This window comes from Hymenobacter profundi (assembly GCF_019334315.1).
Lineage (GTDB): Bacteria > Bacteroidota > Bacteroidia > Cytophagales > Hymenobacteraceae > Hymenobacter > Hymenobacter profundi.
Genome location: NZ_JAHWGL010000023.1, coordinates 1 through 54,547 on the forward strand (window position 1 = coordinate 1; position 54,547 = coordinate 54,547).

Annotated in this window: 40 protein-coding genes; 20 read left to right on the forward strand and 20 right to left on the reverse strand. The window is 58.3% G+C overall.

Annotation, left to right across the window (positions count from 1 at the left end):
* Positions 1 to 167: 167 nt before the first annotated feature.
* The 8 genes from KYK14_RS08060 to KYK14_RS08095 form a co-directional block, all read right to left on the reverse strand.
* On the reverse strand, positions 168 to 1,262 hold the full coding sequence (locus KYK14_RS08060) for a FecCD family ABC transporter permease (protein ID WP_219158352.1): 1,095 nt from the start codon (positions 1,260 to 1,262) through the stop codon (positions 168 to 170).
* Between the two features lie 100 nt (positions 1,263 to 1,362).
* The gene (locus tag KYK14_RS08065) at positions 1,363 to 2,193 is read right to left on the reverse strand and encodes a heme/hemin ABC transporter substrate-binding protein (protein WP_219158353.1); all 831 of its coding nucleotides are present in this window, start codon (positions 2,191 to 2,193) and stop codon (positions 1,363 to 1,365) included.
* Positions 2,194 to 2,291: 98 nt separating this feature from the next.
* Positions 2,292 to 2,927 carry an HmuY family protein gene (locus tag KYK14_RS08070; protein ID WP_219158355.1) on the reverse strand — a complete coding sequence of 212 codons (636 nt, stop codon included), beginning with the start codon at positions 2,925 to 2,927 and terminating at the stop codon, positions 2,292 to 2,294.
* Between the two features lie 48 nt (positions 2,928 to 2,975).
* Positions 2,976 to 5,108 carry a TonB-dependent receptor plug domain-containing protein gene (locus KYK14_RS08075; RefSeq protein ID WP_219158357.1) on the reverse strand — a complete coding sequence of 711 codons (2,133 nt, stop codon included), beginning with the start codon at positions 5,106 to 5,108 and terminating at the stop codon, positions 2,976 to 2,978.
* 243 nt (positions 5,109 to 5,351) lie between these two features.
* On the reverse strand, positions 5,352 to 6,026 hold the full coding sequence (locus KYK14_RS08080) for an LEA type 2 family protein (RefSeq protein WP_219158359.1): 675 nt from the start codon (positions 6,024 to 6,026) through the stop codon (positions 5,352 to 5,354).
* A gap of 243 nt (positions 6,027 to 6,269) precedes the next feature.
* Positions 6,270 to 8,012 (reverse strand): M3 family oligoendopeptidase, encoded by a 1,743-nt coding sequence (locus KYK14_RS08085; protein ID WP_219158361.1) that lies wholly within the window; start codon positions 8,010 to 8,012, stop codon positions 6,270 to 6,272.
* Between the two features lie 92 nt (positions 8,013 to 8,104).
* The gene (locus tag KYK14_RS08090) at positions 8,105 to 8,743 is read right to left on the reverse strand and encodes an NUDIX hydrolase (RefSeq protein ID WP_219158363.1); all 639 of its coding nucleotides are present in this window, start codon (positions 8,741 to 8,743) and stop codon (positions 8,105 to 8,107) included.
* 31 nt (positions 8,744 to 8,774) lie between these two features.
* Positions 8,775 to 9,887, reverse strand: a complete 1,113-nt coding sequence (locus KYK14_RS08095) for a ferredoxin--NADP reductase (RefSeq protein WP_219158365.1) — start codon at positions 9,885 to 9,887, stop codon at positions 8,775 to 8,777.
* A gap of 203 nt (positions 9,888 to 10,090) precedes the next feature.
* On the opposite strand from KYK14_RS08095, the gene KYK14_RS08100 reads away from it, so the two are divergent.
* Entirely contained in the window at positions 10,091 to 10,786 is a 696-nt protein-coding gene (locus KYK14_RS08100; RefSeq protein ID WP_219158367.1) for a peptidoglycan DD-metalloendopeptidase family protein, read from the forward strand.
* A gap of 159 nt (positions 10,787 to 10,945) precedes the next feature.
* Here KYK14_RS08100 and KYK14_RS22435 read toward each other — a convergent pair whose 3' ends face one another.
* Positions 10,946 to 12,163, reverse strand: a complete 1,218-nt coding sequence (locus KYK14_RS22435) for an ABC transporter permease (protein ID WP_185280572.1) — start codon at positions 12,161 to 12,163, stop codon at positions 10,946 to 10,948.
* A 50-nt stretch (positions 12,164 to 12,213) separates the two neighbouring features.
* On the opposite strand from KYK14_RS22435, the gene KYK14_RS08110 reads away from it, so the two are divergent.
* The 3 genes from KYK14_RS08110 to KYK14_RS08120 all read left to right on the forward strand — a co-directional run bounded on the left by KYK14_RS08110 (position 12,214) and on the right by KYK14_RS08120 (position 15,103).
* Complete coding sequence (locus KYK14_RS08110) at positions 12,214 to 13,434, forward strand: exo-beta-N-acetylmuramidase NamZ family protein (RefSeq protein ID WP_219158369.1); 1,221 nt, start codon at positions 12,214 to 12,216, stop codon at positions 13,432 to 13,434.
* A gap of 95 nt (positions 13,435 to 13,529) precedes the next feature.
* The gene (fmt, locus tag KYK14_RS08115) at positions 13,530 to 14,477 is read left to right on the forward strand and encodes a methionyl-tRNA formyltransferase (protein ID WP_219158371.1); all 948 of its coding nucleotides are present in this window, start codon (positions 13,530 to 13,532) and stop codon (positions 14,475 to 14,477) included.
* 140 nt (positions 14,478 to 14,617) lie between these two features.
* The gene (locus tag KYK14_RS08120) at positions 14,618 to 15,103 is read left to right on the forward strand and encodes a dihydrofolate reductase (RefSeq protein WP_219158374.1); all 486 of its coding nucleotides are present in this window, start codon (positions 14,618 to 14,620) and stop codon (positions 15,101 to 15,103) included.
* 155 nt (positions 15,104 to 15,258) lie between these two features.
* On the opposite strand, the gene porU2 (KYK14_RS08125) is transcribed toward KYK14_RS08120, so the two are convergent.
* Together porU2 (KYK14_RS08125) and KYK14_RS08130 are read right to left on the reverse strand one after the other, a co-directional pair.
* Positions 15,259 to 19,794: a putative type IX secretion system sortase PorU2 gene (porU2, locus tag KYK14_RS08125; protein ID WP_219158376.1), complete on the reverse strand. Its 4,536-nt coding sequence runs from the start codon at positions 19,792 to 19,794 to the stop codon at positions 15,259 to 15,261.
* Positions 19,795 to 19,838: 44 nt separating this feature from the next.
* Complete coding sequence (locus tag KYK14_RS08130) at positions 19,839 to 20,942, reverse strand: putative type IX sorting system protein PorV2 (RefSeq protein WP_208307088.1); 1,104 nt, start codon at positions 20,940 to 20,942, stop codon at positions 19,839 to 19,841.
* A gap of 305 nt (positions 20,943 to 21,247) precedes the next feature.
* Here KYK14_RS08130 and KYK14_RS08135 point away from each other — a divergent pair, with 305 nt between their 5' ends.
* On the forward strand, positions 21,248 to 21,601 hold the full coding sequence (locus KYK14_RS08135; protein WP_185280578.1) for a PadR family transcriptional regulator: 354 nt from the start codon (positions 21,248 to 21,250) through the stop codon (positions 21,599 to 21,601).
* Between the two features lie 51 nt (positions 21,602 to 21,652).
* Entirely contained in the window at positions 21,653 to 24,346 is a 2,694-nt protein-coding gene (locus tag KYK14_RS08140; RefSeq protein ID WP_219158378.1) for a GIN domain-containing protein, read from the forward strand.
* 332 nt (positions 24,347 to 24,678) lie between these two features.
* Here KYK14_RS08140 and KYK14_RS08145 read toward each other — a convergent pair whose 3' ends face one another.
* The 3 genes from KYK14_RS08145 to KYK14_RS08155 form a co-directional block, all read right to left on the reverse strand.
* Positions 24,679 to 26,094 (reverse strand): CCA tRNA nucleotidyltransferase, encoded by a 1,416-nt coding sequence (locus tag KYK14_RS08145; protein ID WP_219158380.1) that lies wholly within the window; start codon positions 26,092 to 26,094, stop codon positions 24,679 to 24,681.
* Between the two features lie 126 nt (positions 26,095 to 26,220).
* Positions 26,221 to 26,490: a hypothetical protein gene (locus KYK14_RS08150; protein WP_185280581.1), complete on the reverse strand. Its 270-nt coding sequence runs from the start codon at positions 26,488 to 26,490 to the stop codon at positions 26,221 to 26,223.
* Positions 26,491 to 26,585: 95 nt separating this feature from the next.
* Positions 26,586 to 27,158: an L-threonylcarbamoyladenylate synthase gene (locus KYK14_RS08155; RefSeq protein ID WP_219158382.1), complete on the reverse strand. Its 573-nt coding sequence runs from the start codon at positions 27,156 to 27,158 to the stop codon at positions 26,586 to 26,588.
* Positions 27,159 to 27,389: 231 nt separating this feature from the next.
* On the opposite strand from KYK14_RS08155, the gene KYK14_RS08160 reads away from it, so the two are divergent.
* The 3 genes from KYK14_RS08160 (at position 27,390) to KYK14_RS08170 (ending at position 29,869) form a co-directional block, all read left to right on the forward strand.
* Positions 27,390 to 27,962, forward strand: coding sequence for an L-threonylcarbamoyladenylate synthase (locus KYK14_RS08160; RefSeq protein ID WP_219158382.1), 573 nt, complete (start codon positions 27,390 to 27,392; stop codon positions 27,960 to 27,962).
* Between the two features lie 95 nt (positions 27,963 to 28,057).
* A complete protein-coding gene (locus tag KYK14_RS08165) occupies positions 28,058 to 28,327 on the forward strand; it encodes a hypothetical protein (protein ID WP_185280581.1) in 270 nt (89 codons plus the stop codon).
* Positions 28,328 to 28,453: 126 nt separating this feature from the next.
* The gene (locus KYK14_RS08170) at positions 28,454 to 29,869 is read left to right on the forward strand and encodes a CCA tRNA nucleotidyltransferase (RefSeq protein ID WP_219158380.1); all 1,416 of its coding nucleotides are present in this window, start codon (positions 28,454 to 28,456) and stop codon (positions 29,867 to 29,869) included.
* Positions 29,870 to 30,201: 332 nt separating this feature from the next.
* Here the strand turns inward: KYK14_RS08170 and KYK14_RS08175 are convergent, their stop codons facing one another.
* Positions 30,202 to 32,895 (reverse strand): GIN domain-containing protein, encoded by a 2,694-nt coding sequence (locus tag KYK14_RS08175; RefSeq protein ID WP_219158378.1) that lies wholly within the window; start codon positions 32,893 to 32,895, stop codon positions 30,202 to 30,204.
* 51 nt (positions 32,896 to 32,946) lie between these two features.
* Positions 32,947 to 33,300 carry a PadR family transcriptional regulator gene (locus tag KYK14_RS08180; RefSeq protein ID WP_185280578.1) on the reverse strand — a complete coding sequence of 118 codons (354 nt, stop codon included), beginning with the start codon at positions 33,298 to 33,300 and terminating at the stop codon, positions 32,947 to 32,949.
* Positions 33,301 to 33,605: 305 nt separating this feature from the next.
* Here KYK14_RS08180 and KYK14_RS08185 point away from each other — a divergent pair, with 305 nt between their 5' ends.
* Entirely contained in the window at positions 33,606 to 34,709 is a 1,104-nt protein-coding gene (locus tag KYK14_RS08185; RefSeq protein WP_208307088.1) for a putative type IX sorting system protein PorV2, read from the forward strand.
* 44 nt (positions 34,710 to 34,753) lie between these two features.
* Positions 34,754 to 39,289: a putative type IX secretion system sortase PorU2 gene (porU2, locus tag KYK14_RS08190; protein WP_219158376.1), complete on the forward strand. Its 4,536-nt coding sequence runs from the start codon at positions 34,754 to 34,756 to the stop codon at positions 39,287 to 39,289.
* Between the two features lie 155 nt (positions 39,290 to 39,444).
* On the opposite strand, the gene KYK14_RS08195 is transcribed toward porU2 (KYK14_RS08190), so the two are convergent.
* From KYK14_RS08195 to KYK14_RS08205, 3 genes are all read right to left on the reverse strand, one after another.
* Positions 39,445 to 39,930 carry a dihydrofolate reductase gene (locus tag KYK14_RS08195; RefSeq protein WP_219158374.1) on the reverse strand — a complete coding sequence of 162 codons (486 nt, stop codon included), beginning with the start codon at positions 39,928 to 39,930 and terminating at the stop codon, positions 39,445 to 39,447.
* Between the two features lie 140 nt (positions 39,931 to 40,070).
* Positions 40,071 to 41,018, reverse strand: a complete 948-nt coding sequence (gene fmt / locus KYK14_RS08200) for a methionyl-tRNA formyltransferase (protein ID WP_219158371.1) — start codon at positions 41,016 to 41,018, stop codon at positions 40,071 to 40,073.
* A gap of 95 nt (positions 41,019 to 41,113) precedes the next feature.
* On the reverse strand, positions 41,114 to 42,334 hold the full coding sequence (locus KYK14_RS08205; protein ID WP_219158369.1) for an exo-beta-N-acetylmuramidase NamZ family protein: 1,221 nt from the start codon (positions 42,332 to 42,334) through the stop codon (positions 41,114 to 41,116).
* A gap of 50 nt (positions 42,335 to 42,384) precedes the next feature.
* Between KYK14_RS08205 and KYK14_RS22440 the strand changes: the two genes are divergently transcribed.
* A complete protein-coding gene (locus KYK14_RS22440; protein ID WP_185280572.1) occupies positions 42,385 to 43,602 on the forward strand; it encodes an ABC transporter permease in 1,218 nt (405 codons plus the stop codon).
* Between the two features lie 159 nt (positions 43,603 to 43,761).
* On the opposite strand, the gene KYK14_RS08215 is transcribed toward KYK14_RS22440, so the two are convergent.
* Positions 43,762 to 44,457: a peptidoglycan DD-metalloendopeptidase family protein gene (locus KYK14_RS08215; RefSeq protein ID WP_219158367.1), complete on the reverse strand. Its 696-nt coding sequence runs from the start codon at positions 44,455 to 44,457 to the stop codon at positions 43,762 to 43,764.
* A 203-nt stretch (positions 44,458 to 44,660) separates the two neighbouring features.
* On the opposite strand from KYK14_RS08215, the gene KYK14_RS08220 reads away from it, so the two are divergent.
* The 8 genes from KYK14_RS08220 to KYK14_RS08255 all read left to right on the forward strand — a co-directional run bounded on the left by KYK14_RS08220 (position 44,661) and on the right by KYK14_RS08255 (position 54,380).
* On the forward strand, positions 44,661 to 45,773 hold the full coding sequence (locus KYK14_RS08220; RefSeq protein WP_219158365.1) for a ferredoxin--NADP reductase: 1,113 nt from the start codon (positions 44,661 to 44,663) through the stop codon (positions 45,771 to 45,773).
* A 31-nt stretch (positions 45,774 to 45,804) separates the two neighbouring features.
* Entirely contained in the window at positions 45,805 to 46,443 is a 639-nt protein-coding gene (locus tag KYK14_RS08225) for an NUDIX hydrolase (RefSeq protein ID WP_219158363.1), read from the forward strand.
* A 92-nt stretch (positions 46,444 to 46,535) separates the two neighbouring features.
* Entirely contained in the window at positions 46,536 to 48,278 is a 1,743-nt protein-coding gene (locus KYK14_RS08230) for a M3 family oligoendopeptidase (protein ID WP_219158361.1), read from the forward strand.
* 243 nt (positions 48,279 to 48,521) lie between these two features.
* Positions 48,522 to 49,196 (forward strand): LEA type 2 family protein, encoded by a 675-nt coding sequence (locus KYK14_RS08235; RefSeq protein ID WP_219158359.1) that lies wholly within the window; start codon positions 48,522 to 48,524, stop codon positions 49,194 to 49,196.
* Between the two features lie 243 nt (positions 49,197 to 49,439).
* The gene (locus tag KYK14_RS08240) at positions 49,440 to 51,572 is read left to right on the forward strand and encodes a TonB-dependent receptor plug domain-containing protein (RefSeq protein ID WP_219158357.1); all 2,133 of its coding nucleotides are present in this window, start codon (positions 49,440 to 49,442) and stop codon (positions 51,570 to 51,572) included.
* Between the two features lie 48 nt (positions 51,573 to 51,620).
* Complete coding sequence (locus tag KYK14_RS08245; protein ID WP_219158355.1) at positions 51,621 to 52,256, forward strand: HmuY family protein; 636 nt, start codon at positions 51,621 to 51,623, stop codon at positions 52,254 to 52,256.
* A gap of 98 nt (positions 52,257 to 52,354) precedes the next feature.
* The gene (locus tag KYK14_RS08250) at positions 52,355 to 53,185 is read left to right on the forward strand and encodes a heme/hemin ABC transporter substrate-binding protein (protein WP_219158353.1); all 831 of its coding nucleotides are present in this window, start codon (positions 52,355 to 52,357) and stop codon (positions 53,183 to 53,185) included.
* A 100-nt stretch (positions 53,186 to 53,285) separates the two neighbouring features.
* The gene (locus KYK14_RS08255) at positions 53,286 to 54,380 is read left to right on the forward strand and encodes a FecCD family ABC transporter permease (RefSeq protein ID WP_219158352.1); all 1,095 of its coding nucleotides are present in this window, start codon (positions 53,286 to 53,288) and stop codon (positions 54,378 to 54,380) included.
* Positions 54,381 to 54,547: the final 167 nt, after the last annotated feature.

Below are 54,547 nucleotides of genomic sequence, written 5' to 3' on the forward strand. Positions count from 1 at the left end.
AACACTTGTATATTATAATGATTACCAATCAGTAACAGGACGTTATTTTTACTAACTAGTGCACGATGTAGAGACGCATATTTGCGTCTCGTCGTCCGCGCCGCATGGCCGAAATCGTTCAACGACGAGACGCAAGTAGGCGTCTCTACATCGTGCAACAACCAATGCTAAAACAGCCGGCGCTTTTCGCGAAGCAGAATCACAATGAAAGCCGGCGTGCCGAGCAGGGCCGTTAGGATACCGATGGGCAGCTCGGTGGGAGCCGCTACGGTGCGCGCCAGCGTATCGGCCAGCGTGAGTACCGCCGCGCCGCCCAGCGCCGAGCCCAGCAGCACACCCCGGTGATCGGGGCCGGCCACCAAGCGGACCAAGTGCGGCACCACCAGTCCCAGAAAACCAATGGCACCCGCCACCGCCACCGACGTACCCACGGCCAGGGTGCTGAGCACGATGAGCTGACGCTTGAGCGAAGCTACTGGCAGGCCCAAGTGGGCGGCCGGGCCTTCGCCCAATGCCAGCAGGTTCAGCTGTTTGCCTAAGCGGGGCAGCCACAGCAACGGCACCACCAGAAAAGGTAGGATACTCAGGATAATCGGCCACGAGGCGCCACCCAGGCTACCCAGCCCCCAAAACGTGATGCTGCGCAGTTGAGCATCGGTGGCCACATAGGTGAGCAGGCCGGTGAGGGCGCCCGCCAACGCGTTGATGGCAATGCCCGCCAGCAGCATAGTGCTGACCACGGCCCTACCCCCTTCCTTCGAGAGCTGATATACAACCAGCGTGGTGCCACACGCGCCCACAAACGCCGCTACCGGCAGCAGATACAGCCCCAGCCACTCGCCTGCTGTCTGAAACAGTGTGGCTTGCAGCACAATGGTAGCCACCGCTGCCAACGACGCCCCCGCCGACACGCCAATTAGCCCCGGATCGGCCAGGGGGTTGCGGAACAGGCCTTGCATAGCCGCTCCTGCCAATCCCAGGCTAGCGCCTACCAGCACACCCAAACAAGCCCGCGGCAGCCGGATAGCCCACAGCACAGCCTCTTGTTGCGGCTCAAAACCAAGCGTTGTCGACATGCCCAGCTTCGCCAGGAAGATACCGAGCAGCGCCGTTGGGGCAATGCGCATGGCTCCGGCTCCTACACTTATTACCACAGCCGCTACCAGTAGCACCGCCGCGGCTAGCAGCATCAATCGGCGGCGGGTAGCCGTGCTGGTGCGGGTAGGCACGGTAGATACAGACGGAGCAGTGCGGGTAGGCATAGGAAAGGGCAGTAAGTGGAGTTGTTCTGGTGTGGGCCTCACCCCGGCCCCCTCTTCGGAGAGGAGCCGGGGGGTGAGGCCCACACCAGAACAATGGCATCTATTTCGTCAAACGAGCCAGTTCGGCGGCAGCCTGGCCCAGGCGCGGCCCGAAGCCCGTGAGCAATTGGCCGTCCATCTCGATGATGTGGCCGGTGCGGCCGGCGGTGGTTTGGGCCACGCCGGGCACTTGCAGCAGACCCGCTTTGCCGCCCAGGCTCTCCAGGCCACTATCGAACAGCAGCAGGTAGTCGGGATTGGCGGCCACCAGGGCTTCGGCAGTGAGGGGCTTGAAGTCAGAGAAGCCAACGGCCGCATTTTGCCCACCGGCCAGCTGAATCACCTTTTCCACCGAGGTGCCCTGCCCGGCCACCATCATGGTGCCTGTACCGCGGGCGTACACAAACAGCACTTTGGGCGCTTTCGTGGGCTTTTGCACCTTCGTGAGGTCGGCGTCGAGCTTTTTGGTGAGAGCCGGCACTTGGGCCGTGGCGCCTAATAGAGAGGCGACCTCTTGCACCAGCTTCTTCGTGCCGGCCACCGAATACTCCTGCTTGAATAGCTGCACCGACACCCCCGCCGAGCGCAATTGCGCGGCTACTTCCGGCTTTATCGACTCCGTAGTACCCAGTACCAGGGTAGGGCGCAAGGCCAGCACACCTTCGGCCGAGATGCTGCGCGTGTGCCCTACCTTGGGCAATGTAGCCAGCGTGGCGGGGTAGGTGCTGGTCACGTCCACGCCCACCAAATCGGCTTGGTGGCCCAGGTCGCACACCATTTCGCTGATGGTGCCGCTCAGCGACACGATACGGGCGGGCGCGGCGGCCTGCCCCGGTTTGGTAGCGGCCAGCAGCAGCAGTAAGAGGAGCAGCTTCAAGATTTGCTTGGGCATAAAGGGTAGGGCTGATTGGTTGATGATTGAGTTGTGCCGGCACCAGGCAGGTAGGGTTAGCGCTCCATATCGCCGCGCCTACCCACCTAGACCGGACTTTATTTCAGGTTGCGCGAGCCGTCGGGCTGGTACATATGGCGGAAGGTATAGCAGCCGCTGGGGCTGGCAGCGGTAGGCGTGGCGGGCGCGTCTTTGTAGTAGCTTACCACTTCCATCTTGGCATATTTGCCATCGGCAGTTTGCAGCATGATGACTTTGCCAGCAATGGGCGTAATAAGGTGCGTGGTAGGGTTGTAGCTGTACCAGCCATTGCCCGAGCCCGTCGGAATGGCCTTGCCGGTGTTGGTATCCTGCTTGTACCCCGTGGCGGGCGCTTCAGAGAGTTCCGTAAACAGCCCATTCACCACCTGAGCGCTACCCTTGCCGGGGCCACTGGTGCCACCGTTTACCAGAATAGTGGTACTGCGCACGGCAATGTCCCACTTCGTGGAAGCCGAGTCGGTGTAGGACACTTCTTTGCCAGTAGCCAGACTGTAGAAGGCATAGTGCTTGGGCGTGGCGGGCTGGCCGGTGCTGGTAGTACCACCAGCGGCAGGCATTAAGTTGCTGGCGGTTTTCACTTCCAGCGCAGGCGCCACGGCATTGGTATCGTCTGAGTCGTCGGAGCAGGCGGCCAGGCTCAGGGTAGCCGTGGTCAGGGTCAACAGGGCAAAACGGGAGAATAGAGCATTCATCAGAAAGCAGGGTATAGTGATTAGGAAAGAGAAATCGTTGAGATGCCGCTACTTCGCCCCAATGGCCACCACCAGGCTGGCATAGTACTGGCGGCCCGGCAGCGTACTGATGTTGGCCGGATCGGTGAAGTTGAGGACGTTGTCGAGGCCGGCCTGCACGGTGTAGCGCTGGCGCAGGGTTTTGCTGGCAGCCACGTTCCAGACCCAATAGCCGGTCACATACTCGTTGGCGGCGTCCAGTAGTTGGTTGCCGTTGCGGTCCTGCAAGCCGTAGCGCCCCCGGTAGATGCCGCGCAAGCTGGCCGAGTAGCCGCGCCGCATGTCCTGATAAAACAGCTTCACGTTGCCGGAGTGGCGCGAGCGGTTATACAGGCCGCCGTAGTCGCCCACAGGCACTCGCTCGGTGGCGAGGGTAGTCGGGTCGCGGCGGTAGACTTCGCCGGCTTTCAGGCGTTCTACTACGTCTTTGTCCTTGGCAATCAGGTACTGATAACCACCGCTCAGCGTGAGGCCGGGCAGCAGTGGGTAGCTGGCTTCCGCCTCCGCGCCGTGGGTATAGGCCCGGCTCACGTTGCGGTAAGAAAACACCGATTGTCCGTTGTTTTTTTGCGCCACGGCCGCCGTTTCAATCAGGTTTTCAAGGTCGTTGTGAAAGAAGTTCACCGTTAGGTTCAGCTTCTTGCCCGGCGTGAGCTGCACGCCCACATTGTATGCGCGGGAGCTTTCGGCCGTAAGGCCGCTGGCTTGGTCGAGCAGCGTTTGGTTGATGAGCAGTTCGCCCGTAGCCGCGTCGCGGGCAATCTGGTTTTGCTGCGCCAGCTGCGCCACCCTCTCCCCTACCTGGTGCGTGCCAAACACGCTATACCCTACCACCGGATTGGAAAAGTTGAGGTAGAGCTGCCGAAAATCCGGCGCCCGAAAGCCCCTACCCGCCGAGCCGCGTACCGCCAGCCACGGCCGCACCTGGTAGCGTCCCGAAAGCTTGGGGCTGAGCTGCCCCTGGTATTGGCTGTGCCCATCGTAGCGGGCACCGGCCACCAGGTTCAGGCCCGGCACCGGCGACCAGTCGTCCTGCACGTAGCCGTAGCCCGAGCGCATCCGTTGGCGCTGGTCGTAGCGGGTGGCTTCCACGGTTTCTGTGAGAAAGCCGCCGCCTACCGTAAGCAGGTGGCGCGGGTGCAGTTGCCAGTCGAGCTGCACCTCGGGACGGGTGAAGGTCTGGTGGAAATAGCTGGCGTCGTAGGGCGCGCCGGTGGCCGTGTAGGTGTAGTCTTCGCGGGTTCGGTAGCCGGCGTAGTAGAAGCGCGCCGTGCCAAAGAGCTTGTCGGAGAATGTGTGGGTCAGCACCGGATTCACGCTGTAATCCGTTTGCCGGCCCGCACTACGCACGTCGGCCGTAGCACCGTCTTCGCCCGTCACGGGCATGGTGCTTCGCTGATTTTCAAGAAAATACCTTCCCGATACACTCAGGTTCGTGCGCTCCCCTACCTTGTAGGTGAGGCGCGACTGGCCTGTGTAGCTGGCAAAGGGCGGCACCGTGGCCGTGCCGCTTGCGGGTTGCAGGGTATAGCCTTGGGAGCTGTAGCGGTTGCCGAAAACCGTAAGGCCCAGCCGCTCGCCTTTGGTATTGAACGTACCGCTCAAATCGGCGGTCTGGTTGGAGCCGTAGCGTAGGCGCACGTCGCCGCGGGTGCCGGGCTGGGGCTTTTGGGTGATGATGTTGACCACACCCGCCAGTGCCTCCGAGCCCCACAGCGCCGAGGCCGGCCCTTTCACTACCTCTATCCGCTCGATGTTGCCCACCGCCAGCCGCGACAACTCCAGCGTGCCGGCCGTGCGACCAATCAACGGCTCACCGTCTACCAGAATCAGCGTGTACTCGGGGTTCAGGCCTTGTAGCTGCACGCCCCGGCCGTGGTCGGCCACTAGGGTTAGGCCGGTTTGCTCGCCCAGCACATCGTTGAGGCGCAACGAGCCCATAGCCTGAATCTGGGCCTTGCCTACCACTGTCACCGGAATCGGCACTTCGGTCAGGGACTTTTCGGTGCGGGTGGCTGTCACCACTACCTCATCCAAGGTGCGCCCCCGGAGCCGGGCCGTGTCTGCTGGTGCTACCGGCCGCTGGGCCAACGTGGCCAGTGGGGTAATCAGCAAAAGCAGACAAAGACGAGCGCAGGGCATAAAGAAAGAAGCAATTGCGAATGCGGGTTGGATTCTCGGGACTATTCCGCCGAATAGCCCCGATGGTCACCAAACCACTGTTTAGAAATATTCTAAACAGTGATGCAAAAGTATGCTTCAAAATTTCAGATGCAAGCCTTATTTAGATTTTATTTAAATAAACAAGTATCCAATACATACAAAAGCCGGCCCGAAAGATCGAGCCGGCTAGGTAGTGCAGCGTAGCCTACAAGAGTGCTACGGCTACGGGCGTGTGTTTAACGAATCACGCTTCTCTATGGCGTCAATCAATTGACTAGCAGTAAATTCCTTACTCAGATTGATGTAGCCTGCAGGTGTAATACGGCGGCCATTATTGGTAACGAAAGTAGGGCGCACGCGCATGGTCAGACGTACGGGCTGACGGTCGCGGTCTGCAAAGCCCAGCACTAGGTCGGCCAGAGCTTCACCCGACTCCTCCCTCAGGGCCTCGCGCAAATTACTTTCCACCGTGATGGGTGCCAGGGTAGTGCCACCGTTGGGCGCTACCTCAATCCGCTGCGTAGAGCGGCCTTTGGCTACCTGCTTACCGTCGATGAGGGCAATGTAATCCAGCTCATTCAGGGCAGCCATCTCAGCATTCGGATTGCGGATTTCCAGATTCACTAGCATGCGCAGGGGCAGGTTGCCGGCGGCATAGGCAGCGGCCAGACGGGCCTTGTCCACAGTGCTCAGGTCACTGAGCTGCCGGATCTGCATGATGTCGATGCCGGCCACGGTGGCTTGCTGCACCGATGCCAGGCGAATCTGGGCATTCTCGAATGCTTTGGCTTGCTGCACCTGTTCGGAGATGCCACAACCAGTGAAATGCAGAAGTAGAAGCAGGCCCAGGCCAGCCAGCAGGAAACGGTATTTGGTGGAGTGAGGTAGGGGCAGCATACAGGAGGAGAACAGGTGAGAGTTGACTAGCTATACCTGCTTCGGTTGGCGTGGGTTACTCTTCAGTTGTTTATCAGTTGCTTGGCGAAGGCTTCCACGACTATTACCTTCTACCTCTTTATCTACCCAGGAATACCTGCCAGATGCTGCGCCGGTTTGCAGAGTAGCCAGCAAGTCGCCTAAAAACACGCAACGCCCACCTTTCGCAGGTGGGCGTTGGAACAAACAGCAGTTTGTAAGTGGTTACAGCTTCGCCATTTCCTCGCGCACGAAGTCAGCCAGACTACGCAGATACTCTGTGCTGAAATCGAAACGAATACCGGCAGCCTCGTAGATTTCTCCAATGGGCGCGGTGTAGCCGAGCGCCAGAGCGCGCTTGTACGCATCCAGGCCTTGCTGCGCGTCCTGGCGGTAGTTGCGCCACACGGCAATGGCGCCCAGCTGGGCCATGGCGTACTCAATGTAGTAGAACGGCACTTCGTAGAGGTGCAGCTGCTTCTGCCAGAGGTAGGGCTTGTAGTCATCCAGGCCCTTCCAGCTCACGGTGCGCTGGTTGAACTCATCGAATATCTCCGTCCAGCGCTGGTGCCGCTCGGCCACGGTGTGCTGGGGGTGCTCGTACACCCAGTGCTGAAACTTGTCGATGGTAGCTACCCAGGGGAAGGTTTCCAGCACGCCTTCGAGGTGGGTACGCTTGGCGCGCCGTAGCTCGTCGGGGTTCGGGAAAAACTCGTCCCAATAGTCCATGCTCATCAGCTCCATGCTCATGGAAGCCAACTCGGCCACTTCGGATGGCGGGTGCTTGTCGGCGGAGAGGGGTAGGCGGCGTGTGAGGAAGGAGTGCACGGCGTGGCCGCCCTCGTGCAAGAGCGTCACCACATCGCGTAGGGACGCGGTGGCATTCATAAAGATGAACGGCACGCCGGTTTCGTCCAGCGGGTAGTTATAGCCGCCCGGCGCCTTGCCCTTGCGCGACTCCAAATCGAGGTGGCCCATCTGGCGCATGGTGCGCAGACACTCACCCAGGAAAGGGTCGAGGCGCTGGAACACGGTGATGGTTTTTTCCAGCAGTTCTTCGCCCGTTTCAAACGGCCGCAGCGGCGCTTTGCCGGAAGTATCCACGTCCAAGTCCCAGGGACGCAGCTCGGCTAGTCCCAGGTCCTGACGGCGCTCCAGGTCGAGGTCGTCGATGAAGGGCACCACGGTTTCGCGGATGGCGCGGTGGAAGTCGAAGCAGTCCTCAGCGGTGTAGTCGAAGCGACCCAGCGCGGCAAACATGTAGTCGCGGAAGTTGGCAAAACCGGCGTTGCGGGCCATCTGGTCGCGCAGGGTCACCAGCTCCGTGAAGAGTTGGTCGAGGGCCTGGGCATCCTGCAAGCGTCGCTCTTGAATGGCGCGGTAGGCGGTTTCGCGCACCGAACGGTCGGTGTTTTTGAGATTATCGGCGGCGCGGGGTAGGGTCACTTCCTTGCCGTCCAGCGTGACCGTCATGGCCCCTACCGTGGCCGCGTACTGCTGCTGCTTGGTGCTGATTTCGGTTTTCAGCGGAATGTTCTCGGCGCGGTAAATATCCAGCGCCTGCCGCACCGAGCGGATGAATACGCGGTAGCGGTCTTGGTCCAGCTCCGGCAGGTAGGGCGAGGACATGAGCTTTTCGTTGAGGGCGTGGTCGTAGGGCGCGGCCTGCGGCTCCACCTCATTCACGAAAAACTGAAACGCCTCGGCCCGCTCCTGGCTCTGCGTGTCCGATGTCATGCGGATGTAGCGCCACGCCAAGTCCTCACTCAGCACCGATTCCAGCTCCGAGCGGTCGAGCAACCAATTTTCCAGCTCGCCTGCCGAGTCGATGGTTCGGTCACGCAGCTCTTCAAAATAGGCCTGCAAAGAGGCCCAATCGGTTACCACAAACGACTCGGGCAAGTAGCGACGCGCAGGACGCTGCATATCAGTAGCCAGCTCAGTAGCCGACGCGGGAGCAAGATTCATATAATTCGGCATCTATCGTTTTTAGGGAGGGAAGCGGCCTGGCAAGGTTGTGTGAGGCCAATACTACGTAACCGCGGGCAGGGGCTGTAGGTTTAGTCGCAGAGCGTGGGCTTATCGGGTTGGCGGGCAAACTCAAACAGCGTAGCCAGCTGCGACCTGGTAATACGGTCGGTGGATAGGTCAAGGTTGTCCAGCTCAGCTTCGCGTACCCAACGGGCCCCTATGGTTTCCACGTTATCGTTGCCCAGCTCGCCGCCTACCACCTCACACAAAATACAACATTTGTAAACGTACCAGGGTTGCGGCGGGTGTGGGTGCTGCTTCTTGTCGAACAAAGCCAACAGGCGCACGGCGCGCACGTGCAGGCCGGTTTCCTCTTCGGCTTCTTTTTCGGCTACTTCGAAGGGCGTCAGGCCCACGTCAGCCCAGCCGCCGGGTAGGGTCCAGCGGTTGTGGTCCATTTTTTCCTGCACCATCAGCACCTCGTCGGCACCCCGGAATACGACTGTTCGCACGTCTACCTTGGGGGTTTGGTAGCCGGTTTCGGAGGTGAAAAAGGCGGTTACTTTTTCCAATGGTTCTTCCGTCAGCCCGGCCACCATCTGCACGCTCAGCGCCCTGATTTCGGCGTACCGCTCTAAGTCGAAAGGGCTACCTTTTGAATATTCCAGACCCGTTTGCGCCAGCGCCTGCAAGCGCTGGGCAACGGTCAGCCACGTGGTTGTATCCATAGTGGAAGGTAGGCAAATGCTAGCTCGACTGCTAATCTATTTCGATGACGACATCCTTGGTGAGCGGGTGCGCCACGCACACCAACACGTAGCCTTTTTCCATTTCGGAGTCTGATAGCCCTTCGCGCTCATCCAGGTGTACCTTGCCGCTCAGGCACTTACCACGGCAGGCGGTGCACAGGCCCGCCTGGCAAGAGTAGGGCAGGTCGATATCCAGGTCGAGGGCCGCTTCCAGAATGGTTTGGTCGGGCGCTACGTCGAACTGGTACTCGCTGCCTTCGTACTGCACGGTCACTTTGCGGGTAGCCGAGGCGTCGTCATCATCGGCCGTCGATACGTCGCCGTGGCCGTTGGGCTGAGCAGCGGCGGTTTCGGCCGAGTCGGCAGCCGCCACGAAACTCTCGCGGTGAATCTGCGCGGCCGGTACGCCCAGTAGGTCCAGAGCGGCGCGAGCTTCGGTCATCATACCCTCCGGGCCGCACATGTAATACTCTGCCGACTGCACTGAGGCACTGGTGTGGCGCTGCTCCAGAATACGCAGCAGCATGGTGCGGTTGAGGCGACCAATATACTTGTGCGGCTGCCCGCTGGCGGGCGTGTGCGGCTGACTGTACACGTGCTCCACCTGCAAGCGCCCACCCGACTGCGCCTCTAGCTGGGCCAGCTGCTGCCGGAAAATCACCGATTCTTCGGTGCGGTTGCCGTACACGAGCAGCACCCGGCTCTGGGGTTCTTCGCGTAGCACGGCTTTCAGGATGCTCATCAGCGGGGTGATGCCACTGCCGGCCCCAACGAGTACCAGCGAGCGAGTCACGCCGGGGTTGGGTTGCAGGGTGAAGTTGCCCAGCGGCGCCATGGCCTCTACTTGCTGCCCTACCCGCACCGTGTCTAGGAGGTAGTTGCTGACCAGGCCACCGGCCACCCGCTTCACCGTGACGGCTAGGCGCGGGGCCTCGCCGGGGGTGCTGCTGAGCGAGTAGGCCCGGCGCTCTTTCTTGCCGCCGGGGCCGCAGGGCAGAATCAGGGTCAGGAACTGGCCGGGCTGACTGGCAATGGGCTGGCGGTCGGGGCTTTCGAGGTAGATGGTAACGGCGTCGGGCGCTTCCTGGGTGAGGTCAACGACGTTCAGCGTGAGGTAAGACATGCTGGTAAACTTAGAAACTGGGAATTCGATATAGCACTGGTGGCGTGGGCCAACCGTTTGGGGGGCACAAAGTACGGGATTCCCCGGCGGATGGCGTAGCTTCTGTTGGTATTTACGTGCTTTGCGGACCGCTGGTACTGTATTCGTCCTTTAAGTTCAGCTTCTTTCTTCTTACCTGCTTTCAACATTCAACTTCCTACCCTATGCCTTCTCCCCTTGCCGAGCTGTTGGAGCGTCACCAACACGAGTTTGGGCCGGTACTCCCCGTCGACCTGAGCGCACCCGATGTGGCCCGCCTCGATTTCACGGCTGCCAATCCACTTTTAACTGATACCAACCTACGCGATACGGATGCGTTTTCGGACCTAGTAGCGCGTCTGCTGGCTGCCCAACAGGCTGATATTGGGGTAGGCGGCTACCTCGAAAACCGCGTGATTTACCGCCGCAGCCCTACCCTCTTCGCCGACGACAGCGCTCCGGCCCGCTCCCTGCACCTAGGCGTGGATGTGTGGCTGCGCGCCGGTACGCCCGTATTGGCGCCGCTCGATGCCGTAGTGCACAGCCTGGCCGACAATGCCAACTTTGGCGACTACGGTCCTACCATCATTCTGCAACACCAGCTCGAAGACACAGTTTTCTACACCCTCTACGGCCACCTCACTCGCCGCGAAACGGCCCTGCTGCGCCCCGGCATGACCATCGCGCAAGGCACCACCTTTGCCGAGGTAGGCCCTCCGCCCGAAAACGGCGACTGGCCCCCACACCTGCACTTTCAGGTAATAGCCGACATGCAAGGCCGCCAAGGAGACTTTCCCGGCGTGGCCGCGCCGGCAGAGCGTGACCAGTGGGCTGCGCTTTGCCCCGATCCCAACCTGGTTTTGCAAAGCCAATGGCTGTAAGTTTGGTTGGAGAGGGGGTAGGGAAGTCGATTGAGTTCCTGGATTGATGACGGACCCCTAACCCATTTAAAGCTGGCACCTTGCCTTTATTCTGACAAAAAGGGTCAGCCGCTGAATGCATTCAGCGGCTGACCCTTTTTGTCAGAATAAAGACTTACACTAATCAAATTTGATGGCTGTAACCGGCCGAATCCGCGAGATAAGGTAGGTAGGCACCAGCACGGCCAGCAGCGAGGCCAAGAAGGTGGCCACGTTCAGCACCACAATGATAAACAGGTCCCAGTGAATCGGCACACGGTCCATATAGTAGTTCTCGGGGTCGAGGGGGATGACGTGGAAAAAGTACTGCACCGCGCAGAATCCCAGCCCAATCACGTTGCCCCACAGCATGCCACGCACCGTGAGGCTCAGGCCGCGGAAGAAAAACATGCTCCGAATCTGGTTGTCGGTGGCCCCAATGGCCTTCAGCACCCCAATCATGTTGGTGCGCTCCAGAATCATGATGAAGATGGTGGCAATCATATTGAACGTTGCCACTACAATAATGAGTACCAGGAAGATAACCACGTTGCGGTTGAGCAGCTTCAGCCAGTCAAATAGTTGCTGATACTGCTCCGTAATTTTGTCGAGCTTTAGGTCGTAAGGTAGCTGCTCGTACATATTGTCGGCCACCGGGTTGAGCTGCTGGAAGTCGCGCAGCACCACTTCCATACCGCCCACCAGCGAATCGGGCCAGGCGCGCAGGTCGCGGATCTGCCGAATATCGCCAATAACATACACCTCGTCGAACTCGTCGAGGCCGGTTTGGTAGATACCGCTGACCTTGAAGCGCCGGATGCGGGGCGGGTTCTGGATGAAGTAAAACAGTGCCTCGTCGCCTACCTTCAGGCGCAGCTTGTCGGCCACCTTGCGCGAGAGCAGCACGTCGTCGCTGGCAGCCGTGTCGGGAAACGTCAGGAACTTGCCGGCCACCAGGTTCTGGCGCATAGGCGAGCTACCGGCCTGCGGCTCGTCGATGCCCTTGAGCACCACGCCCAGCACCTCATCGCGGGTTTTAATGATGGCCGTTTTGATGGCAAACGGCTGCACAGTTTTCACCTGCGGAAACGTACGCAGCTCCTGCGTCAGCCGCTGCCCGTTGATGGGCGCCACCTCCAGGGAGTTGTTGGTATCGTACTTGGTGATTTGCAGGTGCGCCCCGAACGAGAAAATCTTATTCTGAATTTCGTTGCGGAAGCCTTCCAGGATGGCAAACGACACAATCATCACCGCCAAGCCCATGGCAATGCTGATAATGGCTATTTTTGTCACCGACGAGGTAAAAGAACCTGAGTCGGCCCCATCAATCTTGTGGGATATGTACTGCGAGACGTTCACTGCCGTAAAGCTACGCGTCTGCGGGCAGTTTTCTAGCCCCTTTTCTTGTCATGACAGTTTCCTTTCTTCCCGGCCTGCTGAGCCTCGCCCTACTCGCCACCGATTGCAGCCGCACCGCCCCGCCCGCAACGGTCACTCCGCCTACCCCGCCGGCGCCTGCTAGCGCAGCCCCTGTGGCTCCCGCGTTGCAGGTAGGCGCGGCGCAGTTCAGCCGCTACCTGCCCCAGCTGAAAGGTAAACGCGTGGGTTTGGTGGTCAATCAAACTTCGCGCGTGGGCCAGGCCTACCTCGTAGATACGCTGCTGGCGCAGGGGGTAGGCGTGAAAACGATTTTCGCGCCCGAGCACGGTTTCCGGGGAGAGGCGGCCGACGGTGCCACCATCAAGGATGGCAAAGATGCCCGCAGCGGCCTGCCGGTGCGCAGCCTCTACGGCGCCACCAAAAAGCCTACCCCCGAGATGCTGCAAGACTTGGATGTGTTGATTTTCGACATCCAAGACGTGGGCACGCGCTTCTACACCTTCATCAGCACGCTGCACTATGTGATGGAAGCCGCCGCCGAGCAGGGTAAGGAAGTGGTAGTGCTGGACCGCCCCAACCCCAATGGCTGGTACGTGGATGGCCCCGTGCTGGACCCGGCGCTCAAGTCCTTCGTCGGCCTCGACCCGCTACCCATCGTGCACGGCCTCACGGTAGGCGAGCTGGCCCAGATGCTGAATGGCGAGAATTGGCTGGCTGGCGGCGTACAGTGCAAGCTTACGGTGGTGCCGGTGGCGGGCTACACCCACGCCACGCGCTACGAGCTACCGGTGCGTCCCTCCCCCAACCTACCCACCGCGCAGAGCGTAGCCCTCTACCCCTCGCTGTGTCTTTTTGAGGGCACCGATGTGAGCGTAGGCCGCGGCACCAACACGCCATTCGAGATTTTGGGTAGTCCCAAACAACCCGCCTCGCGACCCTTCACGTTTGTGCCTACCCCCAACCCTGGCTCCACCGATCCACCGCAAAAAGGTCAGACCTGCCGCGGTGTGAACCTGCACGATGCGAAGGTAGAAGGCTTCACGCTTCGCTACCTGCTTGATTTCTACCAGCAAAGCACCGCCAAAGACCAGTTTTTCAACAAAGGCTTCGAGCGGCTGGCTGGCACCAAGGAGCTGCGCCCGCAAATTATTGCTGGCAAAACCGAGGCAGAAATTCGCAAATCGTGGGAGCCGGGGCTAAGCCAGTACAAGCAACTGCGCAAAAAGTATTTGCTGTATCCTGAATCGTAGGGGCGCCTTGCAGGCGCCCGTCGTCCGCGCTGCATCATAGCCCCTTTCAAACCTTTTGTTCAACGATGGGTGCGTGCAACGCGCCCCTACCCTGTATGCTTCGAATTATTTTCATGGGCACGCCCGATTTTGCGGTGCCTACATTAGAAACACTGCTTACCTGGCCCGGCTGCGAAGTGGTAGCCGTGATAACGGCGCCCGACAAACCCGCCGGACGTGGCCGACAGCTCCAGGAGTCGGCCGTGAAGCAAGCGGCGGTGGCGCACGGCGTGCCGGTGCTACAACCCACCAACCTGAAGTCGCCGGCGTTTCAGGAGGAGCTGCGCAGCTACGCCGCCGATTTGCAGGTGGTCGTAGCGTTTCGGATGCTGCCCGAGGCCGTGTGGGCCATGCCTCGTTTGGGTTCTTTGAACATTCATGCTTCGCTCCTACCTCAGTACCGGGGCGCGGCGCCCATCAACTGGGCACTTATTGAGGGCGAAACCCAAACCGGCGTCACGTCCTTTTTCCTGCAACACGAAATTGACACCGGCGACCTGATTTTGCAGGATGTGGTCGACATTAAGCCCGAGGACGACTTCGGCTCGCTCTACGAAAAGCTGAAAGTAGCTGGGGCGGCGCTGGCCCTACGTACGGTGCAGGCCGTAGCAGCCGGCAACGTACCCACCACGCCCCAATCACACAGCCCTACCCTACGCACAGCTCCCAAAATCAGCAAGGAAACCGGCCGACTAGATTTCCAGCAGCCCGCGCTGGCGTTGGTGAACCGCATTCGCGGCCTGTCGCCCTTCCCCACAGCTTTCACGCAGTTGCCCGACGGACGCACGCTAAAAATCTTCCGCGCCCGCGTGGTGACGCCCGAGGAGGCCATCACGCCCCAACCCGCCGTACCCGGTTCCTGGGCCACCGATGGCCGCACCTACCTGCGCATTGCCACTACGGCTGGCATGCTCGACCTACTTGACGTGCAACTGGAGGGTAAAAAACGCATGCCCATACAGGACTTTCTGCGTGGGTTTAACAGTGAACTGTTGAAGTCGTGAAGTTCTGTCATCCTGAGCTTGCGAAGGATCTTCTCACGAAAGAACAGCAGGCGTAAGAATGACTCGTTCTGCGAGCATAAGGTCCTTCGCAAGCTTAGGATGACACGCGTATTTTGTTCACCACTTCACCACCTTACCTCATGATAGCCCTCATCGTAGCCGTAGCCGAAAACGGCGTTATCGGCCAAGAAAATACCTTACCCTGGCACCTGCCCAACGACCTCAAGCATTTCAAGCAACTCACTTCAGGTCACCCCATTGTAATGGGCCGTCGCACGTTTGAGTCGATCGGCAAGCCCTTGCCCAACCGGCAAAACATCGTGGTGACGCGGCAAACCGACTGGCAGCCCACAGGCTGCGAAATGGCCAATTCCGTACCCGCCGCAGTGGAGTTAGCCCAGACCTTCGACGAGGATATTTTTATCATTGGCGGAGCTGAAATCTACCGCCAAGCCCTACCCACCGCCGACACTATTTTCCTCACGGAGGTACACCAAACCGTGGAGGGCGACGCCCTTTTCCCCGACCTCAACCGCACCGAATGGCAGGAAGAAACCCGCGAGCGGCACGAGCCCGACCTCAAGCACGCCTTCCCCTACAGCTTTGTGACGTTGCGGAGGAGGTAGGGAGTGGCTGAATGAATAAAAGTAGCCTGTCATCCTGAGCGGAGCGAAGGACCTTATGCCAGTTGAACGATTATCGTACTAACGACTCGTTCTACCGTGAGAAGGTCCTTCGCAAGCTCAGGATGACAGGCTACTTTTATTCATTCAGTCACTCGCTACCGCAACAGCACGATTTTACCCCAGTCTTTCTTGAAGGCTTTGTCGCCGGCGGTGGTGCGGTGCTGGAAGTCTTTGTTGGGGTCGTCGAGTACCACGCGGTAGAGGTAGGTGCCGTTGGCAAGCCGGTCGCCGAACTCATCGGTGCCATCCCAGGAGTAGTCGGAGATGTTGTTGCCGATGCGCAACGGGCCCAGCTCGGCCATCATGATTTCTCGCACTACCCTGCCCGTTAAGCTCAGAATCTGAATCTTCATGTTGCGCGGCACCTGCGCCCCTGTCAGCGTGAAGACAAACTTGGCCTTGCTGGTCATGGGGTTAGGGTAGGGATACACGTTGGTGATGGTCGATTCGTTGATAACCTCGAACGTCACGCGGTATTCCTGGCTGCCTGCCGCGCTACCGGAGGCGTCGCGGCCTTGCGCGATGAGCGTGTATTTACCATCGGCTAGCGCTGTGCTGGGGCGGTACTCAATGCGCGCCAGTCCCTTCGCCGAATCGGCCAGAAAGGCCACCGCCGATGAGTTCATATTAATTTCCGTGGCATTGCTTTCACCCGGCTTCACCAGAAACAGGCTGAAGTTGCTAGCTTCCTTCACCGGCCGTAGCAGGTTGTTGTTTTGCAGCTGCACCGTTACCACCGGTGAGGGCGATACGATGTCACCATTCAAGATGTGCTGCCCATCAAAGGCCACATCGAGGGTAGGCGGCGTGCTGCTATTGTTCACGTTGAAGCTTGGCAGTACCAGCTGGTTGTTGAAGTAGTACTGCTCGGGCAGCAGGCGGGGGTTTACGTTCACGGAGCCCGTCACGACGCCGGTAGCCAGGTTCACTACGTTGGCTGTCACGTCAATCTTAGCAGTTTCTCCGGCTTTCAGTACGCCTCCTTTGTATTCTACCAGCGTAGTGCTGGTACGGTTGGCAGCATCCCGCAGAGTAACCTCCGCCTTCAGCGGTGTACCAAAATCCGTAGTAGAAATATTCTGGAAGTATACCGGGAAGCTAAGCGTGCCGCTGGTAGCCTGCTTGGTGAGTGTGGCGGCTGTGTAGGCATCCGTGGCAGCCAAATCAGGGCGTATCACGCCTTCGGGCACGCCCTGGTACGTCACCAACAACTGTTTGAGCTGCGGTGCAGTGTGGTTAAGGGTATCGCGCAGTATCACTTGCAGTTGCAGGTAGGGATAGCGCGCAGCAGATACATCGGCCAGCGAGTGGGCGCGGCTAGTGACATCAGGATTCAGTACGGTGGTAGCACCTGTAGCATCTACGCCTAGCAGACGCAATGTGTAGCTGTCGTTTTCCTGCGTGCGTACGGTATGAAACAGAGTGGTCCACTGCTGCGCCGGCCCGATGAGGGTAGAAGTTACTACCCCACTACCGCCATCGGCCTCCGCGAAGCTCCAACGGCCATTGGGCGCCGCCACGGTTACGCGCTGCTGCGTGTTGCGCTCAAATTGCCCGTAATGGCTCTGCGACCAACCACCCGTAGTACCCGGAATCACCCGGAACGAGCTGGTAGCCCAGGCATTACTTTCTTCAGACTGTGGCGTTTGCAGGCGCAGGCGCCAGTACCACACCACACTGTCGCGCCCGGCAATGGTAGGCACAGTAGCTGCCCAACTGGCCAGCTGCCGCCCCGAAACCGTGTTGTTGCGCTGTACCAAGGGGCTGTTGAAGGTAGGTACCGTATCCAACTCCATATCAAACAGCCGTGGCTCGGCACTCAGCAGATTGCTCTGCCCCACCAGCCGCACCGCTCCCGAGGGCACAACAGCAAACTCTGTAGGCGTGAGGGCCGTAACGCCGCCGCGCAGGAAGTTGTACTTCAGCTGTGCTTCGTTATTGGTCTCATCCAGCTCATCTATCAGGGTGTTGCAATCGAGCTTTACAACAAACGTATTTTCGCCAAATACATCGCCTGTATTCGGAATGTCTACCGTGTAGGTGTTGTCGCGCTGGGTAGAGGTGAAGGAGAAGCTATACGCGTCGTCTTTGCGGCCAGAGGTAGCGGGGTACTTGCGCGTCACGCAAACGTCCACTTTCTCGGCACCGCATAGACTCCCTAGGTTGCCCGCATTAATAACGAGCTTAAACGACTCTGCCGAAGCTAGCACGGGCTGCCCGTTGGCTGCTGCGGGGATGTGCAGACTGTCGTTGGTGATGACCAGATCGGGCTTGGCGGGTGAGAATAGCCGTAGGGCTGGGTCGCCCTGCCAGATGGTGCACATCAGGTTGGACGCCGTAGAGAGGCTGTACTGCGCAATGGGTTGTAAGCGGCGCGCCACCTCGTTCCACACCCGCGCCACGGGCTTACCATACCAGGCCGGGTCGTTTAGCAACAGCTTATACATCAGCGTTTGGCTTTCGTCCAAGTCGTTGGAGAAGCCAAAACCCGATTCGCACATGAAACCTACAAAGCCCTTATCGGGGGCAAAGACCCAATTCTCGCACAGCGTGGCGTAAGGCACATAGGTATTGCCCGCCGCGCAGCCATTCACAAACATCACTGGGTATTTCCCCTTATTGTTGTAATTTTTGGTAGCATCGTAGACGTTACCTATATCTAAGTCTAGGGTCATAGGAGAGCCGTGGCCGAAGTAGGTAATCAGCGACAATCCCTTATTTAACTCATTGGAAATATTGATACCTACTGGAAATGAGCCAACAGTACCGAGCTCTGAACGGCGGTAGGTTTTCACTACCTGCCCACCAAAGCAAGGAGCTTCAATCAGCTTCTTATACTTATCAATGTATTGATTAAACTCTATATAATTTGCTGCATTCTCTCCACCCGAAAGGTTGAGCGCATTTTTCCGCCAGGGTTCTAACCCCAAGGCTTCGTGCTCTTTCAGCTTGTTCAGATAATTAACTGTCTGCTGTGAGGTGGAGGCGGAAATGCGCCCGGTAACCATGCCTGCTGTGTAATTATTATTGGGCCAGTCGGCAGTAAAGAATATATCGGAGGCGCTCCGCGTACTAGTAGGCACCTGCTCCAACCCAGGTATATTGCGTGGGTAGTTTCCGCTGATACCTTCGCCTACATGGTAGCCCTTACCCAGCAACAACAGATATTTCTCACGACTCTTATCTGTAAGCATCCACAGAGCAAACTGCCTTAATGCCAGCGCCGACTTCTCGCCGTAGTGGAACTGGTCGTAGAGCTGTTGGCTGGTCACCATCAACACATCATATTTACCACCAGCAGCCGATGCCCGGTAATCAGCATAAGCTTGAGCAGGATTGGCAATGCCACCCGCTGGCAACATCTGCGTAGGGCTAGTGATGATAATATAATTTGCCATAGTAGGCTGCAATGCCAGAAAATTGACACGTCGAGCCGGCAGTGTAGGCAATAAAGGTCTTTCTGTATCAGCCAAAAGCAGGCGCCGAGTGTTGGTAGCGCCAGCGGATGGAAAGTAGAAACCGCGCTTTGCTCCTGTGGCAGCAGTGCCCGTGATACGCTGTACAGCATATGGGTCCGTTACGTCATAGCCATACACACTGGCGGGAATACTATCAAGCACGTAGTAAGCAGGCGTATTTAGCGTAGAGTCGCTTTGGAAGTAGCGGCTTGCCCGGTTGGCAATCCAGCGTGCTGTTTGAGGATATGTTACTTTAAAATAGGCAATGCGTACAAAGTCGCGTTGTCCTGCAGCCGTATTTGTAGGCTTAATCTGTACGCGAATAGTACCATCAGGCCGCACATCGGCGGGTTGTAAGGTGTAGGATACCTTACGGTTGGCATAGTTATCAAACCGTTCGGTACCTAACAGCCGCCGGGTACCAGAGGGCTGCTCAACAGCTACTTCAATAATATGATTCGCCTTAGAACTGCCAACCAGCTGTGTTTCTAAACGCGCTCCATTTGCAAAACTCTGACGCTGCTCCGTCCCTATCGGGAAAGTATAACCATTTGTATTCATCTGTCCAGAGAAAAATCCCTCTCCAGGCTCAGCCCATGGTTGAAACAGATAGGCTATTTCATCTACGTCGGCGTAATTATATCCGTGCACCTGCAACTCCGGGCGCAACCAATACGGCGCAGCCGTACCCGGAGCTGCGGCCGCCGGCTGGACCATACGCTTCGCCTGGGATGCGCTGGACCATGTCAGGAAATAGGCGGCCGTATCGGTATAAAGGCTGTAATAAGGCTGAGCTTGGTCTTGAGCCTGCTTATACATACCACGGTCTAGCTTGGCGTCGTTGCCCTGCCCAAAGAACTCAATATAGGTGCTGGCATCTTGCGTGGTGGCGTTGCCGCCCACGTAGATAGCCACTTGCTGACCGCGCCGCCACAGCTGAAACTGACTGGGATTTACCCCATTAATGCCAGCTTGCGCGAGGTAGGCATTGTCGAGACGGTAAAGGCCGTCGCGCACGGTTTGTATCTTGTAGTACTGCTGTCCGGGCACAATCCATTCGTTGCCGTAGGCCCCGGATTGGGCTAGCAGCTGCTGAGCGCCCAGCAGAAACACCAACACCAGTAACAAGCGTTGCCACAGCCCACGTACCTTCCAAACGTATGCGTGTTTCATAGAAACCAGATAATCTATCATGTAGCTAAAAGTCGAAGTCGCGTTTATTTGAAGCCGTAGCCCAGCGACACGATAACAGAGTTGGTCTGGGAAGCGCTGCCACCCGTGTTTTCCACGGCCAGGCGCGAGAGGGCCAGATCGAGGCGCAGGCCGCTGAGGGCCACCCCTACCCCCAGGCTAGGCTGGGCGTGCCAGTCTTCCTGCGTGGTACTTTTGAAGGACTTGATCTTCTGAAAATTTCCTACCCCACCGCGCAGGTACACCAGGTTGCTGTACCCAATTTCAATACCCGCGCGCGGGTCGATGCTCACAGCGCTGGATGAAATCAGGGTGTTGCGCTGGCCATCTGTGGTCATTTCCAGGTCTAGGGCGGGTAGGGCCGTGAACTCACCTGGCAGCTTAATCAGGCGGGCGGCGCCCAGGATGAAACGGGGCAGCGTTACCTCAGGGCCGCCCTTGGGCATGGCCTCGCCGGGTACCAGCGTCTGCCGAAACTTATCCGCGTTGATAGACCAAGCGTTGTAGGTAGTGGTAATGTCGCGGGCCATCAGGCCCAGTTGCCAGCCGGCGTGATTGTACTGCACGCCCGCGTCGATACCAAAGCCCCAAGCATTGGCATAATCGCCCACATTGCGGTAGATGATCTTGGCATTCGCCCCTACCGACAAGCCCTCCACGCTCCCGATCTTGCGGGCGTAGGACAGCAGCATGGCGTAATCGGCAATGGAGAAGTAGGTAATGCGGCCGTAGTCAATCTGGCCGTACTCGTTCACCAGATTGCGCGTGTCGGCAATATCGTCTACCCCCAGCCGCACGAGGCTGGCGCCGATGGCGCTCTGCTCGTCGAGGGGCATGGAGAAAGCTGCGTAGTCGTTTTTGATGATGCCCGAGAACAGCTCGGAGTGCATGAGCACGGCGTCGTACTTATTTTTTTGCTGCGTGAGGCCGGCCGGATTCCAGTAGCCAGCGGTGGCATCGGAGGCTAGAGCCACCTGCACATTGCCCATACCCAGCGCCCGGCCACCCACGCCAAGATTCAGAAATTCGTTGCTGTATTTTGGCGTTGTGCTCTGAGCCTTAACAGTTTGCCCCAAGGCTAACCCAGACAATAACAACCCGAGAGTAGCGAAACGGGAGAAGTGCATCATAGTATCCTACTAGGGTAAAATGGCAAGCCGTGACCACGACCGAAACGCAAGTTACTTCATTCTTATGCGCTTTCGACAAAAACGACCAGCTGGCGTTTAGCACAAATCGGGCCGATGCATAGTGTTGTGCTTTCTTAACTGATAGTCAGAGCGTTTGGCAATTAATACACTGGGTATAGCTTCTCATTTCCGAACAAAAAAATCTTCTGAAATGACAACCAAAAATATATTTACACAGTACCTTGTGTTACATAGTACCTTCTGTTACCTTTGTCTCATTCTTCACCGATATCTGTCCTCAGCCCATGAAAGTAGAGAACACCCAAGTGCAGATGCGGAAGGGCATTCTGGAATTCTGCATCCTGGAAATCATTGCCCGCGGCGAGGTGTATGCCTCCGACATGTTGGAGGAGCTCACGCAAGCCCGCATGATTGTGGTGGAGGGCACCCTCTACCCGCTGCTCACCCGCCTCAAGAATGCCGCCCTTCTGGATTATACCTGGAAGGAATCGACGAGCGGGCCGCCCCGCAAGTACTACACGCTCACGCTGGCCGGGCAGGAGTTTCTGCACCAGCTACGCCTGACCTGGGAGGAAGTAGAGGAGTCCATTCGGATTATCCGCTCTCACTCGCCTACCCCCTCCTCCGACGCGGCCTAGCCCGCCTCCCTCTCCCCACTCCCTTTCACTTGAACTAGTTGCAGCACTGAGATGAAAAAGAACATCAGCATCAACCTTCAGGGCATCATCTTCCACATCGAGGAAGATGGATACGAAGTCCTTGGCCGCTACCTGGCCGAGGTGAAAGCCCACTTCTCTGGCTACCGCGGACACGAGGAAATCGTGGCCGACATTGAGAGCCGCATTGCCGAGCTGTTTGTATCGCGGCTTTCGCCCAGCAAGCAGATTATTTCGCTGGAAGACGTGGAGCAGATGGTAGCGAAGATGGGCCGCGTACGCGATTTTCAGGCCGCCGATGAGGCCGAGGAAGACGAAGAAATTCTGGCCTCGGCCGTGGCCAGCGGCACCGCCGAAGGCTTCTACACCGGCACTACAGGCAGCAGCACAAACAGCGCCAGCGGCCGGGCCTACACCGGCAGCACAAAAAATGCCGCTGACCCTGGCAATACCACCGCCGCTACCGACGAACCCCGCCGCCTCTCCCGCGACATGGCCAACCGCAAGGTGGCTGGGGTAGCCGCCGGCCTGGGCCGCTACTTCACCGTCAACCCGCTGTGGTTCCGGCTGGCGTTTGTAGGGGTGTTGCTCGCTGGTCCTGTTCTCGACGATATCAGCTGGCTGGATGAGTTGGGCGAAAAACTATCGGCTTTCTCTGTAATTGCCTACATAGTGCTCTGGATTGCACTGCCCAAGCGCTACGATAATGTGCTGAGCGATGAAGACCCCAACTTCCGCAAGCTCTACCGCGACGTTGACAGCGGTAAAATCGGCGGCGTGTCGGCTGGTTTGGCGGCCTACTTCCGTACCGATGTTGTCTTGATTCGGGTGTTGTTGCTGGCAGGCCTTTTCGTGGGAGGATTCACGTTCATCCTCTACATCATTCTGTGGATTCTGGTACCGGAGGCCAAAACGGCCTCCGACCGTCTTCGGATGCGTGGCGATGCCGTGACGCTCTCTGCCTTAGACAGCAACCTGCGTGCTTCGGAAGAAGGTGCAGTTACGCCCGGTAGCCGTCCTATCGGTACGTTCATTGAAGGCGCCGGCCGCAATCTGCGTCCTGCTGTGGGCTTTGTGGGCACCTTAATTCGGGTAGTAGCTGGGGCACTGCTAGTAATAACTGGGTTTGGCTTTTTGCTGGCCTTCACCATTGCACTGGGCGTGGGTCTGGGCGTGTTGCCCGAGTCGCAAGGCTTCATCCATACCGGTCCATTTCCTCCCTACCTGTTCACCAATAGCGTGCCTTCGTGGGCGTTGCTGGCTTTCTATGCCGCCGGGGCCATTCCGGTGTTGGCCATGTTCCTGCTGGGCTTGGGGCTGATTTTGCGCCGGCCTGTTCTGAGCCGCATTGCAGGCCTTTCCCTACTAGGGCTGTGGTTACTGAGCGTGGTAGGGGCCAGCGCAGCCGGTGTGCGCATTAGCCGCGACTTCCAGATGGAAGGCGAGGTGACGCAGACCGAGCGTTTCCCTACCCTCACGGCCTCTACCATTTTGCTGGATAACCATACCACGCACAACGACGGCCATAAATGGGTGGATCTGAACCTGACAGAAGCCGACAGCGGGCAAGTGGTGGAACTGGTGAAGTACCTCTCGGCGCGCGGCGCTACGGAGCAGGAAGCCATTCGTACGGCCAGCACCTCTATCCGCTACACCGCTCGCGCCACCGACAACGCCACGCTGGTACTCGATGATTTCTTCACGTTTCAACCCGATGCCCGCTTCCGCGACCAGGACCTGGACGTGACGCTGCGCCTACCCCAAAACAAGCGCTACCGCCTGAGCAAAGAGTTTGCGAACCGTCTGGACAGCGAAAACTTCGTGAACAACGAAAAGCCTGAAAACGCGGACACACACACCTACGAACTCATTGGCACCCAACTGCACTGCCTTGAGTGTGCTGATTCTGATTTCACCAATGATGACGAGCAGGACACCGATGAGAATGACGGCATAGACGTGCGCGTCAACGAATCCGAAGGTGGTGTTCGTATCAATACTGATACCGATGAAAACGGCAATGTGAAAGTGAACATTGACATCCCGAAGGCAGATTTTCCAACCGATTTCAGTTCCTACGGCGACGGCCGCCGCACGTATTCCTTCACCGATTTCCACACCATTCAAGCCAACGGCGCCTACCGGGTATTGGTGCGCCAGGGTAGCGAGTTTAAGATAGAAGCAGCCGGCGAAGACCGCGACCTGCGCGATTTGCAGGTGTCAACCAGCGGCGACGAACTCTTGATTCGGCACCAACAGCGCGGGTTCTGGTCGAATTGGAAGGGCAACCGCAACCCCGTGCTGGTACGCGTGACAATGCCTACCCTAGATAAACTGGAGCTGAACGGTGCTTGCCAGGCCGATGTAGCCGGTTTCCGCGACGCACGCAATCTGAACGTGGAGCAAAACGGTGCCTGCGCCGCCACCCTCGACGTGAATGCAACGCGCCTGTCGCTGGACCTGAGCGGCGCTTGCCAAACCCACCTGCGCGGCCAAACCAACGACCTGGTCGTGGATGGCTCCGGCGCCTGTGAGATAGACGCCCTAGGCATGACCGCGCGCACTGCCGACTTTGACCTATCGGGGGCCAGCAACGCTAAAACCCGCGTGCAGGAACGCCTGAAAGTAGACCTCAGCGGCGCCAGCGAGGTGCAATATGCCGGCAACCCCAGCCGCATCTCCAAGGAAGTAAGCCGCGGCTCCTCCCTGGTTCCTATCCGCGAATAACTATCGCTCAGGCAACGCTTTGGCGGCTACCGCCATCTACCCTAGTACAATCCGTCAGTGGGTCGCTGGTTTGTGGTGAGTGAGCCCGTGACCCGAGAAAGTCCTTTCCCTACCCCGCTGCAACGGAAGGGCAAAGGGCTTTCTCTTTTTTGAATGGTGAAATAGTGAAGTTATGAATAGCAAGACTTCTGTCATCCTGAGCTTGCGAAGGACCTTCTCACGGTAGAACGACGGTCATAACAACGACTCGTTCCACTGGCAGAAGGTCCTTCGTCGCCGCTTGATGCGCGGAATGCTCAGGATGACAGACGTAATTTTTCACTCACCATCCCCTATTTCACCACTGCCAATCCTTTCTTCTCGCCAAGCTCCAGCAGCAGCGGAAAAGCTTCGTCATACTCGTTGCGTACGCGGCCGTCGAGGATGGCTTCCAGCACGGCTTCCTTCAGCTCGCCTACCTCGCGGCTTGGCTTCAGGCCGAAGGTTTCCATGATAATTTCGCCGGTGATGACGGGCTTGAAGTTACGCAAGTGGTCTTTCTCTTCTACCTCCTTCAGCTTTTCTTCTACTACATCGAAGTTGCGCAGGTAGCGCGCCACGCGCTGGTGGTCCTTACTAGTGATATCGGCGCGGCAGAGCTGCATGAGGCGGTCGATGTCGTCGCCGGCTTCGAACAGCAGGCGGCGCACGGCCGAGTCGGTCACGATTTCCTTTACCAGCGCAATGGGCCGCAGGTGCAGACGTACCAGTTTCTGCACCATGCGCATTTCTTCGCCTAGGGCCAGTTTCAGATCAGCAAAAATCTGCGGTACCCAACGGGCGCCTTTGTCCTCGTGGCCGTGGAAAGTCCAGCCTACGCGCTTATCGTAGCGCTTGGTAGCAGGTTTGGCGATGTCGTGCAGAATGGCGGCCCAGCGTAGCCACAGGTCGGCGCCGGTGGCCACCACATTGTCGAGCACCTGTAGGGTGTGGTAGAAGTTATCCTTGTGCGCATGTTGCCCTACCCTTTCCACGCCCTGCAATTGGGCCATCTTCGGAAAAATCAATTGCAGCAACCCACACTGAAACAATAGCTTAAAGCCATAGCTAGGCTTCTCGGCCAGGATAATCTTGTTCAGCTCGGTGGTGATGCGCTCCTGCGACACAATCTTGATGCGGTCCTTGTTGCGCGCAATGGCATCGTAGGTATCCGGCTCAATATCGAAATCGAGCTGGGTAGCAAACCGAATGGCGCGCAACATGCGCAGCGGGTCATCGGAGAACGTAATATCAGGGTCGAGGGGGGTACGGATGGTCTTGCGCTGGATGTCGCCCATACCATCGTAGCGGTCCACCAGCGCGCCAAAATCCGCCGGATTCAAACTGATGCCCAACGCGTTAATGGTGAAATCACGACGGGCCAGGTCTTCTTCCAGCGTGCCAGCTTCTACCTCCGGTTTGCGGCTCTCGGCACGGTAGCTTTCCTTGCGGGCGCCCACAAACTCCACCTCAATCTCGGGGGTAGGCAGCATGGCCGTACCGAAGTTCTTAAACACCGTGACGCGGGGCCGCCCGGGCAGCTTTCGGCCCACGGCCTGCGCCAGCCGGATGCCATCGCCCACGCACACCACGTCTACATCTTTGCTGGGCCGGGCCAACACCAAATCGCGCACGTAGCCCCCAATCACGTAGGCGGGGTAGTCCAACTCACCGGCGGCTTCGGCAATGGTATGAAACAGGGGAAGGTCGGGGAGCTGCGGCTTGTTCATGCCGCAAAGGTAGCAACGCCCCTAGAATGACGCATTTGCCGACACGCCAAACCAATGTGCTATCACAAAAAAAGCGCCCTCGGGATTTCCGAAGGCGCTTTTCGTAGGCAGTAGCCTACCAGGCAATTACTGCTTGGCAGGAGTCTCTTCTACCATCTTATCAGCCGGTACATCGCGCACTACAGCTGTATCGCCATTCTCGGGAGCCATTTCAGCGGCAGCCTTGTCGGTGCTATTTTCGATGGCATCGCCAGCGTTTTCAGTTGCATTAGCAGCATCGGTAGCAGCGCTTTCGGCGGTAGCCTCAGCGTTTTCCTGCGTTTTCTCCGAGCAAGAGGCCAGAGCGAAAGGAGCGAAAGCAGCCAGAACGAGCAGTGATTTGAAGGAGAATTTCATGGTCAAAAGTGAAAAGGTGAAGGAGTTGTTTAGACTTCATACCGCTACCCTGTCAAATGTAACCCGCTGTCGTGCTTACTTTTTTTATGCTCCGGTTAGCTACGTATCGTTTCCAACGTGCCATCCTCCTTTACTCGTACCACTCGCGAAGGAGCTACCCGCGTGTCGTCGTCCTGTCGCCAACTCACTACGTAGTCAACGGCACGGTCAATTTGCTTGTCTACTTCGCTGTAGATGGCCGGCGCCGGCTCCCCACTGCGGTTGGCCGAGGTCGACACCAGCCCGTGCCCCAGCCGGCGCACCAGCTTGTGGCAGAACTCATCGCGCGGAATGCGCAGGCCCACCGTGCCATCTGGCCCTACCAGCTGCGGCGCCACATATCGGCTGGCAGCTACTATATAGGTAGTGGGTCGCTCTTGGGCCGTCAGCAGCTCGGCCATATTATCGGGCACTACGGCGGCGTAGCGGGCAAACATGGCCTCATCGGCTACCAGTACAATGCTGGGTTTGCCCTCGGGCCTACCCTTCAGCTTGTAGAGCCGCTCCACGGCCTTTGTCGATTCGGCATCGCAGCCCAGGCCCCACACTGTATCGGTAGGGTAGAGAATGACTTGTTGCAGCAGCAGCGCGTCTACGGCCGCTTCCACTTCTTGTTGGAATAGATTCATGGGAATAGTAAAGTGGTGAGGTTGTGAAATTGTGAGTGGTGAAACCGGAACTGTCATCCTGAGCATGTGGCGCATCAAGCAGCGACGAAAGACTTTCTGCCAGTTGAACGAGTCGTTGTTACACTTGTCGTGCTGGCGTGTGAAGGTCCTCTGCAAGCGGACGCCAGATAGAGGATGACAGTTCCGGTTTCACCACTCACAATTTCACAACCTCACCACTTTACTATTCCCATGAATCTATTCCAACAAGAAGTGGAAGCGGCCGTAGACGCGCTGCTGCTGCAACAAGTCATTCTCTACCCTACCGATACAGTGTGGGGCCTGGGCTGCGATGCCGAATCGACAAAGGCCGTGGAGCGGCTCTACAAGCTGAAGGGTAGGCCCGAGGGCAAACCCAGCATTGTACTGGTAGCCGATGAGGCCATGTTTGCCCGCTACGCCGCCGTAGTGCCCGATAATATGGCCGAGCTGCTGACGGCCCAAGAGCGACCCACTACCTATATAGTAGCTGCCAGCCGATATGTGGCGCCGCAGCTGGTAGGGCCAGATGGCACGGTGGGCCTGCGCATTCCGCGCGATGAGTTCTGCCACAAGCTGGTGCGCCGGCTGGGGCACGGGCTGGTGTCGACCTCGGCCAACCGCAGTGGGGAGCCGGCGCCGGCCATCTACAGCGAAGTAGACAAGCAAATTGACCGTGCCGTTGACTACGTAGTGAGTTGGCGACAGGACGACGACACGCGGGTAGCTCCTTCGCGAGTGGTACGAGTAAAGGAGGATGGCACGTTGGAAACGATACGTAGCTAACCGGAGCATAAAAAAAGTAAGCACGACAGCGGGTTACATTTGACAGGGTAGCGGTATGAAGTCTAAACAACTCCTTCACCTTTTCACTTTTGACCATGAAATTCTCCTTCAAATCACTGCTCGTTCTGGCTGCTTTCGCTCCTTTCGCTCTGGCCTCTTGCTCGGAGAAAACGCAGGAAAACGCTGAGGCTACCGCCGAAAGCGCTGCTACCGATGCTGCTAATGCAACTGAAAACGCTGGCGATGCCATCGAAAATAGCACCGACAAGGCTGCCGCTGAAATGGCTCCCGAGAATGGCGATACAGCTGTAGTGCGCGATGTACCGGCTGATAAGATGGTAGAAGAGACTCCTGCCAAGCAGTAATTGCCTGGTAGGCTACTGCCTACGAAAAGCGCCTTCGGAAATCCCGAGGGCGCTTTTTTTGTGATAGCACATTGGTTTGGCGTGTCGGCAAATGCGTCATTCTAGGGGCGTTGCTACCTTTGCGGCATGAACAAGCCGCAGCTCCCCGACCTTCCCCTGTTTCATACCATTGCCGAAGCCGCCGGTGAGTTGGACTACCCCGCCTACGTGATTGGGGGCTACGTGCGCGATTTGGTGTTGGCCCGGCCCAGCAAAGATGTAGACGTGGTGTGCGTGGGCGATGGCATCCGGCTGGCGCAGGCCGTGGGCCGAAAGCTGCCCGGGCGGCCCCGCGTCACGGTGTTTAAGAACTTCGGTACGGCCATGCTGCCTACCCCCGAGATTGAGGTGGAGTTTGTGGGCGCCCGCAAGGAAAGCTACCGTGCCGAGAGCCGCAAACCGGAGGTAGAAGCTGGCACGCTGGAAGAAGACCTGGCCCGTCGTGATTTCACCATTAACGCGTTGGGCATCAGTTTGAATCCGGCGGATTTTGGCGCGCTGGTGGACCGCTACGATGGTATGGGCGACATCCAGCGCAAGACCATCCGTACCCCCCTCGACCCTGATATTACGTTCTCCGATGACCCGCTGCGCATGTTGCGCGCCATTCGGTTTGCTACCCAGCTCGATTTCGATATTGAGCCGGATACCTACGATGCCATTGCGCGCAACAAGGACCGCATCAAGATTGTGTCGCAGGAGCGCATCACCACCGAGCTGAACAAGATTATCCTGGCCGAGAAGCCTAGCTATGGCTTTAAGCTATTGTTTCAGTGTGGGTTGCTGCAATTGATTTTTCCGAAGATGGCCCAATTGCAGGGCGTGGAAAGGGTAGGGCAACATGCGCACAAGGATAACTTCTACCACACCCTACAGGTGCTCGACAATGTGGTGGCCACCGGCGCCGACCTGTGGCTACGCTGGGCCGCCATTCTGCACGACATCGCCAAACCTGCTACCAAGCGCTACGATAAGCGCGTAGGCTGGACTTTCCACGGCCACGAGGACAAAGGCGCCCGTTGGGTACCGCAGATTTTTGCTGATCTGAAACTGGCCCTAGGCGAAGAAATGCGCATGGTGCAGAAACTGGTACGTCTGCACCTGCGGCCCATTGCGCTGGTAAAGGAAATCGTGACCGACTCGGCCGTGCGCCGCCTGCTGTTCGAAGCCGGCGACGACATCGACCGCCTCATGCAGCTCTGCCGCGCCGATATCACTAGTAAGGACCACCAGCGCGTGGCGCGCTACCTGCGCAACTTCGATGTAGTAGAAGAAAAGCTGAAGGAGGTAGAAGAGAAAGACCACTTGCGTAACTTCAAGCCCGTCATCACCGGCGAAATTATCATGGAAACCTTCGGCCTGAAGCCAAGCCGCGAGGTAGGCGAGCTGAAGGAAGCCGTGCTGGAAGCCATCCTCGACGGCCGCGTACGCAACGAGTATGACGAAGCTTTTCCGCTGCTGCTGGAGCTTGGCGAGAAGAAAGGATTGGCAGTGGTGAAATAGGGGATGGTGAGTGAAAAATTACGTCTGTCATCCTGAGCATTCCGCGCATCAAGCGGCGACGAAGGACCTTCTGCCAGTGGAACGAGTCGTTGTTATGACCGTCGTTCTACCGTGAGAAGGTCCTTCGCAAGCTCAGGATGACAGAAGTCTTGCTATTCATAACTTCACTATTTCACCATTCAAAAAAGAGAAAGCCCTTTGCCCTTCCGTTGCAGCGGGGTAGGGAAAGGACTTTCTCGGGTCACGGGCTCACTCACCACAAACCAGCGACCCACTGACGGATTGTACTAGGGTAGATGGCGGTAGCCGCCAAAGCGTTGCCTGAGCGATAGTTATTCGCGGATAGGAACCAGGGAGGAGCCGCGGCTTACTTCCTTGGAGATGCGGCTGGGGTTGCCGGCATATTGCACCTCGCTGGCGCCGCTGAGGTCTACTTTCAGGCGTTCCTGCACGCGGGTTTTAGCGTTGCTGGCCCCCGATAGGTCAAAGTCGGCAGTGCGCGCGGTCATGCCTAGGGCGTCTATCTCACAGGCGCCGGAGCCATCCACGACCAGGTCGTTGGTTTGGCCGCGCAGGTGGGTTTGGCAAGCGCCGCTCAGGTCCAGCGACAGGCGCGTTGCATTCACGTCGAGGGTGGCGGCGCAGGCACCGTTTTGCTCCACGTTCAGATTGCGTGCGTCGCGGAAACCGGCTACATCGGCCTGGCAAGCACCGTTCAGCTCCAGTTTATCTAGGGTAGGCATTGTCACGCGTACCAGCACGGGGTTGCGGTTGCCCTTCCAATTCGACCAGAACCCGCGCTGTTGGTGCCGAATCAAGAGTTCGTCGCCGCTGGTTGACACCTGCAAATCGCGCAGGTCGCGGTCTTCGCCGGCTGCTTCTATCTTAAACTCGCTACCCTGGCGCACCAATACCCGGTAGGCGCCGTTGGCTTGAATGGTGTGGAAATCGGTGAAGGAATACGTGCGGCGGCCGTCGCCGTAGGAACTGAAATCGGTTGGAAAATCTGCCTTCGGGATGTCAATGTTCACTTTCACATTGCCGTTTTCATCGGTATCAGTATTGATACGAACACCACCTTCGGATTCGTTGACGCGCACGTCTATGCCGTCATTCTCATCGGTGTCCTGCTCGTCATCATTGGTGAAATCAGAATCAGCACACTCAAGGCAGTGCAGTTGGGTGCCAATGAGTTCGTAGGTGTGTGTGTCCGCGTTTTCAGGCTTTTCGTTGTTCACGAAGTTTTCGCTGTCCAGACGGTTCGCAAACTCTTTGCTCAGGCGGTAGCGCTTGTTTTGGGGTAGGCGCAGCGTCACGTCCAGGTCCTGGTCGCGGAAGCGGGCATCGGGTTGAAACGTGAAGAAATCATCGAGTACCAGCGTGGCGTTGTCGGTGGCGCGAGCGGTGTAGCGGATAGAGGTGCTGGCCGTACGAATGGCTTCCTGCTCCGTAGCGCCGCGCGCCGAGAGGTACTTCACCAGTTCCACCACTTGCCCGCTGTCGGCTTCTGTCAGGTTCAGATCCACCCATTTATGGCCGTCGTTGTGCGTGGTATGGTTATCCAGCAAAATGGTAGAGGCCGTGAGGGTAGGGAAACGCTCGGTCTGCGTCACCTCGCCTTCCATCTGGAAGTCGCGGCTAATGCGCACACCGGCTGCGCTGGCCCCTACCACGCTCAGTAACCACAGCCCTAGTAGGGAAAGGCCTGCAATGCGGCTCAGAACAGGCCGGCGCAAAATCAGCCCCAAGCCCAGCAGGAACATGGCCAACACCGGAATGGCCCCGGCGGCATAGAAAGCCAGCAACGCCCACGAAGGCACGCTATTGGTGAACAGGTAGGGAGGAAATGGACCGGTATGGATGAAGCCTTGCGACTCGGGCAACACGCCCAGACCCACGCCCAGTGCAATGGTGAAGGCCAGCAAAAAGCCAAACCCAGTTATTACTAGCAGTGCCCCAGCTACTACCCGAATTAAGGTGCCCACAAAGCCCACAGCAGGACGCAGATTGCGGCCGGCGCCTTCAATGAACGTACCGATAGGACGGCTACCGGGCGTAACTGCACCTTCTTCCGAAGCACGCAGGTTGCTGTCTAAGGCAGAGAGCGTCACGGCATCGCCACGCATCCGAAGACGGTCGGAGGCCGTTTTGGCCTCCGGTACCAGAATCCACAGAATGATGTAGAGGATGAACGTGAATCCTCCCACGAAAAGGCCTGCCAGCAACAACACCCGAATCAAGACAACATCGGTACGGAAGTAGGCCGCCAAACCAGCCGACACGCCGCCGATTTTACCGCTGTCAACGTCGCGGTAGAGCTTGCGGAAGTTGGGGTCTTCATCGCTCAGCACATTATCGTAGCGCTTGGGCAGTGCAATCCAGAGCACTATGTAGGCAATTACAGAGAAAGCCGATAGTTTTTCGCCCAACTCATCCAGCCAGCTGATATCGTCGAGAACAGGACCAGCGAGCAACACCCCTACAAACGCCAGCCGGAACCACAGCGGGTTGACGGTGAAGTAGCGGCCCAGGCCGGCGGCTACCCCAGCCACCTTGCGGTTGGCCATGTCGCGGGAGAGGCGGCGGGGTTCGTCGGTAGCGGCGGTGGTATTGCCAGGGTCAGCGGCATTTTTTGTGCTGCCGGTGTAGGCCCGGCCGCTGGCGCTGTTTGTGCTGCTGCCTGTAGTGCCGGTGTAGAAGCCTTCGGCGGTGCCGCTGGCCACGGCCGAGGCCAGAATTTCTTCGTCTTCCTCGGCCTCATCGGCGGCCTGAAAATCGCGTACGCGGCCCATCTTCGCTACCATCTGCTCCACGTCTTCCAGCGAAATAATCTGCTTGCTGGGCGAAAGCCGCGATACAAACAGCTCGGCAATGCGGCTCTCAATGTCGGCCACGATTTCCTCGTGTCCGCGGTAGCCAGAGAAGTGGGCTTTCACCTCGGCCAGGTAGCGGCCAAGGACTTCGTATCCATCTTCCTCGATGTGGAAGATGATGCCCTGAAGGTTGATGCTGATGTTCTTTTTCATCTCAGTGCTGCAACTAGTTCAAGTGAAAGGGAGTGGGGAGAGGGAGGCGGGCTAGGCCGCGTCGGAGGAGGGGGTAGGCGAGTGAGAGCGGATAATCCGAATGGACTCCTCTACTTCCTCCCAGGTCAGGCGTAGCTGGTGCAGAAACTCCTGCCCGGCCAGCGTGAGCGTGTAGTACTTGCGGGGCGGCCCGCTCGTCGATTCCTTCCAGGTATAATCCAGAAGGGCGGCATTCTTGAGGCGGGTGAGCAGCGGGTAGAGGGTGCCCTCCACCACAATCATGCGGGCTTGCGTGAGCTCCTCCAACATGTCGGAGGCATACACCTCGCCGCGGGCAATGATTTCCAGGATGCAGAATTCCAGAATGCCCTTCCGCATCTGCACTTGGGTGTTCTCTACTTTCATGGGCTGAGGACAGATATCGGTGAAGAATGAGACAAAGGTAACAGAAGGTACTATGTAACACAAGGTACTGTGTAAATATATTTTTGGTTGTCATTTCAGAAGATTTTTTTGTTCGGAAATGAGAAGCTATACCCAGTGTATTAATTGCCAAACGCTCTGACTATCAGTTAAGAAAGCACAACACTATGCATCGGCCCGATTTGTGCTAAACGCCAGCTGGTCGTTTTTGTCGAAAGCGCATAAGAATGAAGTAACTTGCGTTTCGGTCGTGGTCACGGCTTGCCATTTTACCCTAGTAGGATACTATGATGCACTTCTCCCGTTTCGCTACTCTCGGGTTGTTATTGTCTGGGTTAGCCTTGGGGCAAACTGTTAAGGCTCAGAGCACAACGCCAAAATACAGCAACGAATTTCTGAATCTTGGCGTGGGTGGCCGGGCGCTGGGTATGGGCAATGTGCAGGTGGCTCTAGCCTCCGATGCCACCGCTGGCTACTGGAATCCGGCCGGCCTCACGCAGCAAAAAAATAAGTACGACGCCGTGCTCATGCACTCCGAGCTGTTCTCGGGCATCATCAAAAACGACTACGCAGCTTTCTCCATGCCCCTCGACGAGCAGAGCGCCATCGGCGCCAGCCTCGTGCGGCTGGGGGTAGACGATATTGCCGACACGCGCAATCTGGTGAACGAGTACGGCCAGATTGACTACGGCCGCATTACCTACTTCTCCATTGCCGATTACGCCATGCTGCTGTCCTACGCCCGCAAGATCGGGAGCGTGGAGGGCTTGTCGGTAGGGGCGAATGCCAAGATCATCTACCGCAATGTGGGCGATTATGCCAATGCTTGGGGCTTTGGTATCGACGCGGGCGTGCAGTACAATCACGCCGGCTGGCAACTGGGCCTGATGGCCCGCGACATTACCACTACCTACAACGCTTGGTCTATCAACGCGGATAAGTTTCGGCAGACGCTGGTACCCGGCGAGGCCATGCCCAAGGGCGGCCCTGAGGTAACGCTGCCCCGTTTCATCCTGGGCGCCGCCCGCCTGATTAAGCTGCCAGGTGAGTTCACGGCCCTACCCGCCCTAGACCTGGAAATGACCACAGATGGCCAGCGCAACACCCTGATTTCATCCAGCGCTGTGAGCATCGACCCGCGCGCGGGTATTGAAATTGGGTACAGCAACCTGGTGTACCTGCGCGGTGGGGTAGGAAATTTTCAGAAGATCAAGTCCTTCAAAAGTACCACGCAGGAAGACTGGCACGCCCAGCCTAGCCTGGGGGTAGGGGTGGCCCTCAGCGGCCTGCGCCTCGATCTGGCCCTCTCGCGCCTGGCCGTGGAAAACACGGGTGGCAGCGCTTCCCAGACCAACTCTGTTATCGTGTCGCTGGGCTACGGCTTCAAATAAACGCGACTTCGACTTTTAGCTACATGATAGATTATCTGGTTTCTATGAAACACGCATACGTTTGGAAGGTACGTGGGCTGTGGCAACGCTTGTTACTGGTGTTGGTGTTTCTGCTGGGCGCTCAGCAGCTGCTAGCCCAATCCGGGGCCTACGGCAACGAATGGATTGTGCCCGGACAGCAGTACTACAAGATACAAACCGTGCGCGACGGCCTTTACCGTCTCGACAATGCCTACCTCGCGCAAGCTGGCATTAATGGGGTAAATCCCAGTCAGTTTCAGCTGTGGCGGCGCGGTCAGCAAGTGGCTATCTACGTGGGCGGCAACGCCACCACGCAAGATGCCAGCACCTATATTGAGTTCTTTGGGCAGGGCAACGACGCCAAGCTAGACCGTGGTATGTATAAGCAGGCTCAAGACCAAGCTCAGCCTTATTACAGCCTTTATACCGATACGGCCGCCTATTTCCTGACATGGTCCAGCGCATCCCAGGCGAAGCGTATGGTCCAGCCGGCGGCCGCAGCTCCGGGTACGGCTGCGCCGTATTGGTTGCGCCCGGAGTTGCAGGTGCACGGATATAATTACGCCGACGTAGATGAAATAGCCTATCTGTTTCAACCATGGGCTGAGCCTGGAGAGGGATTTTTCTCTGGACAGATGAATACAAATGGTTATACTTTCCCGATAGGGACGGAGCAGCGTCAGAGTTTTGCAAATGGAGCGCGTTTAGAAACACAGCTGGTTGGCAGTTCTAAGGCGAATCATATTATTGAAGTAGCTGTTGAGCAGCCCTCTGGTACCCGGCGGCTGTTAGGTACCGAACGGTTTGATAACTATGCCAACCGTAAGGTATCCTACACCTTACAACCCGCCGATGTGCGGCCTGATGGTACTATTCGCGTACAGATTAAGCCTACAAATACGGCTGCAGGACAACGCGACTTTGTACGCATTGCCTATTTTAAAGTAACATATCCTCAAACAGCACGCTGGATTGCCAACCGGGCAAGCCGCTACTTCCAAAGCGACTCTACGCTAAATACGCCTGCTTACTACGTGCTTGATAGTATTCCCGCCAGTGTGTATGGCTATGACGTAACGGACCCATATGCTGTACAGCGTATCACGGGCACTGCTGCCACAGGAGCAAAGCGCGGTTTCTACTTTCCATCCGCTGGCGCTACCAACACTCGGCGCCTGCTTTTGGCTGATACAGAAAGACCTTTATTGCCTACACTGCCGGCTCGACGTGTCAATTTTCTGGCATTGCAGCCTACTATGGCAAATTATATTATCATCACTAGCCCTACGCAGATGTTGCCAGCGGGTGGCATTGCCAATCCTGCTCAAGCTTATGCTGATTACCGGGCATCGGCTGCTGGTGGTAAATATGATGTGTTGATGGTGACCAGCCAACAGCTCTACGACCAGTTCCACTACGGCGAGAAGTCGGCGCTGGCATTAAGGCAGTTTGCTCTGTGGATGCTTACAGATAAGAGTCGTGAGAAATATCTGTTGTTGCTGGGTAAGGGCTACCATGTAGGCGAAGGTATCAGCGGAAACTACCCACGCAATATACCTGGGTTGGAGCAGGTGCCTACTAGTACGCGGAGCGCCTCCGATATATTCTTTACTGCCGACTGGCCCAATAATAATTACACAGCAGGCATGGTTACCGGGCGCATTTCCGCCTCCACCTCACAGCAGACAGTTAATTATCTGAACAAGCTGAAAGAGCACGAAGCCTTGGGGTTAGAACCCTGGCGGAAAAATGCGCTCAACCTTTCGGGTGGAGAGAATGCAGCAAATTATATAGAGTTTAATCAATACATTGATAAGTATAAGAAGCTGATTGAAGCTCCTTGCTTTGGTGGGCAGGTAGTGAAAACCTACCGCCGTTCAGAGCTCGGTACTGTTGGCTCATTTCCAGTAGGTATCAATATTTCCAATGAGTTAAATAAGGGATTGTCGCTGATTACCTACTTCGGCCACGGCTCTCCTATGACCCTAGACTTAGATATAGGTAACGTCTACGATGCTACCAAAAATTACAACAATAAGGGGAAATACCCAGTGATGTTTGTGAATGGCTGCGCGGCGGGCAATACCTATGTGCCTTACGCCACGCTGTGCGAGAATTGGGTCTTTGCCCCCGATAAGGGCTTTGTAGGTTTCATGTGCGAATCGGGTTTTGGCTTCTCCAACGACTTGGACGAAAGCCAAACGCTGATGTATAAGCTGTTGCTAAACGACCCGGCCTGGTATGGTAAGCCCGTGGCGCGGGTGTGGAACGAGGTGGCGCGCCGCTTACAACCCATTGCGCAGTACAGCCTCTCTACGGCGTCCAACCTGATGTGCACCATCTGGCAGGGCGACCCAGCCCTACGGCTATTCTCACCCGCCAAGCCCGATCTGGTCATCACCAACGACAGTCTGCACATCCCCGCAGCAGCCAACGGGCAGCCCGTGCTAGCTTCGGCAGAGTCGTTTAAGCTCGTTATTAATGCGGGCAACCTAGGGAGTCTATGCGGTGCCGAGAAAGTGGACGTTTGCGTGACGCGCAAGTACCCCGCTACCTCTGGCCGCAAAGACGACGCGTATAGCTTCTCCTTCACCTCTACCCAGCGCGACAACACCTACACGGTAGACATTCCGAATACAGGCGATGTATTTGGCGAAAATACGTTTGTTGTAAAGCTCGATTGCAACACCCTGATAGATGAGCTGGATGAGACCAATAACGAAGCACAGCTGAAGTACAACTTCCTGCGCGGCGGCGTTACGGCCCTCACGCCTACAGAGTTTGCTGTTGTGCCCTCGGGAGCGGTGCGGCTGGTGGGGCAGAGCAATCTGCTGAGTGCCGAGCCACGGCTGTTTGATATGGAGTTGGATACGGTACCTACCTTCAACAGCCCCTTGGTACAGCGCAACAACACGGTTTCGGGGCGGCAGCTGGCCAGTTGGGCAGCTACTGTGCCTACCATTGCCGGGCGCGACAGTGTGGTGTGGTACTGGCGCCTGCGCCTGCAAACGCCACAGTCTGAAGAAAGTAATGCCTGGGCTACCAGCTCGTTCCGGGTGATTCCGGGTACTACGGGTGGTTGGTCGCAGAGCCATTACGGGCAATTTGAGCGCAACACGCAGCAGCGCGTAACCGTGGCGGCGCCCAATGGCCGTTGGAGCTTCGCGGAGGCCGATGGCGGTAGTGGGGTAGTAACTTCTACCCTCATCGGGCCGGCGCAGCAGTGGACCACTCTGTTTCATACCGTACGCACGCAGGAAAACGACAGCTACACATTGCGTCTGCTAGGCGTAGATGCTACAGGTGCTACCACCGTACTGAATCCTGATGTCACTAGCCGCGCCCACTCGCTGGCCGATGTATCTGCTGCGCGCTATCCCTACCTGCAACTGCAAGTGATACTGCGCGATACCCTTAACCACACTGCACCGCAGCTCAAACAGTTGTTGGTGACGTACCAGGGCGTGCCCGAAGGCGTGATACGCCCTGATTTGGCTGCCACGGATGCCTACACAGCCGCCACACTCACCAAGCAGGCTACCAGCGGCACGCTTAGCTTCCCGGTATACTTCCAGAATATTTCTACTACGGATTTTGGTACACCGCTGAAGGCGGAGGTTACTCTGCGGGATGCTGCCAACCGTACCAGCACTACGCTGGTAGAATACAAAGGAGGCGTACTGAAAGCCGGAGAAACTGCTAAGATTGACGTGACAGCCAACGTAGTGAACCTGGCTACCGGCGTCGTGACGGGCTCCGTGAACGTAAACCCCCGCCTGCTGCCCGAGCAGTACTACTTCAACAACCAGCTGGTACTGCCAAGCTTCAACGTGAACAATAGCAGCACGCCGCCTACCCTCGATGTGGCCTTTGATGGGCAGCACATCTTGAATGGTGACATCGTATCGCCCTCACCGGTGGTAACGGTGCAGCTGCAAAACAACAACCTGCTACGGCCGGTGAAGGAAGCTAGCAACTTCAGCCTGTTTCTGGTGAAGCCGGGTGAAAGCAATGCCACGGAAATTAATATGAACTCATCGGCGGTGGCCTTTCTGGCCGATTCGGCGAAGGGACTGGCGCGCATTGAGTACCGCCCCAGCACAGCGCTAGCCGATGGTAAATACACGCTCATCGCGCAAGGCCGCGACGCCTCCGGTAGCGCGGCAGGCAGCCAGGAATACCGCGTGACGTTCGAGGTTATCAACGAATCGACCATCACCAACGTGTATCCCTACCCTAACCCCATGACCAGCAAGGCCAAGTTTGTCTTCACGCTGACAGGGGCGCAGGTGCCGCGCAACATGAAGATTCAGATTCTGAGCTTAACGGGCAGGGTAGTGCGAGAAATCATGATGGCCGAGCTGGGCCCGTTGCGCATCGGCAACAACATCTCCGACTACTCCTGGGATGGCACCGATGAGTTCGGCGACCGGCTTGCCAACGGCACCTACCTCTACCGCGTGGTACTCGACGACCCCAACAAAGACTTCCAGCACCGCACCACCGCCGGCGACAAAGCCTTCAAGAAAGACTGGGGTAAAATCGTGCTGTTGCGGTAGCGAGTGACTGAATGAATAAAAGTAGCCTGTCATCCTGAGCTTGCGAAGGACCTTCTCACGGTAGAACGAGTCGTTAGTACGATAATCGTTCAACTGGCATAAGGTCCTTCGCTCCGCTCAGGATGACAGGCTACTTTTATTCATTCAGCCACTCCCTACCTCCTCCGCAACGTCACAAAGCTGTAGGGGAAGGCGTGCTTGAGGTCGGGCTCGTGCCGCTCGCGGGTTTCTTCCTGCCATTCGGTGCGGTTGAGGTCGGGGAAAAGGGCGTCGCCCTCCACGGTTTGGTGTACCTCCGTGAGGAAAATAGTGTCGGCGGTGGGTAGGGCTTGGCGGTAGATTTCAGCTCCGCCAATGATAAAAATATCCTCGTCGAAGGTCTGGGCTAACTCCACTGCGGCGGGTACGGAATTGGCCATTTCGCAGCCTGTGGGCTGCCAGTCGGTTTGCCGCGTCACCACGATGTTTTGCCGGTTGGGCAAGGGCTTGCCGATCGACTCAAACGTGCGACGGCCCATTACAATGGGGTGACCTGAAGTGAGTTGCTTGAAATGCTTGAGGTCGTTGGGCAGGTGCCAGGGTAAGGTATTTTCTTGGCCGATAACGCCGTTTTCGGCTACGGCTACGATGAGGGCTATCATGAGGTAAGGTGGTGAAGTGGTGAACAAAATACGCGTGTCATCCTAAGCTTGCGAAGGACCTTATGCTCGCAGAACGAGTCATTCTTACGCCTGCTGTTCTTTCGTGAGAAGATCCTTCGCAAGCTCAGGATGACAGAACTTCACGACTTCAACAGTTCACTGTTAAACCCACGCAGAAAGTCCTGTATGGGCATGCGTTTTTTACCCTCCAGTTGCACGTCAAGTAGGTCGAGCATGCCAGCCGTAGTGGCAATGCGCAGGTAGGTGCGGCCATCGGTGGCCCAGGAACCGGGTACGGCGGGTTGGGGCGTGATGGCCTCCTCGGGCGTCACCACGCGGGCGCGGAAGATTTTTAGCGTGCGTCCGTCGGGCAACTGCGTGAAAGCTGTGGGGAAGGGCGACAGGCCGCGAATGCGGTTCACCAACGCCAGCGCGGGCTGCTGGAAATCTAGTCGGCCGGTTTCCTTGCTGATTTTGGGAGCTGTGCGTAGGGTAGGGCTGTGTGATTGGGGCGTGGTGGGTACGTTGCCGGCTGCTACGGCCTGCACCGTACGTAGGGCCAGCGCCGCCCCAGCTACTTTCAGCTTTTCGTAGAGCGAGCCGAAGTCGTCCTCGGGCTTAATGTCGACCACATCCTGCAAAATCAGGTCGCCGGTGTCAATTTCGTGTTGCAGGAAAAAGGACGTGACGCCGGTTTGGGTTTCGCCCTCAATAAGTGCCCAGTTGATGGGCGCCGCGCCCCGGTACTGAGGTAGGAGCGAAGCATGAATGTTCAAAGAACCCAAACGAGGCATGGCCCACACGGCCTCGGGCAGCATCCGAAACGCTACGACCACCTGCAAATCGGCGGCGTAGCTGCGCAGCTCCTCCTGAAACGCCGGCGACTTCAGGTTGGTGGGTTGTAGCACCGGCACGCCGTGCGCCACCGCCGCTTGCTTCACGGCCGACTCCTGGAGCTGTCGGCCACGTCCGGCGGGTTTGTCGGGCGCCGTTATCACGGCTACCACTTCGCAGCCGGGCCAGGTAAGCAGTGTTTCTAATGTAGGCACCGCAAAATCGGGCGTGCCCATGAAAATAATTCGAAGCATACAGGGTAGGGGCGCGTTGCACGCACCCATCGTTGAACAAAAGGTTTGAAAGGGGCTATGATGCAGCGCGGACGACGGGCGCCTGCAAGGCGCCCCTACGATTCAGGATACAGCAAATACTTTTTGCGCAGTTGCTTGTACTGGCTTAGCCCCGGCTCCCACGATTTGCGAATTTCTGCCTCGGTTTTGCCAGCAATAATTTGCGGGCGCAGCTCCTTGGTGCCAGCCAGCCGCTCGAAGCCTTTGTTGAAAAACTGGTCTTTGGCGGTGCTTTGCTGGTAGAAATCAAGCAGGTAGCGAAGCGTGAAGCCTTCTACCTTCGCATCGTGCAGGTTCACACCGCGGCAGGTCTGACCTTTTTGCGGTGGATCGGTGGAGCCAGGGTTGGGGGTAGGCACAAACGTGAAGGGTCGCGAGGCGGGTTGTTTGGGACTACCCAAAATCTCGAATGGCGTGTTGGTGCCGCGGCCTACGCTCACATCGGTGCCCTCAAAAAGACACAGCGAGGGGTAGAGGGCTACGCTCTGCGCGGTGGGTAGGTTGGGGGAGGGACGCACCGGTAGCTCGTAGCGCGTGGCGTGGGTGTAGCCCGCCACCGGCACCACCGTAAGCTTGCACTGTACGCCGCCAGCCAGCCAATTCTCGCCATTCAGCATCTGGGCCAGCTCGCCTACCGTGAGGCCGTGCACGATGGGTAGCGGGTCGAGGCCGACGAAGGACTTGAGCGCCGGGTCCAGCACGGGGCCATCCACGTACCAGCCATTGGGGTTGGGGCGGTCCAGCACTACCACTTCCTTACCCTGCTCGGCGGCGGCTTCCATCACATAGTGCAGCGTGCTGATGAAGGTGTAGAAGCGCGTGCCCACGTCTTGGATGTCGAAAATCAACACATCCAAGTCTTGCAGCATCTCGGGGGTAGGCTTTTTGGTGGCGCCGTAGAGGCTGCGCACCGGCAGGCCGCTGCGGGCATCTTTGCCATCCTTGATGGTGGCACCGTCGGCCGCCTCTCCCCGGAAACCGTGCTCGGGCGCGAAAATCGTTTTCACGCCTACCCCCTGCGCCAGCAGCGTATCTACGAGGTAGGCCTGGCCCACGCGCGAAGTTTGATTGACCACCAAACCCACGCGTTTACCTTTCAGCTGGGGCAGGTAGCGGCTGAACTGCGCCGCGCCTACCTGCAACGCGGGAGCCACAGGGGCTGCGCTAGCAGGCGCCGGCGGGGTAGGCGGAGTGACCGTTGCGGGCGGGGCGGTGCGGCTGCAATCGGTGGCGAGTAGGGCGAGGCTCAGCAGGCCGGGAAGAAAGGAAACTGTCATGACAAGAAAAGGGGCTAGAAAACTGCCCGCAGACGCGTAGCTTTACGGCAGTGAACGTCTCGCAGTACATATCCCACAAGATTGATGGGGCCGACTCAGGTTCTTTTACCTCGTCGGTGACAAAAATAGCCATTATCAGCATTGCCATGGGCTTGGCGGTGATGATTGTGTCGTTTGCCATCCTGGAAGGCTTCCGCAACGAAATTCAGAATAAGATTTTCTCGTTCGGGGCGCACCTGCAAATCACCAAGTACGATACCAACAACTCCCTGGAGGTGGCGCCCATCAACGGGCAGCGGCTGACGCAGGAGCTGCGTACGTTTCCGCAGGTGAAAACTGTGCAGCCGTTTGCCATCAAAACGGCCATCATTAAAACCCGCGATGAGGTGCTGGGCGTGGTGCTCAAGGGCATCGACGAGCCGCAGGCCGGTAGCTCGCCTATGCGCCAGAACCTGGTGGCCGGCAAGTTCCTGACGTTTCCCGACACGGCTGCCAGCGACGACGTGCTGCTCTCGCGCAAGGTGGCCGACAAGCTGCGCCTGAAGGTAGGCGACGAGGCACTGTTTTACTTCATCCAGAACCCGCCCCGCATCCGGCGCTTCAAGGTCAGCGGTATCTACCAAACCGGCCTCGACGAGTTCGACGAGGTGTATGTTATTGGCGATATTCGGCAGATCCGCGACCTGCGCGCCTGGCCCGATTCGCTGGTGGGCGGTATGGAAGTGGTGCTGCGCGACTTCCAGCAGCTCAACCCGGTGGCCGACAATATGTACGAGCAGCTACCTTACGACCTAAAGCTCGACAAAATTACGGAGCAGTATCAGCAACTATTTGACTGGCTGAAGCTGCTCAACCGCAACGTGGTTATCTTCCTGGTACTCATTATTGTAGTGGCAACGTTCAATATGATTGCCACCATCTTCATCATGATTCTGGAGCGCACCAACATGATTGGGGTGCTGAAGGCCATTGGGGCCACCGACAACCAGATTCGGAGCATGTTTTTCTTCCGCGGCCTGAGCCTCACGGTGCGTGGCATGCTGTGGGGCAACGTGATTGGGCTGGGATTCTGCGCGGTGCAGTACTTTTTCCACGTCATCCCCCTCGACCCCGAGAACTACTATATGGACCGTGTGCCGATTCACTGGGACCTGTTTATCATTGTGGTGCTGAACGTGGCCACCTTCTTGGCCTCGCTGCTGGCCGTGCTGGTGCCTACCTACCTTATCTCGCGGATTCGGCCGGTTACAGCCATCAAATTTGATTAGTGTAAGTCTTTATTCTGACAAAAAGGGTCAGCCGCTGAATGCATTCAGCGGCTGACCCTTTTTGTCAGAATAAAGGCAAGGTGCCAGCTTTAAATGGGTTAGGGGTCCGTCATCAATCCAGGAACTCAATCGACTTCCCTACCCCCTCTCCAACCAAACTTACAGCCATTGGCTTTGCAAAACCAGGTTGGGATCGGGGCAAAGCGCAGCCCACTGGTCACGCTCTGCCGGCGCGGCCACGCCGGGAAAGTCTCCTTGGCGGCCTTGCATGTCGGCTATTACCTGAAAGTGCAGGTGTGGGGGCCAGTCGCCGTTTTCGGGCGGAGGGCCTACCTCGGCAAAGGTGGTGCCTTGCGCGATGGTCATGCCGGGGCGCAGCAGGGCCGTTTCGCGGCGAGTGAGGTGGCCGTAGAGGGTGTAGAAAACTGTGTCTTCGAGCTGGTGTTGCAGAATGATGGTAGGACCGTAGTCGCCAAAGTTGGCATTGTCGGCCAGGCTGTGCACTACGGCATCGAGCGGCGCCAATACGGGCGTACCGGCGCGCAGCCACACATCCACGCCTAGGTGCAGGGAGCGGGCCGGAGCGCTGTCGTCGGCGAAGAGGGTAGGGCTGCGGCGGTAAATCACGCGGTTTTCGAGGTAGCCGCCTACCCCAATATCAGCCTGTTGGGCAGCCAGCAGACGCGCTACTAGGTCCGAAAACGCATCCGTATCGCGTAGGTTGGTATCAGTTAAAAGTGGATTGGCAGCCGTGAAATCGAGGCGGGCCACATCGGGTGCGCTCAGGTCGACGGGGAGTACCGGCCCAAACTCGTGTTGGTGACGCTCCAACAGCTCGGCAAGGGGAGAAGGCATAGGGTAGGAAGTTGAATGTTGAAAGCAGGTAAGAAGAAAGAAGCTGAACTTAAAGGACGAATACAGTACCAGCGGTCCGCAAAGCACGTAAATACCAACAGAAGCTACGCCATCCGCCGGGGAATCCCGTACTTTGTGCCCCCCAAACGGTTGGCCCACGCCACCAGTGCTATATCGAATTCCCAGTTTCTAAGTTTACCAGCATGTCTTACCTCACGCTGAACGTCGTTGACCTCACCCAGGAAGCGCCCGACGCCGTTACCATCTACCTCGAAAGCCCCGACCGCCAGCCCATTGCCAGTCAGCCCGGCCAGTTCCTGACCCTGATTCTGCCCTGCGGCCCCGGCGGCAAGAAAGAGCGCCGGGCCTACTCGCTCAGCAGCACCCCCGGCGAGGCCCCGCGCCTAGCCGTCACGGTGAAGCGGGTGGCCGGTGGCCTGGTCAGCAACTACCTCCTAGACACGGTGCGGGTAGGGCAGCAAGTAGAGGCCATGGCGCCGCTGGGCAACTTCACCCTGCAACCCAACCCCGGCGTGACTCGCTCGCTGGTACTCGTTGGGGCCGGCAGTGGCATCACCCCGCTGATGAGCATCCTGAAAGCCGTGCTACGCGAAGAACCCCAGAGCCGGGTGCTGCTCGTGTACGGCAACCGCACCGAAGAATCGGTGATTTTCCGGCAGCAGCTGGCCCAGCTAGAGGCGCAGTCGGGTGGGCGCTTGCAGGTGGAGCACGTGTACAGTCAGCCGCACACGCCCGCCAGCGGGCAGCCGCACAAGTATATTGGTCGCCTCAACCGCACCATGCTGCTGCGTATTCTGGAGCAGCGCCACACCAGTGCCTCAGTGCAGTCGGCAGAGTATTACATGTGCGGCCCGGAGGGTATGATGACCGAAGCTCGCGCCGCTCTGGACCTACTGGGCGTACCGGCCGCGCAGATTCACCGCGAGAGTTTCGTGGCGGCTGCCGACTCGGCCGAAACCGCCGCTGCTCAGCCCAACGGCCACGGCGACGTATCGACGGCCGATGATGACGACGCCTCGGCTACCCGCAAAGTGACCGTGCAGTACGAAGGCAGCGAGTACCAGTTCGACGTAGCGCCCGACCAAACCATTCTGGAAGCGGCCCTCGACCTGGATATCGACCTGCCCTACTCTTGCCAGGCGGGCCTGTGCACCGCCTGCCGTGGTAAGTGCCTGAGCGGCAAGGTACACCTGGATGAGCGCGAAGGGCTATCAGACTCCGAAATGGAAAAAGGCTACGTGTTGGTGTGCGTGGCGCACCCGCTCACCAAGGATGTCGTCATCGAAATAGATTAGCAGTCGAGCTAGCATTTGCCTACCTTCCACTATGGATACAACCACGTGGCTGACCGTTGCCCAGCGCTTGCAGGCGCTGGCGCAAACGGGTCTGGAATATTCAAAAGGTAGCCCTTTCGACTTAGAGCGGTACGCCGAAATCAGGGCGCTGAGCGTGCAGATGGTGGCCGGGCTGACGGAAGAACCATTGGAAAAAGTAACCGCCTTTTTCACCTCCGAAACCGGCTACCAAACCCCCAAGGTAGACGTGCGAACAGTCGTATTCCGGGGTGCCGACGAGGTGCTGATGGTGCAGGAAAAAATGGACCACAACCGCTGGACCCTACCCGGCGGCTGGGCTGACGTGGGCCTGACGCCCTTCGAAGTAGCCGAAAAAGAAGCCGAAGAGGAAACCGGCCTGCACGTGCGCGCCGTGCGCCTGTTGGCTTTGTTCGACAAGAAGCAGCACCCACACCCGCCGCAACCCTGGTACGTTTACAAATGTTGTATTTTGTGTGAGGTGGTAGGCGGCGAGCTGGGCAACGATAACGTGGAAACCATAGGGGCCCGTTGGGTACGCGAAGCTGAGCTGGACAACCTTGACCTATCCACCGACCGTATTACCAGGTCGCAGCTGGCTACGCTGTTTGAGTTTGCCCGCCAACCCGATAAGCCCACGCTCTGCGACTAAACCTACAGCCCCTGCCCGCGGTTACGTAGTATTGGCCTCACACAACCTTGCCAGGCCGCTTCCCTCCCTAAAAACGATAGATGCCGAATTATATGAATCTTGCTCCCGCGTCGGCTACTGAGCTGGCTACTGATATGCAGCGTCCTGCGCGTCGCTACTTGCCCGAGTCGTTTGTGGTAACCGATTGGGCCTCTTTGCAGGCCTATTTTGAAGAGCTGCGTGACCGAACCATCGACTCGGCAGGCGAGCTGGAAAATTGGTTGCTCGACCGCTCGGAGCTGGAATCGGTGCTGAGTGAGGACTTGGCGTGGCGCTACATCCGCATGACATCGGACACGCAGAGCCAGGAGCGGGCCGAGGCGTTTCAGTTTTTCGTGAATGAGGTGGAGCCGCAGGCCGCGCCCTACGACCACGCCCTCAACGAAAAGCTCATGTCCTCGCCCTACCTGCCGGAGCTGGACCAAGACCGCTACCGCGTATTCATCCGCTCGGTGCGGCAGGCGCTGGATATTTACCGCGCCGAGAACATTCCGCTGAAAACCGAAATCAGCACCAAGCAGCAGCAGTACGCGGCCACGGTAGGGGCCATGACGGTCACGCTGGACGGCAAGGAAGTGACCCTACCCCGCGCCGCCGATAATCTCAAAAACACCGACCGTTCGGTGCGCGAAACCGCCTACCGCGCCATTCAAGAGCGACGCTTGCAGGATGCCCAGGCCCTCGACCAACTCTTCACGGAGCTGGTGACCCTGCGCGACCAGATGGCCCGCAACGCCGGTTTTGCCAACTTCCGCGACTACATGTTTGCCGCGCTGGGTCGCTTCGACTACACCGCTGAGGACTGCTTCGACTTCCACCGCGCCATCCGCGAAACCGTGGTGCCCTTCATCGACGACCTCGACCTGGAGCGCCGTCAGGACCTGGGACTAGCCGAGCTGCGTCCCTGGGACTTGGACGTGGATACTTCCGGCAAAGCGCCGCTGCGGCCGTTTGAAACGGGCGAAGAACTGCTGGAAAAAACCATCACCGTGTTCCAGCGCCTCGACCCTTTCCTGGGTGAGTGTCTGCGCACCATGCGCCAGATGGGCCACCTCGATTTGGAGTCGCGCAAGGGCAAGGCGCCGGGCGGCTATAACTACCCGCTGGACGAAACCGGCGTGCCGTTCATCTTTATGAATGCCACCGCGTCCCTACGCGATGTGGTGACGCTCTTGCACGAGGGCGGCCACGCCGTGCACTCCTTCCTCACACGCCGCCTACCCCTCTCCGCCGACAAGCACCCGCCATCCGAAGTGGCCGAGTTGGCTTCCATGAGCATGGAGCTGATGAGCATGGACTATTGGGACGAGTTTTTCCCGAACCCCGACGAGCTACGGCGCGCCAAGCGTACCCACCTCGAAGGCGTGCTGGAAACCTTCCCCTGGGTAGCTACCATCGACAAGTTTCAGCACTGGGTGTACGAGCACCCCCAGCACACCGTGGCCGAGCGGCACCAGCGCTGGACGGAGATATTCGATGAGTTCAACCAGCGCACCGTGAGCTGGAAGGGCCTGGATGACTACAAGCCCTACCTCTGGCAGAAGCAGCTGCACCTCTACGAAGTGCCGTTCTACTACATTGAGTACGCCATGGCCCAGCTGGGCGCCATTGCCGTGTGGCGCAACTACCGCCAGGACGCGCAGCAAGGCCTGGATGCGTACAAGCGCGCTCTGGCGCTCGGCTACACCGCGCCCATTGGAGAAATCTACGAGGCTGCCGGTATTCGTTTCGATTTCAGCACAGAGTATCTGCGTAGTCTGGCTGACTTCGTGCGCGAGGAAATGGCGAAGCTGTAACCACTTACAAACTGCTGTTTGTTCCAACGCCCACCTGCGAAAGGTGGGCGTTGCGTGTTTTTAGGCGACTTGCTGGCTACTCTGCAAACCGGCGCAGCATCTGGCAGGTATTCCTGGGTAGATAAAGAGGTAGAAGGTAATAGTCGTGGAAGCCTTCGCCAAGCAACTGATAAACAACTGAAGAGTAACCCACGCCAACCGAAGCAGGTATAGCTAGTCAACTCTCACCTGTTCTCCTCCTGTATGCTGCCCCTACCTCACTCCACCAAATACCGTTTCCTGCTGGCTGGCCTGGGCCTGCTTCTACTTCTGCATTTCACTGGTTGTGGCATCTCCGAACAGGTGCAGCAAGCCAAAGCATTCGAGAATGCCCAGATTCGCCTGGCATCGGTGCAGCAAGCCACCGTGGCCGGCATCGACATCATGCAGATCCGGCAGCTCAGTGACCTGAGCACTGTGGACAAGGCCCGTCTGGCCGCTGCCTATGCCGCCGGCAACCTGCCCCTGCGCATGCTAGTGAATCTGGAAATCCGCAATCCGAATGCTGAGATGGCTGCCCTGAATGAGCTGGATTACATTGCCCTCATCGACGGTAAGCAGGTAGCCAAAGGCCGCTCTACGCAGCGGATTGAGGTAGCGCCCAACGGTGGCACTACCCTGGCACCCATCACGGTGGAAAGTAATTTGCGCGAGGCCCTGAGGGAGGAGTCGGGTGAAGCTCTGGCCGACCTAGTGCTGGGCTTTGCAGACCGCGACCGTCAGCCCGTACGTCTGACCATGCGCGTGCGCCCTACTTTCGTTACCAATAATGGCCGCCGTATTACACCTGCAGGCTACATCAATCTGAGTAAGGAATTTACTGCTAGTCAATTGATTGACGCCATAGAGAAGCGTGATTCGTTAAACACACGCCCGTAGCCGTAGCACTCTTGTAGGCTACGCTGCACTACCTAGCCGGCTCGATCTTTCGGGCCGGCTTTTGTATGTATTGGATACTTGTTTATTTAAATAAAATCTAAATAAGGCTTGCATCTGAAATTTTGAAGCATACTTTTGCATCACTGTTTAGAATATTTCTAAACAGTGGTTTGGTGACCATCGGGGCTATTCGGCGGAATAGTCCCGAGAATCCAACCCGCATTCGCAATTGCTTCTTTCTTTATGCCCTGCGCTCGTCTTTGTCTGCTTTTGCTGATTACCCCACTGGCCACGTTGGCCCAGCGGCCGGTAGCACCAGCAGACACGGCCCGGCTCCGGGGGCGCACCTTGGATGAGGTAGTGGTGACAGCCACCCGCACCGAAAAGTCCCTGACCGAAGTGCCGATTCCGGTGACAGTGGTAGGCAAGGCCCAGATTCAGGCTATGGGCTCGTTGCGCCTCAACGATGTGCTGGGCGAGCAAACCGGCCTAACCCTAGTGGCCGACCACGGCCGGGGCGTGCAGCTACAAGGCCTGAACCCCGAGTACACGCTGATTCTGGTAGACGGTGAGCCGTTGATTGGTCGCACGGCCGGCACGCTGGAGTTGTCGCGGCTGGCGGTGGGCAACATCGAGCGGATAGAGGTAGTGAAAGGGCCGGCCTCGGCGCTGTGGGGCTCGGAGGCACTGGCGGGTGTGGTCAACATCATCACCCAAAAGCCCCAGCCCGGCACCCGCGGCGACGTGCGCCTACGCTACGGCTCCAACCAGACCGCCGATTTGAGCGGTACGTTCAATACCAAAGGCGAGCGGCTGGGCCTTACGGTTTTCGGCAACCGCTACAGCTCCCAAGGCTATACCCTGCAACCCGCAAGCGGCACGGCCACGGTGCCGCCCTTTGCCAGCTACACAGGCCAGTCGCGCCTCACCTACAAGGTAGGGGAGCGCACGAACCTGAGTGTATCGGGAAGGTATTTTCTTGAAAATCAGCGAAGCACCATGCCCGTGACGGGCGAAGACGGTGCTACGGCCGACGTGCGTAGTGCGGGCCGGCAAACGGATTACAGCGTGAATCCGGTGCTGACCCACACATTCTCCGACAAGCTCTTTGGCACGGCGCGCTTCTACTACGCCGGCTACCGAACCCGCGAAGACTACACCTACACGGCCACCGGCGCGCCCTACGACGCCAGCTATTTCCACCAGACCTTCACCCGTCCCGAGGTGCAGCTCGACTGGCAACTGCACCCGCGCCACCTGCTTACGGTAGGCGGCGGCTTTCTCACAGAAACCGTGGAAGCCACCCGCTACGACCAGCGCCAACGGATGCGCTCGGGCTACGGCTACGTGCAGGACGACTGGTCGCCGGTGCCGGGCCTGAACCTGGTGGCCGGTGCCCGCTACGATGGGCACAGCCAATACCAGGGGCAGCTCAGCCCCAAGCTTTCGGGACGCTACCAGGTGCGGCCGTGGCTGGCGGTACGCGGCTCGGCGGGTAGGGGCTTTCGGGCGCCGGATTTTCGGCAGCTCTACCTCAACTTTTCCAATCCGGTGGTAGGGTATAGCGTGTTTGGCACGCACCAGGTAGGGGAGAGGGTGGCGCAGCTGGCGCAGCAAAACCAGATTGCCCGCGACGCGGCTACGGGCGAACTGCTCATCAACCAAACGCTGCTCGACCAAGCCAGCGGCCTTACGGCCGAAAGCTCCCGCGCATACAATGTGGGCGTGCAGCTCACGCCGGGCAAGAAGCTGAACCTAACGGTGAACTTCTTTCACAACGACCTTGAAAACCTGATTGAAACGGCGGCCGTGGCGCAAAAAAACAACGGACAATCGGTGTTTTCTTACCGCAACGTGAGCCGGGCCTATACCCACGGCGCGGAGGCGGAAGCCAGCTACCCACTGCTGCCCGGCCTCACGCTGAGCGGTGGTTATCAGTACCTGATTGCCAAGGACAAAGACGTAGTAGAACGCCTGAAAGCCGGCGAAGTCTACCGCCGCGACCCGACTACCCTCGCCACCGAGCGAGTGCCTGTGGGCGACTACGGCGGCCTGTATAACCGCTCGCGCCACTCCGGCAACGTGAAGCTGTTTTATCAGGACATGCGGCGCGGCTACTCGGCCAGCTTGCGCGGCATCTACCGGGGGCGCTACGGCTTGCAGGACCGCAACGGCAACCAACTACTGGACGCCGCCAACGAGTATGTGACCGGCTATTGGGTCTGGAACGTGGCTGCCAGCAAAACCCTGCGCCAGCGCTACACCGTGCAGGCCGGCCTCGACAACGTCCTCAACTTCACCGATCCGGCCAACATCAGTACGCTGCCGGGCCGCCAGTACTATGCCAGCCTGGTGGTGGCCATTGGGGCGAAGTAGCGGCATCTCAACGATTTCTCTTTCCTAATCACTATACCCTGCTTTCTGATGAATGCTCTATTCTCCCGTTTTGCCCTGTTGACCCTGACCACGGCTACCCTGAGCCTGGCCGCCTGCTCCGACGACTCAGACGATACCAATGCCGTGGCGCCTGCGCTGGAAGTGAAAACCGCCAGCAACTTAATGCCTGCCGCTGGTGGTACTACCAGCACCGGCCAGCCCGCCACGCCCAAGCACTATGCCTTCTACAGTCTGGCTACTGGCAAAGAAGTGTCCTACACCGACTCGGCTTCCACGAAGTGGGACATTGCCGTGCGCAGTACCACTATTCTGGTAAACGGTGGCACCAGTGGCCCCGGCAAGGGTAGCGCTCAGGTGGTGAATGGGCTGTTTACGGAACTCTCTGAAGCGCCCGCCACGGGGTACAAGCAGGATACCAACACCGGCAAGGCCATTCCGACGGGCTCGGGCAATGGCTGGTACAGCTACAACCCTACCACGCACCTTATTACGCCCATTGCTGGCAAAGTCATCATGCTGCAAACTGCCGATGGCAAATATGCCAAGATGGAAGTGGTAAGCTACTACAAAGACGCGCCCGCCACGCCTACCGCTGCCAGCCCCAGCGGCTGCTATACCTTCCGCCATATGTACCAGCCCGACGGCTCGCGCAACCTGAAATAAAGTCCGGTCTAGGTGGGTAGGCGCGGCGATATGGAGCGCTAACCCTACCTGCCTGGTGCCGGCACAACTCAATCATCAACCAATCAGCCCTACCCTTTATGCCCAAGCAAATCTTGAAGCTGCTCCTCTTACTGCTGCTGCTGGCCGCTACCAAACCGGGGCAGGCCGCCGCGCCCGCCCGTATCGTGTCGCTGAGCGGCACCATCAGCGAAATGGTGTGCGACCTGGGCCACCAAGCCGATTTGGTGGGCGTGGACGTGACCAGCACCTACCCCGCCACGCTGGCTACATTGCCCAAGGTAGGGCACACGCGCAGCATCTCGGCCGAAGGTGTGCTGGCCTTGCGCCCTACCCTGGTACTGGGTACTACGGAGTCGATAAAGCCGGAAGTAGCCGCGCAATTGCGCTCGGCGGGGGTGTCGGTGCAGCTATTCAAGCAGGAGTATTCGGTGGCCGGCACGAAGAAGCTGGTGCAAGAGGTCGCCTCTCTATTAGGCGCCACGGCCCAAGTGCCGGCTCTCACCAAAAAGCTCGACGCCGACCTCACGAAGGTGCAAAAGCCCACGAAAGCGCCCAAAGTGCTGTTTGTGTACGCCCGCGGTACAGGCACCATGATGGTGGCCGGGCAGGGCACCTCGGTGGAAAAGGTGATTCAGCTGGCCGGTGGGCAAAATGCGGCCGTTGGCTTCTCTGACTTCAAGCCCCTCACTGCCGAAGCCCTGGTGGCCGCCAATCCCGACTACCTGCTGCTGTTCGATAGTGGCCTGGAGAGCCTGGGCGGCAAAGCGGGTCTGCTGCAAGTGCCCGGCGTGGCCCAAACCACCGCCGGCCGCACCGGCCACATCATCGAGATGGACGGCCAATTGCTCACGGGCTTCGGGCCGCGCCTGGGCCAGGCTGCCGCCGAACTGGCTCGTTTGACGAAATAGATGCCATTGTTCTGGTGTGGGCCTCACCCCCCGGCTCCTCTCCGAAGAGGGGGCCGGGGTGAGGCCCACACCAGAACAACTCCACTTACTGCCCTTTCCTATGCCTACCCGCACTGCTCCGTCTGTATCTACCGTGCCTACCCGCACCAGCACGGCTACCCGCCGCCGATTGATGCTGCTAGCCGCGGCGGTGCTACTGGTAGCGGCTGTGGTAATAAGTGTAGGAGCCGGAGCCATGCGCATTGCCCCAACGGCGCTGCTCGGTATCTTCCTGGCGAAGCTGGGCATGTCGACAACGCTTGGTTTTGAGCCGCAACAAGAGGCTGTGCTGTGGGCTATCCGGCTGCCGCGGGCTTGTTTGGGTGTGCTGGTAGGCGCTAGCCTGGGATTGGCAGGAGCGGCTATGCAAGGCCTGTTCCGCAACCCCCTGGCCGATCCGGGGCTAATTGGCGTGTCGGCGGGGGCGTCGTTGGCAGCGGTGGCTACCATTGTGCTGCAAGCCACACTGTTTCAGACAGCAGGCGAGTGGCTGGGGCTGTATCTGCTGCCGGTAGCGGCGTTTGTGGGCGCGTGTGGCACCACGCTGGTTGTATATCAGCTCTCGAAGGAAGGGGGTAGGGCCGTGGTCAGCACTATGCTGCTGGCGGGCATTGCCATCAACGCGTTGGCGGGCGCCCTCACCGGCCTGCTCACCTATGTGGCCACCGATGCTCAACTGCGCAGCATCACGTTTTGGGGGCTGGGTAGCCTGGGTGGCGCCTCGTGGCCGATTATCCTGAGTATCCTACCTTTTCTGGTGGTGCCGTTGCTGTGGCTGCCCCGCTTAGGCAAACAGCTGAACCTGCTGGCATTGGGCGAAGGCCCGGCCGCCCACTTGGGCCTGCCAGTAGCTTCGCTCAAGCGTCAGCTCATCGTGCTCAGCACCCTGGCCGTGGGTACGTCGGTGGCGGTGGCGGGTGCCATTGGTTTTCTGGGACTGGTGGTGCCGCACTTGGTCCGCTTGGTGGCCGGCCCCGATCACCGGGGTGTGCTGCTGGGCTCGGCGCTGGGCGGCGCGGCGGTACTCACGCTGGCCGATACGCTGGCGCGCACCGTAGCGGCTCCCACCGAGCTGCCCATCGGTATCCTAACGGCCCTGCTCGGCACGCCGGCTTTCATTGTGATTCTGCTTCGCGAAAAGCGCCGGCTGTTTTAGCATTGGTTGTTGCACGATGTAGAGACGCCTACTTGCGTCTCGTCGTTGAACGATTTCGGCCATGCGGCGCGGACGACGAGACGCAAATATGCGTCTCTACATCGTGCACTAGTTAGTAAAAATAACGTCCTGTTACTGATTGGTAATCATTATAATATACAAGTGTT

Bases quoted from the DNA above. Each gene is read 5' to 3' on its own strand.
- KYK14_RS08060 (WP_219158352.1), bottom strand. From the start codon at position 1,262: ATGCCTACCCGCACTGCTCCGTCTGTATCTACCGTGCCTACCCGCACC.
- KYK14_RS08065 (WP_219158353.1), bottom strand. From the start codon at position 2,193: ATGCCCAAGCAAATCTTGAAGCTGCTCCTCTTACTGCTGCTGCTGGCC.
- KYK14_RS08070 (WP_219158355.1), bottom strand. From the start codon at position 2,927: ATGAATGCTCTATTCTCCCGTTTTGCCCTGTTGACCCTGACCACGGCT.
- KYK14_RS08075 (WP_219158357.1), bottom strand. From the start codon at position 5,108: ATGCCCTGCGCTCGTCTTTGTCTGCTTTTGCTGATTACCCCACTGGCC.
- KYK14_RS08080 (WP_219158359.1), bottom strand. From the start codon at position 6,026: ATGCTGCCCCTACCTCACTCCACCAAATACCGTTTCCTGCTGGCTGGC.
- KYK14_RS08085 (WP_219158361.1), bottom strand. From the start codon at position 8,012: ATGAATCTTGCTCCCGCGTCGGCTACTGAGCTGGCTACTGATATGCAG.
- KYK14_RS08090 (WP_219158363.1), bottom strand. From the start codon at position 8,743: ATGGATACAACCACGTGGCTGACCGTTGCCCAGCGCTTGCAGGCGCTG.
- KYK14_RS08095 (WP_219158365.1), bottom strand. From the start codon at position 9,887: ATGTCTTACCTCACGCTGAACGTCGTTGACCTCACCCAGGAAGCGCCC.
- KYK14_RS08100 (WP_219158367.1), top strand. From the start codon at position 10,091: ATGCCTTCTCCCCTTGCCGAGCTGTTGGAGCGTCACCAACACGAGTTT.
- KYK14_RS08110 (WP_219158369.1), top strand. From the start codon at position 12,214: ATGACAGTTTCCTTTCTTCCCGGCCTGCTGAGCCTCGCCCTACTCGCC.
- fmt (WP_219158371.1), top strand. From the start codon at position 13,530: ATGCTTCGAATTATTTTCATGGGCACGCCCGATTTTGCGGTGCCTACA.
- KYK14_RS08120 (WP_219158374.1), top strand. From the start codon at position 14,618: ATGATAGCCCTCATCGTAGCCGTAGCCGAAAACGGCGTTATCGGCCAA.
- porU2 (WP_219158376.1), bottom strand. From the start codon at position 19,794: ATGAAACACGCATACGTTTGGAAGGTACGTGGGCTGTGGCAACGCTTG.
- KYK14_RS08130 (WP_208307088.1), bottom strand. From the start codon at position 20,942: ATGATGCACTTCTCCCGTTTCGCTACTCTCGGGTTGTTATTGTCTGGG.
- KYK14_RS08135 (WP_185280578.1), top strand. From the start codon at position 21,248: ATGAAAGTAGAGAACACCCAAGTGCAGATGCGGAAGGGCATTCTGGAA.
- KYK14_RS08140 (WP_219158378.1), top strand. From the start codon at position 21,653: ATGAAAAAGAACATCAGCATCAACCTTCAGGGCATCATCTTCCACATC.
- KYK14_RS08145 (WP_219158380.1), bottom strand. From the start codon at position 26,094: ATGAACAAGCCGCAGCTCCCCGACCTTCCCCTGTTTCATACCATTGCC.
- KYK14_RS08150 (WP_185280581.1), bottom strand. From the start codon at position 26,490: ATGAAATTCTCCTTCAAATCACTGCTCGTTCTGGCTGCTTTCGCTCCT.
- KYK14_RS08155 (WP_219158382.1), bottom strand. From the start codon at position 27,158: ATGAATCTATTCCAACAAGAAGTGGAAGCGGCCGTAGACGCGCTGCTG.
- KYK14_RS08160 (WP_219158382.1), top strand. From the start codon at position 27,390: ATGAATCTATTCCAACAAGAAGTGGAAGCGGCCGTAGACGCGCTGCTG.
- KYK14_RS08165 (WP_185280581.1), top strand. From the start codon at position 28,058: ATGAAATTCTCCTTCAAATCACTGCTCGTTCTGGCTGCTTTCGCTCCT.
- KYK14_RS08170 (WP_219158380.1), top strand. From the start codon at position 28,454: ATGAACAAGCCGCAGCTCCCCGACCTTCCCCTGTTTCATACCATTGCC.
- KYK14_RS08175 (WP_219158378.1), bottom strand. From the start codon at position 32,895: ATGAAAAAGAACATCAGCATCAACCTTCAGGGCATCATCTTCCACATC.
- KYK14_RS08180 (WP_185280578.1), bottom strand. From the start codon at position 33,300: ATGAAAGTAGAGAACACCCAAGTGCAGATGCGGAAGGGCATTCTGGAA.
- KYK14_RS08185 (WP_208307088.1), top strand. From the start codon at position 33,606: ATGATGCACTTCTCCCGTTTCGCTACTCTCGGGTTGTTATTGTCTGGG.
- porU2 (WP_219158376.1), top strand. From the start codon at position 34,754: ATGAAACACGCATACGTTTGGAAGGTACGTGGGCTGTGGCAACGCTTG.
- KYK14_RS08195 (WP_219158374.1), bottom strand. From the start codon at position 39,930: ATGATAGCCCTCATCGTAGCCGTAGCCGAAAACGGCGTTATCGGCCAA.
- fmt (WP_219158371.1), bottom strand. From the start codon at position 41,018: ATGCTTCGAATTATTTTCATGGGCACGCCCGATTTTGCGGTGCCTACA.
- KYK14_RS08205 (WP_219158369.1), bottom strand. From the start codon at position 42,334: ATGACAGTTTCCTTTCTTCCCGGCCTGCTGAGCCTCGCCCTACTCGCC.
- KYK14_RS08215 (WP_219158367.1), bottom strand. From the start codon at position 44,457: ATGCCTTCTCCCCTTGCCGAGCTGTTGGAGCGTCACCAACACGAGTTT.
- KYK14_RS08220 (WP_219158365.1), top strand. From the start codon at position 44,661: ATGTCTTACCTCACGCTGAACGTCGTTGACCTCACCCAGGAAGCGCCC.
- KYK14_RS08225 (WP_219158363.1), top strand. From the start codon at position 45,805: ATGGATACAACCACGTGGCTGACCGTTGCCCAGCGCTTGCAGGCGCTG.
- KYK14_RS08230 (WP_219158361.1), top strand. From the start codon at position 46,536: ATGAATCTTGCTCCCGCGTCGGCTACTGAGCTGGCTACTGATATGCAG.
- KYK14_RS08235 (WP_219158359.1), top strand. From the start codon at position 48,522: ATGCTGCCCCTACCTCACTCCACCAAATACCGTTTCCTGCTGGCTGGC.
- KYK14_RS08240 (WP_219158357.1), top strand. From the start codon at position 49,440: ATGCCCTGCGCTCGTCTTTGTCTGCTTTTGCTGATTACCCCACTGGCC.
- KYK14_RS08245 (WP_219158355.1), top strand. From the start codon at position 51,621: ATGAATGCTCTATTCTCCCGTTTTGCCCTGTTGACCCTGACCACGGCT.
- KYK14_RS08250 (WP_219158353.1), top strand. From the start codon at position 52,355: ATGCCCAAGCAAATCTTGAAGCTGCTCCTCTTACTGCTGCTGCTGGCC.
- KYK14_RS08255 (WP_219158352.1), top strand. From the start codon at position 53,286: ATGCCTACCCGCACTGCTCCGTCTGTATCTACCGTGCCTACCCGCACC.